Source organism: Hanstruepera neustonica (genome assembly GCF_002895005.1).
Taxonomy (GTDB): Bacteria; Bacteroidota; Bacteroidia; order Flavobacteriales; family Flavobacteriaceae; genus Hanstruepera; species Hanstruepera neustonica.
Window position 1 is genome coordinate 922,747 of record NZ_POWF01000001.1, and the last position, 57,671, is coordinate 980,417.

53 protein-coding genes (1 of these 53 running past the window's edge) are annotated in these 57,671 nt (G+C 35.7%); 27 read left to right on the forward strand and 26 right to left on the reverse strand.

Translation table 11 applies throughout. The annotated features are described in order from the left end of the window. Window positions 1-28: 28 nt before the first annotated feature. Window positions 29-454 carry a DUF1573 domain-containing protein gene (locus tag C1T31_RS04185; protein WP_103051180.1) on the reverse strand — a complete coding sequence of 142 codons (426 nt, stop codon included), beginning with the start codon at window positions 452-454 and terminating at the stop codon, window positions 29-31. A 186-nt stretch (window positions 455-640) separates the two neighbouring features. Between C1T31_RS04185 and C1T31_RS04190 the strand changes: the two genes are divergently transcribed. Then, window positions 641-3,277, forward strand: coding sequence for a valine--tRNA ligase (locus C1T31_RS04190; RefSeq protein ID WP_103051181.1), 2,637 nt, complete (start codon window positions 641-643; stop codon window positions 3,275-3,277). Further along, entirely contained in the window at window positions 3,277-4,086 is an 810-nt protein-coding gene (locus C1T31_RS04195) for a DNA/RNA non-specific endonuclease (RefSeq protein WP_103051182.1), read from the forward strand. The genes C1T31_RS04190 and C1T31_RS04195 overlap by 1 nt, the downstream gene beginning before the upstream one ends. Here C1T31_RS04195 and C1T31_RS04200 read toward each other — a convergent pair. The 4 genes from C1T31_RS04200 to gcvP form a co-directional block, all read right to left on the reverse strand. Continuing rightward, entirely contained in the window at window positions 4,079-4,927 is an 849-nt protein-coding gene (locus C1T31_RS04200) for a glycosyltransferase family 2 protein (RefSeq protein ID WP_103051183.1), read from the reverse strand. The genes C1T31_RS04195 and C1T31_RS04200 overlap by 8 nt on opposite strands. Before the next feature lie 3 nt (window positions 4,928-4,930). Continuing rightward, on the reverse strand, window positions 4,931-5,452 hold the full coding sequence (locus C1T31_RS04205; protein WP_103051184.1) for a class I SAM-dependent methyltransferase: 522 nt from the start codon (window positions 5,450-5,452) through the stop codon (window positions 4,931-4,933). 27 nt (window positions 5,453-5,479) lie between these two features. Further along, window positions 5,480-6,538 (reverse strand): 3-oxoacyl-ACP synthase III family protein, encoded by a 1,059-nt coding sequence (locus tag C1T31_RS04210; RefSeq protein ID WP_103051185.1) that lies wholly within the window; start codon window positions 6,536-6,538, stop codon window positions 5,480-5,482. Between the two features lie 187 nt (window positions 6,539-6,725). After that, on the reverse strand, window positions 6,726-9,575 hold the full coding sequence (gcvP, locus tag C1T31_RS04215) for an aminomethyl-transferring glycine dehydrogenase (RefSeq protein WP_103051186.1): 2,850 nt from the start codon (window positions 9,573-9,575) through the stop codon (window positions 6,726-6,728). Between the two features lie 119 nt (window positions 9,576-9,694). On the opposite strand from gcvP, the gene C1T31_RS04220 reads away from it, so the two are divergent. After that, entirely contained in the window at window positions 9,695-10,528 is an 834-nt protein-coding gene (locus tag C1T31_RS04220; protein WP_103051187.1) for a UbiA prenyltransferase family protein, read from the forward strand. Here the strand turns inward: C1T31_RS04220 and C1T31_RS04225 are convergent. The 9 genes from C1T31_RS04225 to C1T31_RS04270 form a co-directional block, all read right to left on the reverse strand. Further along, a complete protein-coding gene (locus C1T31_RS04225) occupies window positions 10,511-10,774 on the reverse strand; it encodes a hypothetical protein (protein WP_103051188.1) in 264 nt (87 codons plus the stop codon). The genes C1T31_RS04220 and C1T31_RS04225 overlap by 18 nt on opposite strands. A gap of 4 nt (window positions 10,775-10,778) precedes the next feature. After that, window positions 10,779-11,330 carry a sigma-70 family RNA polymerase sigma factor gene (locus tag C1T31_RS04230; protein ID WP_103051189.1) on the reverse strand — a complete coding sequence of 184 codons (552 nt, stop codon included), beginning with the start codon at window positions 11,328-11,330 and terminating at the stop codon, window positions 10,779-10,781. A 448-nt stretch (window positions 11,331-11,778) separates the two neighbouring features. Continuing rightward, entirely contained in the window at window positions 11,779-12,531 is a 753-nt protein-coding gene (locus C1T31_RS04240) for a class I SAM-dependent methyltransferase (RefSeq protein ID WP_103051191.1), read from the reverse strand. Then, complete coding sequence (locus tag C1T31_RS04245) at window positions 12,495-13,262, reverse strand: DUF2071 domain-containing protein (protein WP_103051192.1); 768 nt, start codon at window positions 13,260-13,262, stop codon at window positions 12,495-12,497. The genes C1T31_RS04240 and C1T31_RS04245 overlap by 37 nt, the downstream gene beginning before the upstream one ends. After that, a complete protein-coding gene (locus tag C1T31_RS04250) occupies window positions 13,243-13,623 on the reverse strand; it encodes a DoxX-like family protein (protein ID WP_103051193.1) in 381 nt (126 codons plus the stop codon). The genes C1T31_RS04245 and C1T31_RS04250 overlap by 20 nt, the downstream gene beginning before the upstream one ends. 51 nt (window positions 13,624-13,674) lie before the next feature. Beyond that, window positions 13,675-14,178 (reverse strand): GbsR/MarR family transcriptional regulator, encoded by a 504-nt coding sequence (locus tag C1T31_RS04255; protein ID WP_103051194.1) that lies wholly within the window; start codon window positions 14,176-14,178, stop codon window positions 13,675-13,677. A gap of 140 nt (window positions 14,179-14,318) precedes the next feature. Next, window positions 14,319-16,352 carry a M3 family metallopeptidase gene (locus C1T31_RS04260; RefSeq protein ID WP_103051195.1) on the reverse strand — a complete coding sequence of 678 codons (2,034 nt, stop codon included), beginning with the start codon at window positions 16,350-16,352 and terminating at the stop codon, window positions 14,319-14,321. 213 nt (window positions 16,353-16,565) lie between these two features. Then, window positions 16,566-17,045, reverse strand: a complete 480-nt coding sequence (gene purE, locus C1T31_RS04265) for a 5-(carboxyamino)imidazole ribonucleotide mutase (protein ID WP_103051196.1) — start codon at window positions 17,043-17,045, stop codon at window positions 16,566-16,568. A 5-nt stretch (window positions 17,046-17,050) separates the two neighbouring features. Next, window positions 17,051-18,205, reverse strand: a complete 1,155-nt coding sequence (locus tag C1T31_RS04270) for a 5-(carboxyamino)imidazole ribonucleotide synthase (protein WP_103051197.1) — start codon at window positions 18,203-18,205, stop codon at window positions 17,051-17,053. Between the two features lie 127 nt (window positions 18,206-18,332). Between C1T31_RS04270 and C1T31_RS04275 the strand changes: the two genes are divergently transcribed. The 6 genes from C1T31_RS04275 to C1T31_RS04300 all read left to right on the forward strand — a co-directional run bounded on the left by C1T31_RS04275 (window position 18,333) and on the right by C1T31_RS04300 (window position 23,126). Continuing rightward, window positions 18,333-19,442 (forward strand): adenylate kinase, encoded by a 1,110-nt coding sequence (locus C1T31_RS04275; RefSeq protein ID WP_103051198.1) that lies wholly within the window; start codon window positions 18,333-18,335, stop codon window positions 19,440-19,442. Window positions 19,443-19,496: 54 nt separating this feature from the next. After that, window positions 19,497-20,495 (forward strand): GTPase ObgE, encoded by a 999-nt coding sequence (gene obgE / locus C1T31_RS04280; RefSeq protein ID WP_103051199.1) that lies wholly within the window; start codon window positions 19,497-19,499, stop codon window positions 20,493-20,495. A 12-nt stretch (window positions 20,496-20,507) separates the two neighbouring features. Beyond that, a complete protein-coding gene (locus tag C1T31_RS04285; protein WP_103051200.1) occupies window positions 20,508-21,215 on the forward strand; it encodes an ion transporter in 708 nt (235 codons plus the stop codon). A 22-nt stretch (window positions 21,216-21,237) separates the two neighbouring features. Then, window positions 21,238-21,744, forward strand: a complete 507-nt coding sequence (locus C1T31_RS04290) for a DUF4136 domain-containing protein (RefSeq protein ID WP_103051201.1) — start codon at window positions 21,238-21,240, stop codon at window positions 21,742-21,744. Between the two features lie 96 nt (window positions 21,745-21,840). After that, complete coding sequence (locus C1T31_RS04295; RefSeq protein WP_103051202.1) at window positions 21,841-22,401, forward strand: DinB family protein; 561 nt, start codon at window positions 21,841-21,843, stop codon at window positions 22,399-22,401. Window positions 22,402-22,403: 2 nt separating this feature from the next. Beyond that, the gene (locus C1T31_RS04300; protein WP_103051203.1) at window positions 22,404-23,126 is read left to right on the forward strand and encodes an SDR family oxidoreductase; all 723 of its coding nucleotides are present in this window, start codon (window positions 22,404-22,406) and stop codon (window positions 23,124-23,126) included. 31 nt (window positions 23,127-23,157) lie between these two features. Here C1T31_RS04300 and C1T31_RS04305 read toward each other — a convergent pair whose 3' ends face one another. Further along, window positions 23,158-29,568: an alpha-2-macroglobulin family protein gene (locus C1T31_RS04305; protein WP_243398894.1), complete on the reverse strand. Its 6,411-nt coding sequence runs from the start codon at window positions 29,566-29,568 to the stop codon at window positions 23,158-23,160. A gap of 144 nt (window positions 29,569-29,712) precedes the next feature. Between C1T31_RS04305 and C1T31_RS04310 the strand changes: the two genes are divergently transcribed. Continuing rightward, window positions 29,713-30,666 (forward strand): tetratricopeptide repeat protein, encoded by a 954-nt coding sequence (locus C1T31_RS04310; protein ID WP_103051204.1) that lies wholly within the window; start codon window positions 29,713-29,715, stop codon window positions 30,664-30,666. A 77-nt stretch (window positions 30,667-30,743) separates the two neighbouring features. Then, window positions 30,744-32,099 carry a UDP-N-acetylmuramate--L-alanine ligase gene (locus C1T31_RS04315; RefSeq protein WP_103051205.1) on the forward strand — a complete coding sequence of 452 codons (1,356 nt, stop codon included), beginning with the start codon at window positions 30,744-30,746 and terminating at the stop codon, window positions 32,097-32,099. A 119-nt stretch (window positions 32,100-32,218) separates the two neighbouring features. Here the strand turns inward: C1T31_RS04315 and C1T31_RS04320 are convergent, their stop codons facing one another. From C1T31_RS04320 to C1T31_RS04330, 3 genes are all read right to left on the reverse strand, one after another. After that, window positions 32,219-32,689, reverse strand: coding sequence for a hypothetical protein (locus C1T31_RS04320; RefSeq protein ID WP_103051206.1), 471 nt, complete (start codon window positions 32,687-32,689; stop codon window positions 32,219-32,221). Between the two features lie 213 nt (window positions 32,690-32,902). Then, entirely contained in the window at window positions 32,903-33,496 is a 594-nt protein-coding gene (locus tag C1T31_RS04325; protein WP_103051207.1) for an FMN-binding negative transcriptional regulator, read from the reverse strand. Continuing rightward, window positions 33,496-33,945 carry a DUF1569 domain-containing protein gene (locus tag C1T31_RS04330; RefSeq protein WP_103051208.1) on the reverse strand — a complete coding sequence of 150 codons (450 nt, stop codon included), beginning with the start codon at window positions 33,943-33,945 and terminating at the stop codon, window positions 33,496-33,498. Before C1T31_RS04330 ends, C1T31_RS04325 begins: the two co-directional genes overlap by 1 nt. A gap of 64 nt (window positions 33,946-34,009) precedes the next feature. Between C1T31_RS04330 and radC the strand changes: the two genes are divergently transcribed. Genes radC through C1T31_RS04350 form a run of 4 tightly spaced genes read left to right on the forward strand, consistent with a single transcriptional unit; the run spans window position 34,010 to window position 37,490 of the window. Next, window positions 34,010-34,708 carry a RadC family protein gene (gene radC, locus C1T31_RS04335; RefSeq protein WP_103051209.1) on the forward strand — a complete coding sequence of 233 codons (699 nt, stop codon included), beginning with the start codon at window positions 34,010-34,012 and terminating at the stop codon, window positions 34,706-34,708. Next, window positions 34,709-36,010: a polysaccharide deacetylase family protein gene (locus tag C1T31_RS04340; RefSeq protein WP_103051210.1), complete on the forward strand. Its 1,302-nt coding sequence runs from the start codon at window positions 34,709-34,711 to the stop codon at window positions 36,008-36,010. Continuing rightward, complete coding sequence (locus C1T31_RS04345; protein WP_103051211.1) at window positions 36,000-36,689, forward strand: YjjG family noncanonical pyrimidine nucleotidase; 690 nt, start codon at window positions 36,000-36,002, stop codon at window positions 36,687-36,689. The genes C1T31_RS04340 and C1T31_RS04345 overlap by 11 nt, the downstream gene beginning before the upstream one ends. Before the next feature lie 39 nt (window positions 36,690-36,728). After that, entirely contained in the window at window positions 36,729-37,490 is a 762-nt protein-coding gene (locus tag C1T31_RS04350) for a hypothetical protein (RefSeq protein ID WP_123912622.1), read from the forward strand. Here the strand turns inward: C1T31_RS04350 and C1T31_RS04355 are convergent. Beyond that, window positions 37,484-38,761, reverse strand: coding sequence for a replication-associated recombination protein A (locus C1T31_RS04355; protein WP_103051213.1), 1,278 nt, complete (start codon window positions 38,759-38,761; stop codon window positions 37,484-37,486). The genes C1T31_RS04350 and C1T31_RS04355 overlap by 7 nt on opposite strands. Before the next feature lie 116 nt (window positions 38,762-38,877). On the opposite strand from C1T31_RS04355, the gene C1T31_RS04360 reads away from it, so the two are divergent. Continuing rightward, complete coding sequence (locus tag C1T31_RS04360; protein WP_103051214.1) at window positions 38,878-39,615, forward strand: rhomboid family intramembrane serine protease; 738 nt, start codon at window positions 38,878-38,880, stop codon at window positions 39,613-39,615. Here the strand turns inward: C1T31_RS04360 and rlmB are convergent. From rlmB to C1T31_RS04395, 7 genes are all read right to left on the reverse strand, one after another. Further along, window positions 39,612-40,346: a 23S rRNA (guanosine(2251)-2'-O)-methyltransferase RlmB gene (gene rlmB / locus C1T31_RS04365; protein WP_103051215.1), complete on the reverse strand. Its 735-nt coding sequence runs from the start codon at window positions 40,344-40,346 to the stop codon at window positions 39,612-39,614. The genes C1T31_RS04360 and rlmB overlap by 4 nt on opposite strands. A gap of 14 nt (window positions 40,347-40,360) precedes the next feature. After that, window positions 40,361-41,983: an aryl-sulfate sulfotransferase gene (locus C1T31_RS04370; RefSeq protein ID WP_103051216.1), complete on the reverse strand. Its 1,623-nt coding sequence runs from the start codon at window positions 41,981-41,983 to the stop codon at window positions 40,361-40,363. A gap of 114 nt (window positions 41,984-42,097) precedes the next feature. Further along, window positions 42,098-42,913 carry a hypothetical protein gene (locus tag C1T31_RS04375; protein ID WP_103051217.1) on the reverse strand — a complete coding sequence of 272 codons (816 nt, stop codon included), beginning with the start codon at window positions 42,911-42,913 and terminating at the stop codon, window positions 42,098-42,100. 21 nt (window positions 42,914-42,934) lie between these two features. Beyond that, window positions 42,935-43,789, reverse strand: coding sequence for a hypothetical protein (locus tag C1T31_RS04380; RefSeq protein WP_103051218.1), 855 nt, complete (start codon window positions 43,787-43,789; stop codon window positions 42,935-42,937). A gap of 12 nt (window positions 43,790-43,801) precedes the next feature. Next, window positions 43,802-45,301, reverse strand: a complete 1,500-nt coding sequence (locus tag C1T31_RS04385) for a SusD/RagB family nutrient-binding outer membrane lipoprotein (protein WP_103051219.1) — start codon at window positions 45,299-45,301, stop codon at window positions 43,802-43,804. A gap of 11 nt (window positions 45,302-45,312) precedes the next feature. After that, window positions 45,313-48,417, reverse strand: coding sequence for a SusC/RagA family TonB-linked outer membrane protein (locus C1T31_RS04390; protein WP_103051220.1), 3,105 nt, complete (start codon window positions 48,415-48,417; stop codon window positions 45,313-45,315). Window positions 48,418-48,537: 120 nt separating this feature from the next. Continuing rightward, the gene (locus C1T31_RS04395; protein WP_103051221.1) at window positions 48,538-50,235 is read right to left on the reverse strand and encodes a POTRA domain-containing protein; all 1,698 of its coding nucleotides are present in this window, start codon (window positions 50,233-50,235) and stop codon (window positions 48,538-48,540) included. Between the two features lie 177 nt (window positions 50,236-50,412). On the opposite strand from C1T31_RS04395, the gene rpsL reads away from it, so the two are divergent. The 11 genes from rpsL to rpsC form a co-directional block, all read left to right on the forward strand. After that, window positions 50,413-50,787: a 30S ribosomal protein S12 gene (gene rpsL, locus C1T31_RS04400; protein ID WP_006795815.1), complete on the forward strand. Its 375-nt coding sequence runs from the start codon at window positions 50,413-50,415 to the stop codon at window positions 50,785-50,787. Window positions 50,788-50,809: 22 nt separating this feature from the next. Then, window positions 50,810-51,286, forward strand: a complete 477-nt coding sequence (gene rpsG, locus C1T31_RS04405) for a 30S ribosomal protein S7 (RefSeq protein WP_103051222.1) — start codon at window positions 50,810-50,812, stop codon at window positions 51,284-51,286. 6 nt (window positions 51,287-51,292) lie between these two features. Further along, window positions 51,293-53,422 carry an elongation factor G gene (fusA, locus tag C1T31_RS04410; protein ID WP_103051223.1) on the forward strand — a complete coding sequence of 710 codons (2,130 nt, stop codon included), beginning with the start codon at window positions 51,293-51,295 and terminating at the stop codon, window positions 53,420-53,422. A gap of 11 nt (window positions 53,423-53,433) precedes the next feature. Beyond that, window positions 53,434-53,739 (forward strand): 30S ribosomal protein S10, encoded by a 306-nt coding sequence (gene rpsJ / locus C1T31_RS04415; RefSeq protein WP_007650482.1) that lies wholly within the window; start codon window positions 53,434-53,436, stop codon window positions 53,737-53,739. Between the two features lie 128 nt (window positions 53,740-53,867). Further along, window positions 53,868-54,485, forward strand: coding sequence for a 50S ribosomal protein L3 (gene rplC, locus C1T31_RS04420; RefSeq protein WP_103051224.1), 618 nt, complete (start codon window positions 53,868-53,870; stop codon window positions 54,483-54,485). After that, a complete protein-coding gene (gene rplD, locus C1T31_RS04425; protein ID WP_103051225.1) occupies window positions 54,485-55,114 on the forward strand; it encodes a 50S ribosomal protein L4 in 630 nt (209 codons plus the stop codon). The genes rplC and rplD overlap by 1 nt, the downstream gene beginning before the upstream one ends. Before the next feature lie 7 nt (window positions 55,115-55,121). Continuing rightward, window positions 55,122-55,412 (forward strand): 50S ribosomal protein L23, encoded by a 291-nt coding sequence (gene rplW, locus C1T31_RS04430; protein ID WP_103051226.1) that lies wholly within the window; start codon window positions 55,122-55,124, stop codon window positions 55,410-55,412. A gap of 10 nt (window positions 55,413-55,422) precedes the next feature. Continuing rightward, window positions 55,423-56,250 (forward strand): 50S ribosomal protein L2, encoded by an 828-nt coding sequence (gene rplB / locus C1T31_RS04435; RefSeq protein ID WP_103051227.1) that lies wholly within the window; start codon window positions 55,423-55,425, stop codon window positions 56,248-56,250. 6 nt (window positions 56,251-56,256) lie between these two features. Continuing rightward, window positions 56,257-56,535, forward strand: a complete 279-nt coding sequence (rpsS, locus tag C1T31_RS04440; RefSeq protein ID WP_072349809.1) for a 30S ribosomal protein S19 — start codon at window positions 56,257-56,259, stop codon at window positions 56,533-56,535. 6 nt (window positions 56,536-56,541) lie between these two features. Beyond that, window positions 56,542-56,949 carry a 50S ribosomal protein L22 gene (gene rplV / locus C1T31_RS04445; RefSeq protein WP_103051228.1) on the forward strand — a complete coding sequence of 136 codons (408 nt, stop codon included), beginning with the start codon at window positions 56,542-56,544 and terminating at the stop codon, window positions 56,947-56,949. A gap of 8 nt (window positions 56,950-56,957) precedes the next feature. After that, on the forward strand, window positions 56,958-57,671 hold the 5' portion of the coding sequence (rpsC, locus tag C1T31_RS04450; protein WP_103051229.1) for a 30S ribosomal protein S3. 6 nt of this gene lie beyond the right edge of the window; only the first 714 of its 720 coding nucleotides appear in the window; the start codon lies at window positions 56,958-56,960; the stop codon falls past the right edge of the window.

Consider the following 57,671-nt stretch of genomic DNA (forward strand, 5'->3'; position numbering starts at 1 on the left):
TTTTTTTGAATCTGTATTTTGAACAACATTATTTGTTCATCACACTTTTATCTTTTTTCTCAAGTACACTAGTTTTGCTTGGGTCAATAACTTCACCCTTAATTTTTAGTGCAACAGTTGGTGTTTCAGCGTTAGAAGTAACCGTAATGGTTTTCCTAATTGGCATCACACGATTTGTATCATATTTTACTTGAATTTCACCAGTTTCACCAGGAGCAATTGGCCCATCAGGTTTTTTTGGAACTGTACAGCCACAGCTAGACTTAACATTAGAAATGATAAGTGGAGCATCACCTGTATTGGTGAATTCAAAAACTCTTACACCATCAGCACCTTTTTCTATAGTTCCATAATCGATAGTTGTATCTTTGAATTCGATTTTGGCTACTTTATCTTGCGCATTAACTGAAAAACTAATCAGTCCTATAAACAATACTGTAATTAAATGTTTCATAATATTTTACTTTAATTCGTTGGTAAACATAGTTACTTTTTATTCATTCTACAAAATTATTAGACGTAATGCACATCTGTAATTACAATTTACTATAACAAATGTACATATTACATTCATATAATTTTATAGAAAAAAGAAATATAAGTACTTTTGCGTGTTATATTTCAAAAACTATTCCAAAGTATGCAAATTCCATCAAAATATGATGCTAATCAAGTAGAAAGCAAGTGGTATGATTACTGGATGAAACATAATTATTTCCATTCAGTCCCTGATGATAGAGAGCCTTATACCATAGTCATTCCACCACCAAATGTTACTGGAGTTTTGCATATGGGGCATATGTTAAACAATACCATTCAGGATGTCTTGATTCGTCGTGCACGTTTACAAGGCAAAAATGCTTGTTGGGTACCTGGTACCGATCATGCTTCTATTGCCACTGAAGCCAAAGTAGTAGCTAAATTGAAGGAACAAGGCATTGATAAAAATGACCTGACCAGAGAAGAGTTTTTAAAACATGCCTGGGACTGGACTCATGAATATGGTGGAGTCATACTAGAACAGTTGAAAAAGCTTGGATGTTCTTGTGATTGGGACCGAACAAAATTTACCATGGATGACGATATGTCAGAAGCCGTAATTAAAGTTTTTGTTGATTTATACAACAAAGGCTTAATATATAGAGGTTATCGCATGGTTAACTGGGATCCTGAGGCAAAAACAACGCTTTCTGATGAGGAAGTTGAATATGTTGAAAAACAAGGAAAGCTTTATTATGTAAACTATCAAGTTGAAGGAACTAGTGATACCTTAACCATTGCCACGACCAGACCAGAAACCATTTTGGGTGATACAGCCATTTGTATTAATCCTAATGATGAGCGTCATACCAATTTAAAAGGAAAGAAGGCCATTGTGCCCATTAATGGTCGCGTGATACCTATTATTGAAGATGGGTATGTGGATGTAGAGTTTGGTACTGGATGTCTAAAAGTAACACCAGCGCATGACGAAAACGACAAGGTTTTAGGCGATAAGCATAACCTAGAAGTTATCGATATATTCAATGAAGATGCCACCTTAAATAGCTATGGTCTGCATTATGAAGGCAAAGACCGCTTTGTAGTTAGAAAAGAAATTGTTAAAGAATTAGAGGAAAAAGGGCATATTCTTAAAATTGAAGATTACACCAACAGGGTAGGAATTTCAGAACGCACCAAAGCCATTATCGAACCCAGATTATCCGATCAGTGGTTTATAAAGATGGAAGAATTAGTAAAGCCTGCTATAGAGGCCGTTTTAGGGAAAAACCCTGAAATTAAATTATTTCCAAAAAAGTTTGAGAATACTTACAGACATTGGATGGAAAATATTCGCGATTGGAATATTTCTCGTCAGTTACTTTGGGGGCAACAAATTCCTGCCTACTATTACGGTGATGGTAAAGAAGACTTTGTAGTTGCCGAATCTATTGAAGATGCTTTAGATTTAGCTAAAGAACAAACGAAAAATACACAATTGACATCTAACGACTTACGCCAAGATACCGATGCTTTAGATACGTGGTTTTCCTCTTGGTTATGGCCCATGAGCGTTTTTGATGGTATCCGAAACCCTGAAAACGAAGAAATAAATTACTATTACCCAACTAACGATTTAGTGACAGGTCCAGATATTCTGTTTTTCTGGGTAGCTAGAATGATTATAGCCGGATATGAATATAAAGGAGAAAAGCCTTTTGAAAATGTGTACTTAACAGGTTTGGTGCGTGATAAGCAACGTCGAAAAATGAGCAAACAATTGGGTAATTCGCCAGATGCCTTGAAACTCATTGAAGAATACGGAGCTGATGGTGTGCGTGTTGGATTATTGTTAAGTAGTGCAGCCGGAAACGATTTAATGTTTGATGAAGCCCTTTGTAATCAAGGAAAAGGTTTTGCTAATAAAATATGGAATGCTTTTCGTTTAGTGAAGGGTTGGGAGGTCAGTGATACTATTGAACAACCAGAGTCTAGTAAGATTGCTATAGAATGGTTTGAAGCCAAATTTCAACAAACCTTACTTGAAATTGAAGATCATTACGGTAAATATAGATTGTCGGATGCTCTAATGGCTACTTACAAGTTAATTTGGGATGATTTTGCATCTTGGTTGTTGGAAATCGTCAAGCCAGCTTACCAACAGCCTATTGATTCCAAAACTTTAGATGGTGTTATTAACCATTTTGAGAATATCTTAAAAATATTACATCCATTTATGCCATTCTTGACAGAAGAAATTTGGCAATATATGTCAGAAAGACAACCGGAAGAAGCCTTAATAGTTGCCAAATGGCCAGAAAAAAAGCCTGTTGATAATGATTTGATATCAAATTTTGATTTCATGCAGGAAGTGGTTTCCGGAATCAGGAATATTAGAAAAGAGAAAAATATTTCTTTTAAGGATAGTATCGATTTTTCAATTATTAATAATGAAAATGTAACCTCTGTTTTTGATGGTGTCATCCAGAAACTAGGTAATATTGATAAATTGACTTATGCTTCTGAAGCGGTTGATGGTGCATTGACTTTTCGTGTGAAATCAAATGAATATTTTATTCCAGCATCTGGAGCCATTAATGTTGAGGATGAAATTAATAAACTTACCGAAGAGTTGAATTATACGGAAGGTTTCTTGAAATCCGTTCAAAAGAAACTATCGAACGAACGTTTTGTTGCTGGTGCACCGGAGCAGGTAGTGGCTAGCGAAAAGAAAAAGGAGGCTGATGCTTTAGCGAAAATTGAAACGTTAAAGGCTAGTTTGGCCAGCCTACAATAATGACCAAAAGAACCATATATATAATTATTGCCATAGTTTTGGTATTTAGTATATATGGTTATGAATATTATCTAGATAATAAAGAACAAGAAGCTGTTGTAGAGAGTGGTAAACTACCTAAAAACCCTGCAATAGCTTTTTTTCTGCCTATGAGTACTACAGGACAAATAGTTCATCATCATGGTTATTCCTTAAGCTATAGTGAGCCACATGAACAAGCCGAATGGGTAGCCTATGAACTAAAAAAAGAACATCTTTCCAATACCCATTTTGATAGACCCTATTTTGAAATTGATAAAGCCGTAAGCACAGGAGCAGCCAGTTGGCGCAATTACAAAAATTCTGGTTACGATCGTGGACATTTATGTCCCGCTGGAGACAGGCGTTATAGTCAAGAAGCTCATGACGAAACCTTTTTAACCAGTAATATTAGCCCGCAAAATCATGAATTTAACTCTGGTATTTGGAACATTTTGGAACAAAAGGTACGCTATTGGGCCAGTCGTTACGATGGTGTTTTTGTGGTAACAGGAGGTGTTTTAAAAGGTAATTTGAAAACTATTGGTTCGGAAAATGTAGCAGTTCCCAATCAGTTTTACAAAGTCATCATGGATTACAATGGTGGAAATCCAAAAGTTTTGGCTTTCTTGATGCCGCATCAGGATTCCAAAAAGCCTCTTTATGAATTTACAGTTTCTATAGATGAGGTTGAAGAAATAACCGGAATTGATTTCTTCCCTGTTTTGGATGATGTTACTGAAGACAAGTTGGAAGCGACAGTCAATTATAAAGTTTGGAGTTTCAACTAAATTTTCCAAGTATCCCTTTCCAACGGAGTTTGCGTATAAATTGACCTTGTTCTTTGGTGACCAATTGTTCCGTGTTGTTTCTTTTTGCTTTAAAATAACCTGCCATATAATCTGTGAAAAGAGATAAGCTGCCTTTTTTGTATGCTAATTTTAAAGCTGAAATTAACGAAATAACAAAGCCATATCGCATCTTATACATGGCTTCACCTTGGAGATATTTAGCCGTTTTGGTGTAACTTTTTCCTGTAGGTTTTAAATGTTTTACCTGTAAGTTTTCGTTAGTTAGAATGGACCAGTTATAATATGTAGCCAAAAGTTCATCTATGGTATCCCAACCCATGGATGGCTTTAGTTTTCCAATTTGTAGAAAGCAATCCTTTCTATAAGCTTTAAGTGCACCGCGAATATGATCCTTTCTGGTTAAGTTTTCAAGCACCCATGTTCCATTTTTTTCAATATAGCAAACCCCAGAAGCCATGCCTAGTTTTGGGTTGCTTTTAAAGTGAAATGCCAATTGTTCCAAATAATTACTCGGAAAAATTAAATCAGCGTCAAATTTACAGATTACATCATAGTCATTATCCAATGTTTCATAACCCGCATAAAAAGCGTTTATTATTTTACTTCCTGGTAAATGATGGTTTGATGAGGTGATATTTATCATTGATAACCAATTATGCTTGACCATAAATGATTCTACTATCGATTTTGTGTCATCGGTTGAATTGTCATTCACAACCACGACTTGTTTTGGCAGTAAAGTTTGGTTTGCCAAGGATTCTAATGTTTGACCAATAAAGGATGCTTCATTATGGGCTGGTATGACAATATAGAAGTTCAAACTTTAAACACGTTCTGCGTAAACAATATAATATCGAGGTGTAAACCAACGTAAGATAGGTCTTAAGCCTAATTTTTTGGTAGGGTTAGTCCATTTTTTCCTATCTATTATTTTCCAACCAGTTTTTTCAAGCAACCAGTCAAACTGCCAATCTTCGAACTCATGATAATGTCTATCCCACATATCCGTTTTACTTCTGTAAGCTGGAGAAAACCATAGGCGTAATGGTACACTTGCAACGAGTTTATTTGCATTTATTGATTGTAAAACGTTAAACGGCGAGAGTAAATGCTCAAATATTTCAAAAGCAGTGACGACATCGGCATCGGAATTTACAATAGTTGATGTATCCAAATCCAAATCTTCACCTTGAGTATTTTGGACATGATAGCTCATATTTTTCATGATTTTGGAGAAAGGGTTCTCGATACCTAAATCTAAAATTTTAGAGTCGGAAGAAATATGTTTTTTTAAAAATTCAGCCGTTATTTTAAACCGTTTATTTGGAAACGTATTTTCGTACATGTAGCTTTTTCCACATTCGTGGAGAAATTAATATTTATAAACCATTGCGTTAATGTGCATTCCTGCACCCACACTGGCAAATATAATAACATCTCCTTTAGAAAAGCTTTGATTGGACATTTTTCCGTGTTTGATTAGGTCTAAAAGCGTAGGAACCGTTGCTACAGAGCTATTTCCATACTTTTGGATACTCATAGGCATAATACCTTCAGGAATGTCCGTATTATAGAGTTTATAGAAACGCTTTAAAATGGCTTCATCCATTTTTTCATTGGCCTGATGAATCAATATTTTTTTGACATCTTTGATATCAATGCCACTATTATCCAAGCAATTTTTCATGGCAAGCGGAACTTGACTCAATGCAAACTCATAGATTTTTCGACCATCCATTTTGATGTAGCGTGTGTCACGACAAAGTTTTTGGTTGTTTGAATTTCCGAAATATAGGTAATAAGCTTCATCATAGGTGAAGCTGGCTGTTTCATGGGCTAAAATGCCATCATTACCTTCAGTTTCCTCAATAATGGTTGCTCCTGCGCCATCGCTATAAATCATACTATCTCGGTCATGTTTGTCAACAACACGGGATAGTGCTTCCGCACCAATTACCAAACAACGTTTGGCAATTCCAGCTTTTATAAACGCTTGCGCTTGAATGACACCTTCAATCCAACCAGGACAACCAAATAGAATGTCATAAGCAACACATTTTGGGTTTTTGATTCGTAAATTGTGTTTAATTCGTGACGCCAAGCAAGGAAGAATATCACTTTGAATGGTCCCATGAACGACATCGCCAAAATTGTGTGCAACAATAATATAATCCAAAGTCTCAGGATCAATTTTGGCATCTGCAATAGCCTTTTCAGCTGCGAAGAAACCTAAATCTGAAGTATTGATATGATTATCGGCGTAGCGGCGTTCACCTATGCCAGTAATTGCCTTAAATTTTTCAATGATAACATTGTTATCATGTTTAAAATTACTTCCATCCGTATTCAAAAATTCATGTTGATGAAAGTCTTCGTTTTTTTCGATACTACTGGGGATATAACTTCCTGTTCCTGTTATTTTTATGGCCATATTATCTGCTATTAATCAATTGCCTTATTACGAAACTAATCAATTATAAACGAAGTTGTTTCACATATTGTATTTATCCTCTAATTTTTATGATATTCATAAAAAAGAGCATATTTATTTTTTGTATTAGCATAAAAAAAGCCTTCAAATGTGAAGGCCTTAATGTTAATGATTTATATGCGTAGAATTACGCTTCCATATATTCTTCAATTGGTGCACAGGTACAAATAAGGTTTCTATCACCATAAGCATCGTCAACACGTCTTACTGAAGGCCAAAACTTATTGTCTCGTACATAATCCAATGGGAATGCTGCTTTTTCTCTAGAATAAGGCATGAGCCATTCGTCTGATGTAATCATGTCCAAGGTATGTGGTGCATTCTTAAGTACATTATTGACATCATCTTTTGAGGCTTCATCAATCTCTTTTTTGATAGAAATCATGGCATCACAAAAGCGGTCCATTTCTGCTTTGCTTTCACTTTCCGTAGGTTCTATCATTAGCGTCCCTGCAACTGGAAATGATACCGTAGGCGCGTGGAATCCATAATCCATTAGGCGCTTCGCAATATCCGTTACTTCAATGCCATTGGCTTTAAATGGACGGCAATCAACAATCATTTCGTGTGCTGCTCTGCCCATTTCACCCGAATATAAGGTATCAAAATGCCCTTGCAATCGCGTCTTAATGTAATTGGCATTTAAAATGGCAATTTTTGTTGCATCCGTAACTCCTTGGGAACCTAACATTTTTATATATCCATAGGATATCAAGCAAACCAATGAAGATCCAAATGGTGCCGCAGAAATAGCAGTTATTGCCTGATCACCTCCTGTTTTTACAACAGGATTTCCAGGTAAAAACGGTGCTAATTGTTTAGCTACACAAATTGGTCCTACACCAGGTCCGCCACCACCATGAGGAATAGCAAAGGTTTTATGTAAGTTTAAGTGACAAACATCAGCTCCAATATTTCCTGGGTTGGTCAAACCAACTTGAGCATTCATATTAGCCCCATCCATATATACCTGCCCACCATTGTCATGAATGATTTTTGTGATTTCTTTGATAGCAGATTCATAAACCCCATGGGTAGATGGATAGGTTACCATCAAACATGATAAATTGTCTTTATGCAATTCGGCTTTTTCACGTAAGTCATCAACATCAATATTTCCTTTTTCGGTTGATTTTGTGACTACTACTTTCATGCCTGCCATTACGGCACTTGCAGGATTGGTACCATGAGCAGATGACGGAATTAAGCATATATTTCTATGATGATCACCACGAGATTCATGATAGGCTTTAATGACCATTAATCCAGCGAATTCCCCTTGTGCGCCTGAATTCGGTTGTAGTGATGTAGCAGCAAAACCAGTTATTTCAGTTAATTGGTCTTCTAGTTCTTTTAAAACTGTTAAATACCCTTTGGCTTGCTTGGCAGGAACAAATGGATGCACATTGGCCCATTTAAATATACTCAATGGTAACATTTCTGCTGCGGCATTTAATTTCATGGTACAAGACCCAAGTGAAATCATAGAGTGATTTAATGATAAATCTTTACGTTCTAACTTCTTAATGTAGCGCATTAACTCTGTTTCCGAATGGTAGGAATTAAAAACAGTTTCAGTTAAGAAATCAGATTGTCTCTGTAAATTTTCAGAAATGGCATTAGCTGATGGGATTTCATCAATTGTAAAGGCTTCTTTATTGGCAATTTCAGAAAATACTAAAATGAGATAATTTAAATCACGAACCGTTGTGGTTTCATTAATCGAAATAGATACGGTTTCTTCATCAGGATAATAGAAGTTTACCTTTTTTTCTTTGGCTATCTTTTTGACTTTTTTAGCGTCCGTTTTAATTTGAAGCGTATCAAAATATTCAGAATTAACTTGATCAAATCCCAATTTCTTTAGGGATTCAGAAAGCAAAACAGCCGTACTGTGAACGTTGTTAGCGATAAATTGAAGCCCCTTAGGACCATGATATACGGCATACATTCCGGCCATAACAGCTAGAAGTACTTGTGCTGTACAAATATTTGATGTTGCCTTATCACGCTTAATATGTTGCTCGCGGGTCTGAAGCGCCATGCGTAAAGCACGGTTTCCATTGGCGTCTTTGGTAACACCAATAATACGACCTGGAATATCTCTTTTGTAAGCTTCCTTTGTTGCGAAAAATGCTGCGTGCGGTCCGCCATATCCCATAGGGATTCCAAAGCGTTGAGTCGTTCCAACTACAACATCGGCACCAAATTTACCTGGAGCCTCTAATTTCACTAAACTTAAAATATCTGCAGCCACTGCCACTTTAATGTTGGCATTATTGGCACGCTCTATAAATGATTTAATATCGGTTATTTGACCTAATTTTCCTGGATATTGCAAAATGGCTCCGAAGAAATCCGAAGAAAAGTCAAAATCACTTTCCGGACCAACAACTAGTTCAATGCCAACTGGAATCGCGCGAGTTTTTAGAATCGATAGGGTTTGTGGTAAAATATATTCCGAAACAAAAAACTTATTAACGTTAGCTTTCTTCTGATCACGATCACGTACAGCATATAATAAACTCATGGCTTCTGCTGCAGCGGTACTTTCATCAAGTAGCGACGCATTGGCCAATTCCATACCAGTCAAATCGGTAATCATGGTTTGGAAATTTAGCAAAGCTTCCAGTCTCCCTTGCGCAATTTCAGCCTGATATGGTGTATAAGCAGTATACCATCCTGGGTTTTCCAAAATATTTCTTTGAATAACTGCTGGTAAAATAGTTGGATGATAACCTAATCCAATATAGGTTTTATAAACTTTATTCTTTTTAGATAGATTGTGAATGTGAACCAAGTATTCTTGTTCGCTCATTGGAGCTTCCAAGTTAAGCGGTTTTTTAAGCTTAATATCATCAGGAATGGTTTCATAAATCAGTTGATCTATGGAGTCCACACCAATGGTTTTAAGCATTTGAATTTGGTCTTCTTCTCTTGGACCAATATGGCGTTGTGCGAAAGCCGTTGTATTCATTACAAGTTGTGTTGAATTTGATGCGCAAAATTACGGAATAATTCACGTTAAAATGTTAATGAAAATGAAAGTTTTTAACCAATTAATCGGTTTATTAACACTTTGCGTATTTTTGTGTTATGCGGTTGTTTAAAAATGTTTTTGATTTTTATTTGAATAGCAGTATTCATGTGGCTTTGTCGGTGTACGCGCTTTCATGGATTACCCTAATGGAATATCAGATTGATTACGATGAAAATATCCTGTATTTCAACTTTTTTGCCACTATCACAGGTTATAATTTTGTAAAGTTCTTCGGACTTGCCAAATTCCACCACCGCAGTCTCGCCAATTGGTTGAAAATTATCCAAATATTTTCTTTGATTTGTTTTTTGGCGCTCTGCTATTATGCATTCAAACTGGAGCTTAAAACGTTATTGTGGATTGTTGCTTTTGGAGCGATAACATTTTTGTATGCCATTCCATTTTTACCTAAACACTATTTCTTGGATAAACAACATAATTTAAGAAGTGTCAGTGGCTTGAAAGTCTATGTGATAGCTATTGTATGGTCTGGTGTGACCGTTTTTTTGCCTTTGTTAAACAATGATTATGATATAGAATTTAACGTGGTGATTACCTCAATTCAAATAGCCTTGTTTGTGGTCGTATTAATGTTGCCATTTGAGATTCGAGATATGAAGTATGATAGTCTTAAATTGGCAACCATACCGCAACAGATTGGTGTCAAAAAAACTAAAATTATTGGTGCTTTAATTTTGATGGTATTTTTCTTGTTAGAATATTTCAAGGATGATATTGATAGCAATAACTTATTGGCTATTCTTATGATCACAATAATTACAATGTTATTTCTTGTGTTTTCTCGAGAGAATCAAGGTAAGTATTACAGTGCGTTTTGGGTAGAAGGCATACCCGTTTTTTGGCTGGTACTTCTAAAGCTGCTTGGTTAATTCTTTTTCAAATTCTTTTTTTAGCGCTTCACGTTCGCCATTTTTAAGACATTCAACGTTGGATTTTTTAACCGTTGAAGTTAGTTTTTTGTTTTGTCTAACATAGGCTCTGGTGATTTTACACCAGGTGTAGCGTAAATTCAGTTTGATTTTTTCCCAAAGTGTAGCCTCATTGTATTGTGATTTATCACAAATATGTTGTGCTTCATCACATGAAATAAACAAAAACGATTGCTTTTCTTTCATTGTATTAAAACCAATTTTTTTCCATACACTCTGCCATGGCTGTTCGTGCCCTATGAATAATAACCCAAAGGTTAGACGCAGTAATGTTTAATTCATTACATATTGTTTCTGTATCCAATCCTTCTATGGTTTTCATTTTAAAAACATCTGCCTGTTTGGTCGGTAGCTTATCTAAACAAGTATAAATGGCTTCCCCTAACTCATCATTCACCATGGTGTCTTCAGCTGTTTTATCAAAAGGATCTGCAACACGCTCCTCTAACCAGCTGCCTTCTTCCTCGTCATTATTAAAGTCCATACGGACCTCTGCTTTTCCTTTTTTGGAATTGATTTTCCGATAATGGTCAATAATTTTTCTTTTGAGAATTGAAATCAACCAGGTACGTTCACTAGCTTCCCCTTTGAAGTTTTTCATGGACTTTAAACTGGCTACAAAGGTGTCTTGAACCAAATCTTTAGCCATTTCTCGATCATTGACGCGGGAAATGGTATAATTGAACAGGTAATCCGAGTACCGATCAATCCATTTTTCTGGTTCAATAGTGTGTTTTGGCATTTTTGTTTCTCTAGCAATTTTATCAAAAATAAGCTAAAATTTATTAAAATAATAGGATAACAGAAAGACGCCAGAAAAATATATCCATAGTAATACAAATAAAATATGTACATAAGTTTCAAAAGTCTTGCCTTTCCACAGTTTGGTCGAGTAAACAAAAACTTGAAATAGTAATCGTATCATCCAAAACATTCCTAACCCCAACGTTATTTTTTTACCTAATGAAGTAGTTGTTAGCTCCAAGGCAGAAGAAATACATAATAATCCCATCAAGCCGACAGTTAAGGCTATGAAGAATGTATGTGTTCGCATCATTTGGTTATTAATTAAACTCAAATGTTTTAGCTCTTTATTCCAATTAAAATACTTTGGAAAAACAACGTGAATGCAAGCTAATACTAGCATAAGGTAACCGGCTATTTTTATATGAATTATCATAGTGTGTTTATTAAGATTGGTAGTTGAATACTGACATAAACTGCGTGAACTTTGTCTCATTGAATGTTTTTAATCCAGCAGCTTTAAAAGCTTTTTTCCAATGATTTTTTGAAAAGAAATGTGTAAACCCAACAGAGAATGCCAAAAAGTTAGGGAGGTCTCGTAAGTGTTCTACCATAATGACTTTTCCGTTCGGTTTGCAAACTCTGTGACACTCCTTCAGAAATTGAACTTTCTCATCAAAAGAACGAATTTCATGCGCTGCTGAAAGTAGAAAAACATAATCAACCGAATCGGTTTTTAGCGGCATGTGATTGGTTTTTATTTGTAAGGTGTTAGGATAGGTTAAGCTTACTTTTCTAGCTCTAACAATTGCTGGCTCTGTGTGTTGTTCAGAATTATAAAAATCAAATACCTGAAGTTTTGATTTGGGAAACTTTTTTTTCAGAATATAACTGGTTTCATCAAAACCTGCGTTGATATTTACCATTAGTTTTTTTTCTAAATCTTCAAGTTGTAAAGGCTTTAACCAATCAAAATTATAGTAACCTGAAAAATCATATACGTAAGCCGAAACTATCAGTGGCATTAATAATCCATATAAAAATAGACCTATGATTACCCATAATAGTAATTGTGACCATTGAAAATAAAAATGACTTAATATGATAACCAATAGTATCGTAAGTCCTATAACATAAAAATGCCTGTTAAAGCTTAAAATGTTCAGGACGCCTTGAAATTGTCTTCGTTTTGTTTCCATAATTCTTTTCTTCCTTTTTTCCAGTAATATGGTATGTGTTCAATGATAAATGCGTTTGCTAGTTTGTGGTTTTTTAATTTTAGATTGGTGATGAACTCAAAGTTATAATCAATGACTTTTAGTGGTTTTGGTTTCCAATTCTGTCTTACGCCTTCAATGATTAAGACTTCTTTTTTGTCTTCATTATAAGTAAATGTAAAGGGTAGTGGTCCAGCAAATCGACGCGCCTCTTTCCAGTTTAAAAATGGTGAATTTTTAGGTAAACTAACCGCTTCATTATCTTTACTATAATTGATTTTAAAATTTGATTTTTTAGAGGTAATATCAACATGGTTATTTTTGTGTGTTTTTGTAATATCAGTAGTTGTGTAGTTGTAATGGGTGAACATGTTACCCATAAAAGCCATTTTTTTCTTATTGGTTTCTGACTTTATAATGTACAATCCACGTAAACGCTTTCCTTGATTTGTAGTGTAACGAACAAAAATTCGGTAGCCTATTAAGAAAAAATCATTGCCTAAAAACTTTGGAAATCCTTTAGGTCGTAAATTTTTGGTTTGCACCATAGCGACAGCTACAAAAGCCCGTGTATCTTGAAATGTATCTAACTGTAAACAATCAGGAATTAAGGACTCCAACTGTTCTTTTGGAACAGCAAATGTCAATACAACCGAGCTTTCAAAAAAGGCTTCTACACCAAAAGGGTGATTTTTAAGATTTGATAAGTTCATGATGTGTCTTTTTAAAATGAAATTGATTGTAGTAAATAACAATGATTAATATAAAGGCAAACAAAGCATTAAATTTTCCCCAAAGCAGTAGTTCTGGAACAAGGATGAATTCCAAAATATTCATACTTGCAATAATTATAATTTGGGCAACAGCATTCATTTTTGAGTATTGGTTTGATAGAATCCAAAACCCCATAGCAATTTCGAAACATCCTATCGTTATAATTAGAGTTCTAGAATAGTCTTCACTCAAAATATTTGCAACAATTTGTTCATGTCGAGGTACTAGGTTTAAAACCTTACAAAAAAGTCCGTTTATAAACCAGATACTGGCTAAAGTTATATTTATAATTTTATACATTTTAATATTTTTAAACTTTCAATAAATATTGAAAGTATGATTTAAATTTTTTTATTTAAAGAGTTTAAGTAATGACTTTGTTAACCAATTTTGTTGTTGGTTAACCACTTTGTTTATCATAGAGTCCATCGTCTCGGTTAGCTCATGTAATGCCTTGGTTTGTTTGATGAATTCTTTAGTCTTTTCAGTGCCATCATCATTTATGGATGATACATCTTTTAATATTTTTACAACTGGTTTAATTTCACGTCTGCTGCGTTCTTTAGCAACAACTCTTGCCAACTCTTCAACATCTTTTTCGGTGGTGAAATATTCTTTGCGTTCACCAGGAATAATTTCTTTGGTTACAATTCCCCAATCCATCAGTTGTCTTAAATTCATGCTGGTGTTACCTCTAGAAATCTTAAGTTCTTCCATGATGTCTTCCATAGACAAGGGTTTTGTTGAAATAAAAAGCAATGCTTGAATTTGCGCCATAGCTTTATTTATTCCCCAAAGCGAACCCAAACTTCCCCAAGTGCTAATAAACTTTTCTTTTGCTTCTTTATATTCCATACAGCAAATATATAAAATATTTGAAACTTTCAAAAAATATTGAAAGTTAATTGTATTTCAATTTACATTCAGAACGTAGTGAAGATTCTACAGTAGAGAAAGGATGAGATACTGAATCAAATTCAGTGTATGACGAAGACTTACTTCTCAATCAAACCAGCACGCTTCAATAAAGCTTCAGGTTGTGGTTCCTTACCTCTAAAACGTTTATAGAGTGTCATTGGATCTTCAGTGCCACCCTGTGAAAGTACATTGTCTTTAAATTTAGTGGCAGCACTTCTGCTAAAAATACCTTCTTCTTTAAAATATTCAAAGGCATCAGCATCCAGTACTTCAGCCCATTTATAGCTGTAATAACCCGAACTATAACCGCCTTGAAAAATATGAGAAAAAGAAGTGCTCATGCAATTTTCGGCCACATCAGGATATAATCTGGTGTTTTGAAAAGCTTCTGCTTCGTGCGCTTTTACATTGGTAATAGCGGTCGGATCTGAACCATGCCAACTCATATCCAATAGCCCAAAACTTAATTGGCGTAGAGTTTGCATCCCTTCATGAAATGTTGCAGACTCTTTTATTTTTTCAACAAAATCCATTGGTATGACTTCATGGGTTTCATAATGTTTGGCGAAAAGCTCAAGGGCTTCTTTTTCGTAACACCAGTTTTCCAAAACCTGACTAGGCAACTCTACAAAATCCCAAAAGACACTGGTGCCAGATAAACTTGGATAAGTTGTGTTGGCCAACATACCATGTAATGCATGACCAAATTCATGGAAAAGCGTGGTTACTTCATTGAAGGTTAATAGGGAAGGTTTGCTTTTAGTCGGTTTTGTAAAATTGCAAACGATTGAAATATGTGGTCTGCTATTTTCCCCGTTCTTTACATATTGCGGTTTGTAAACAGTCATCCAGGCACCATTACGCTTGCCTGGTCTTGGGAAGAAATCCGCATAAAAAATCGAAACGTATTCACCAGATTCGTCTGTTACTTTATAAGTTAAAACATCTTCATGATACTTGTCAATGTTGTTGATTTCTTCAAATTGTAATCCATATAACTTACTGGCAATTTTGAAAACGCCATTGATGACATTTTCTAATTTAAAATAAGGTTTCAGTTTTTCGTCATCTAAATTAAAAAGTTTTTGTTTCAGCTTTTCCGAATAATAAGCACCATCCCATTTTTGAAGTTGGTCAATACCATCTAATTCTTTTGCAAAATCTTCAAGGTTTTTAAACTCGCGTTCTGCCGCTGGTTTGGCTTTCTCAAGGAGATCATTTAAAAAGGTTTCAACGGTTTCAGGGTTTTTTGCCATACGTTCCTCCAATACAAAATGTGCATGGGTTTTATAGCCCAGTAAATTGGCACGCTTGTGTCGTAATTTGGCTATTTTAAGGACGTTTTCCTGATTGTCCAATGCATCATTATTAAAACCTTTGGATCCAAATGCTATCGCCAATTTTTTTCGAAGTTCTCGATTCTCGGCATAGGTCATAAAGGGGATGTAACTGGGGTAATCCAACGTGAAAAGCCACCCTTCTTTGTCTTTGCTTTCGGCCAATTGAGCAGCAGCTTCAATGGCACCTTCTGGAAGACCAGTAAGATCCGCTTCATCAGTTATCAGTAATTCAAACTTGTTGGTTTCTGCTAATACGTTCTCACCAAATTTTAGTTTTAGTTTACTTAATTCCTTGTCAATGTCTCGCAGTTGCAGTTTTTTGTCTTCAGGTAAATTGGCACCATTTCTAGAAAAGCTTTTGTATTTTTTTTCTAAAAGTGTCATTTGCTCCGTCGAAAGATTTAAAGTTTCTCTCTTTTCGTAAACCGATTTCACTCTTTTAAATAATTCCTCATTGAGGGTAATATCATTGCTGAATTCAGACAGAAGCGGAGACACTTCTTGCGCTATTTTTTGTATGGTATCATTGGTTTCAGCCGAATTTAAATTGAAAAAAATACTAGAAATTCTATCAAGTTGCTCTCCTGAAAAATCTAATGCTTCGATGGTATTTTGAAAGGTAGGAGAATCGCTATTCTTTACAATTTCATCAATTTCTTCCTTGGCTTCTGCAATTCCTTTTTTAAATGCAGGAAGAAAATCGGCATCGGAAATTTTTGAGAAAGGTGCTGTATTAAACTGGGTATCAAAGGGTTTATTTAGAATGTTCATTTGTAATTTTTAGTTAGTTAGAAAACCTATGTGTTATTTTTCTTACTAAATAATTGATTTTCTGTTTATTAACTTAATTTTAAGACCTTTTGGACTTGTGGATTTGAGATTTAATATTACTTTTGTGGCAGATTTTTCATGAGAGTTTAAAACTCTTAAAAATTTATTGATTAATAGCGTTAAAAACCTCGGCTTTTGTCGAGGTTTTTTTTATTATAATTCTTTCGCAGAATCAATAACTTTGGCTTTTAAACCTTCCTTGTAAACCAATATTTTATCTAGAACACATTGGTCTGAACTACCAATAATTTGAGCCGCTAGAATACCAGCATTTTTGGCGCCGTTAAGTGCTACAGTAGCAACTGGAACACCTCCTGGCATTTGCAAAATAGAAAGTACTGAATCCCAACCATCAATAGAATTACTACTTTTTACAGGAACACCGATAACTGGTAAAGGGGATAATGAAGCGACCATTCCGGGTAAATGAGCAGCGCCACCAGCACCTGCAATGATCACCGAAATGCCACGGGTGTGTGCATGTTTTCCATAGTCAAACAATTTTTCTGGAGTTCTGTGTGCTGATACGATATCGACTTCTATGTCAATATCAAATCCTCTTAAAATATCGATAGCGTCTTGCATGACAGGCAAATCGCTTTTACTACCCATGATAATTCCTACTTTACTCATGTCTATTATTTACTAATTACTTTAATGGTTTTCTTGACCTCTTCTGCGATGCGTCTGGCTTCACTAATATCTTTATGAACGATAGTAACATGACCCATTTTTCTAAATGGTCTCGTTTGTTTTTTACCATATATATGAGGTGTAACACCTTCTAATTTCATGATATCAGCAATGTTTTCATAAACAACATGGCCTGTATGTCCTTCTGCACCAACCAAATTTACCATAATTCCGCCAACTTTACTATCGGTTTGTCCCAAAGGTAAATTCAATATAGCACGCAGATGTTGTTCAAATTGCGAGGTATAACTGGCCTCAATGGTTTGATGACCCGAATTGTGCGGTCTTGGAGCAACTTCGTTAACCAGAATGTCATCGGTTTGAGTTTGAAACATTTCAACAGCTAACAGACCTACGTGCTTAAAAGCTTTTGAAACATCAAGGGCTACTTGCTGCGCTTTTATAACGACATGTTCGTCAATTCGAGCAGGACAAATAACATATTCCACCTGATTGGCTTCTGGATGAAATTCCATTTCAACAACTGGATAGGTTTTTACGTCACCGTCTACATTTCTTGCCACAATAACAGCCAATTCATTCTTAAATGGTATCATAGCTTCCGCTATGCATTCAACATTAGGTAGTCCAGTCAAATCCTCGATTTTTCTGACCACTTTTACACCATTACCATCGTAACCGAATTGGGCGCTTTTCCAAACAAACGGTAACTGTAAACCACCATTGTTAATAGCTTCTTTTATTTCGGATGTGTAAGCAAATCTGGTAAAATCGGCTGTTGGTATGTTGTGATCCTTGTAAAACAGTTTTTGCGTGGCTTTGTTTTGAATGGTTCGTAAGGTTTTGGAAGACGGATACACTTTGACACCTTCTTTTTCCAAATCTTCAAGTGCATGGGTGTTGACGTTTTCTATTTCAAAAGTTAAAACATCAACTTGTTTTCCAAAATTATAAACGGCATCATAATCCATGAGATCACCAAGCTGAAACTCATTACAAGCTATTTTACAGGGAGCTTCCGCGCTGGCATCCATTACCTTGGTATAGATATCAAATTTTCGGGTCGTATACAAGAGCATTTTTCCCAATTGCCCACCACCAAGAATACCTAGTTTGAATTCTGAAGAGAAAAAATTCATTACGTTGATTTTGCACAAAAGTACAAATCAAAACCCTCTGAAAAAACTAAATAACAAACAATCTAAAAGAGAATTCGTAAAACGTTAATCAAATGATTATCTTTGCGTTTCTAAAATTAACAATCGGGTGATAAAGCTTCGCGATCTATATTTCAAACCGTTTATTTCAGAAGGGGAAATTCAAGTAGCAGTGCAACGCATGGTAGATGACATTGCGAACGATCTTCAAGATGAAGTACCTGTTTTTATTGGGATTTTGAACGGATCGTTTATGTTTGTCAGTGATTTTGTCAAGTTATATCCAAAACCTTGTGAGGTAACATTCATTAAGTTGGCTTCTTACGAAGGCTTAAAGTCTTCAGATGATATTCAACGCCTTATTGGTATCACGCAAGACTTAACAGGTAGAACAGTTGTTATTTTAGAAGATATTATAGATTCAGGGAAAACGCTGGCTGAAGTGCATCGCATTTTCAAAAATGAAAATGTCAAAGAGCTCAAAATAGCGACCTTATTTTACAAACCTGAAGCCTATAAAAAAGATTTTAAACTTCATTACGTTGGTATTGAAATTCCAGATAAATTTATTGTAGGTTACGGATTGGACTACAATGGTTTAGGACGCGATTTACCAGCTATTTATCAATTAAAAACCACACAGCACATGACTAATTTAGTCCTATTTGGACCTCCTGGAGCAGGGAAGGGCACACAAGCTAATTTTTTAAAAGAAAAATATAATTTGGTTCACATTTCCACAGGTGATGTGTTCCGATTTAATATTAAAAATGAAACAGCTTTAGGTATGTTGGCCAAATCCTATATGGACAAAGGAGAATTGGTTCCAGATCAAGTTACTATTGATATGCTCAATGCTGAAGTTGAAAAAAATGCTGATGCTAATGGTTTTATTTTTGATGGTTTTCCAAGAACCCATGCACAGGCTGAAGCACTGGATAATTTGATGGATAGCAAAGATTCACAAATAAACGCTATGATAGCTTTGGAGGTTGATGATGAGATTTTGGTAGAAAGACTGTTGGAACGAGGAAAGAGCAGTGGTCGTGCTGATGATGCCGATGAATCCATTATACGAAATCGCATAACCGAATATTACAATAAAACAGCTATTTTAAAAGATTACTATTCGGCTCAAAACAAATATTTTGGTGTTGATGGTGTCGGTAGTATTTCTGAAATAACCGATCGATTAAGTAGCGTCATAGACTCATTATAATTTTCTTGAGTTTAAAATTATTAACTTTTAAACTTCAACTTTTAAACTCATAAGATGACCGAAGGGAATTTTGTTGATTATGTAAAACTGTATGTGTCCTCTGGAAATGGCGGTAAGGGCTCTGCGCATTTACACCGTGAAAAATATATTGAAAAGGGTGGTCCAGATGGTGGTGATGGTGGTCGAGGTGGTCATGTAATTATTCGTGGCAACGAAAATCTTTGGACTCTGTATACTTTTAAATTCAAGCGCCACTTTAGGGCTGGTCATGGTGAGCATGGTAGTAAACAACGCAGTACAGGTGCTGATGGTGAAGATGTTTATATGGATGTGCCATTAGGAACGGTTATTCGCGATAAAGAAACCAACGAAGTCATTTTTGAAATCACAGAGCACGGCGAAGAAAAAATCATCGTGGAAGGAGGTATGGGCGGACGTGGTAACTGGCATTTTAAAACTGCTACTAATCAAACACCTCGTTATGCACAACCAGGAATTCCCGGTCAGGAACGAGATATCATTTTAGAATTAAAAGTACTGGCCGATGTAGGCTTGGTCGGATTTCCGAATGCAGGGAAATCAACACTTTTATCTGTTGTCACAGCAGCCAAACCTAAAATAGCCGATTACGAATTCACAACACTTAAGCCTAACTTGGGAATTGTAGAATATCGGGACCATCAAACTTTTGTTATGGCTGATATTCCGGGAATTATTGAAGGCGCGGCAGAAGGACGTGGTCTAGGGCATTATTTTTTACGTCATATTGAACGTAATTCGGTGTTGTTATTTTTAATTCCAGCAGATGCTGACGATATCAAGAAGCAATATGATATCCTTTTAGATGAATTGAAACGTTACAATCCTGAAATGTTGGATAAGGAACGGCTTATTGCTATTTCTAAAAGCGATATGTTAGATGCTGAATTGAAATCAGAACTTAAAGAAGAATTAGATAAGAGCTTACCAATAGATTATTTATTTATATCTTCCGTAGCACAAAAAGGCCTGCAGGAATTAAAGGATAAGTTGTGGGCTATGCTTCAGAATTAAACTATTTTCTATATGAGACAGTATATCAAAAATATTGTTGAGATTAATGATAATAGAACCAGCAAAATCTTTGCAATATTTATTCAATGTTTAATTCTATTATCGATCATTACCTTTTCAATTGAAACCATTCCAAATTTAAAACCTGAAACCAAATCTATTCTATATGCTATAGAAGTGTTTTGCGTGGTGGTTTTTACTATCGAGTATCTACTACGAATTTATGTAGCCGATAGTAAGCCTCGATTCATCTTCAGTTTTTTTGGTATCATCGATTTTCTAGCTATTCTGCCGTTTTACTTGTCGTTTGGTGTCGATTTACGTTCCTTGAGGGCCTTACGTTTTTTAAGGTTATTTAGAATTTTGAAGCTTGTGAGATATAACCGAGCTATGATTCATTTTACAACAGCTATTAAATCGGCAAAAGAGGAGATTTTATTGTTTTTATTCATCACATTAATTCTCATTTATTTCTCTTCTGTCGGGATTTACTATTTCGAGAATGAAGCCCAACCCGAAAATTTCTCTTCAGTTTTTGATAGTTTATGGTGGGCTATAGTAACACTGACAACCGTAGGTTATGGTGATGTGTATCCCATTACTGTTGGTGGTAAAGTGTTTACGTTTTTCATACTATTGATTGGTTTAGGTATTGTGGCTATTCCAACGGGTATTATTTCTTCGGCTTTAACCAAATCGGTTGATAAAAAAGACGCTTAATTTTAGTATCTTTAAAAGAAAAATGAAAAAGCTTTTTGTCCTATTAGCAGTACTTTTAATGTTATCATGTGGTGTGACCGTTAATTACGATTACCAAAAAGAAACCAATTTCGATCAATATAAAACCTATCACTATTTTGATGACATGCAAACGGGTTTAAGTGAACTGGACGCCAAGCGATTTTTCAATTCATTGGATCAAGCATTGCAAGCCAAGGGGTATGTGCTTTCTGAATCACCTGATTTTATAATCGATATTAAAAGTACTTCTTACCAATCAGCTCAAAGTTCTTCTGTAGGAGTGGGTGTAGGTTCAGGTGGAGGTGGTGTCTCTGTCGGTATTCCAGTTGGTCAAGGAAATATGTCTCGACAAATCATTTTTGATTTTGTTGATGGCAAAACCCAGCAATTAATTTGGCAGGCTGTTAGTTCAGAGCCTACTTTACCAGAAAATACACCGGAAGCAAGAGAAGCCCAATTTAAAGTGGTTATTGACAAGGTTCTCATTGGATTCCCTCCAAAGAAATAACCCTATCATATTCAAAATCAGCGTTAAGGCGTTGTTAATTTGTTTTTAAGTGCTGCTCAATTTTGTTTCTTTGAATGAAACTTAAAACCATAAACTATGAAAACACTCGCCAAACTATTAGTCATACTTGTTATGACTGTGTCCGTAAAAGCTCAAAACACGATTGGTCCCATGGACGATTACTCAACTCAAGTTGGCACCTTGGTGTCAATGCTCAACGATATGAAAAACCGTGTAGAGCGCACAGTAAAAGATTTATCAGTAGAAGAATTGGATTATTTAATGGATGATAAAGCAAACAGAATCGGTTCCTTAATTATGCATTTGGCAGCTACTGAAGCTTTTTATCAAGTCTATACTTTTGAAGGTCGGGAATTCAATAAAGAAGAAGAGGAACAATGGGGAACAGCTTTGAGTCTGGGTGACAAGGCTCGTGAGAAATATCAAGGTCATGACGTGCAATATTATTTAGATGCCTATAATGAAGTAAGAAATAAGACCATGCAGCTTATGAAAGAAAAGGACGATGCTTGGTTAGCCAAGCTAAATGCGAGTGGCAATATGAACAATCATTGGGGTTGGTATCATGTTATGGAGCATCAATCCAGTCATTTAGGTCAGATTTTATTATTGAAAAAACGGTTACCAAATAAATAATAATGAATTTAAAAAATAAAGTAGCATTAGTAACAGGAGGAAGCAAAGGCATCGGATTTGGTGTTGCTCAAAGTTTACTTAACCAAGGTATTCATGTGGCAATTACAAGTCGGAGTAGAGCGGCTGCAAGTGAAGCTGCAGACTTATTAAACGCAAAAAACAATACCGAAGCAAAGGCGATTGGGTTACAATCAGATGTTCGCGATTTAGAAAGCCAAAAAAATGCGGTGAACCAAGTTTTAAAAAGTTTTGGGTCTTTAGATGTTGTGGTTGCCAATGCTGGAATAGGACATTTTGCAAGTATTGAAGACTTAACTAGCGAACAATGGCAAGAAACCATAGACACCAATTTAACAGGTGCTTTTTATACCATAAAGGCTAGTGTAGATGCTCTAAAAGCTTCCAAAGGTTATTATATCACTATTTCAAGTTTGGCAGGCACAAATTTCTTTGCAAATGGGTCTGCTTATAATGCGAGTAAGTTCGGAGTTACCGGATTTACGCAAGCGGTAATGCTAGATTTAAGGAAATACGGTATTAAAGTGAGTACCATCATGCCAGGTTCTGTGTCTACACATTTTAATGGAAATGAACCAAGTGATAGCGATGCTTGGAAAATACAAAGTGAAGATATTGGTGAACTGGTTGTTGATTTATTAAAAATGCATCCACGAACTTTACCAAGTAAAATTGAAGTGCGTCCAACAACACCACCAAGTAAATAAAAAAAGGCTTCAAATTTTGAAGCCTTTTTGTTTAATTGATAACCGATATCCTAACACCTTCGCTATGACTGCTGAATTCTGGTGCATACATGCTTTGAATGGTTGTAATGCCATTACTCATGTTTCCAGCATTGTTCGCGCGTAAGTCATACTCAAATACGTAAACGCCTTTTGGTAAATAGTCAAAGAAGAAATTGGTACTGGCATCTTTAGTGCTTTCGTAGTAACCCAATCCATCTTGCCATTTGTATTTTGATAAAACGTTTACAGGTTCTAAACCTGATGCACGCATATCCTTCATGTGAATAAATTCCATATCCCTGTCACATCGGAGTTCAATACGTACGCGAACCAAATCACCTACTTTTAGATTGGTGTCTTCGGTAATTTCCGTGATTTCTTCACCAGTATCAGTATTGATTTTTTTAAATAACTTTTTCTTTAGTTTCAATGGTGTTTCTGCTGAAGTAATGTTATCCAAATCTTCAAAGTACTGCCAGTATAATCCGCCCCAAGCTATACCATCGCCTTTTTTGGTTAAAGTTACTTCTGCCATGTCAGGCTCTATTTCTTGGGTATTCCAAGTCGTTTTGTAATAGCCAGTTCCGGCTTCTACTTTCACGTTTTCTAATTTTGAAGGTTCTATTTTTTTACCACCAACCAAAACATCAACAGCTTCTGTAACACTTAACCAATCGCTACCTTGAAGCAACAAAGCATACACGGCTTCGGTAGTGGCTTTGGTAGTTTCCCATTTATTGGTATGTTTATTTTTTAATAACCAGATTTTAAGATTGTCAATGGTTTCTAGATTCTTCGTTTCACTCTGAATCACAGAACCCGCTTCAGAAAAGGCTTCAATTAGTAAGGCTTGGGTTTCAATGGGTGCTTGATACCAATACCATGATGCCGTATTCTCTTTCCAGTACATACCCAACTCTTCATTAGTAATGCTATTTTCTTTTAAAGACTTCAATATTTTTCCTGCTGTGGCATCATCTTCCATTCGGTGAGCAATCAATGCCATAAGACCTTTGGAATATAATGAACGACTCAACCAATATTTCTGAATCTGTGATAAGTAGTAAGCCGAAACATCTTGAACCTGTTTAGATTGCTTCACCTCTGGGAAAAAGCTACGCATGTATAAATAATGGAGCTGCGTATGGCTTAAATGGTCTTTACTTAAATCAACATCCTTATTGTATTTGGTAAGGTCTTTATATTCTTCAATAAATTCTGAATCGAGATATTGGATGGCTTTGGTTATCATTGACGTCTCGACTGCGCTCGACGTGACATTTAAGTGCTTCAAGTGACCAAAACCAGTGATGATGTGTTGAGTTATAAAACGGTTTTCACGTCCACCATGGAACCAAGGCCAAGCACCATTGCTCATTTGATTTTGCTCGAGTTTTCTTAAGGCATTTTGCAATTCATTGTTCATCTTATTGAGATCAAACAATAAAGCAATACGCTTTTTTTGTTCGGTTTCACTTTGGGCATCACGCAACCAAGGTGTTTCTTGAATGAGGATGCTTTTTAATTCTTCATTCTTTTCTAAATTAGAAAGTAAGGCATCGGTATTTTGCCATTGGTTGAAGACCTCTTGAATACGCGGATTACTATTGGCAATATGACTCGCCAATGCATTGGCATAATAACGACTAAACGTTTGCTCATTACATTCATAAGGATATTCCATAAGGTAAGGCAACGCCTGAACAGCATACCAAGCAGGATTGGAAGTCATTTCCAAAGTCAGTTTATGATGCTTAAGTGTTGTTGAAGTACTGGTTTTTAATTTATCTAGCGTAAAGGTTCTGGTTTCGTTACTTTTTATCCACATAGGTAAAGTTTCGGTCACTAACATTCTGTTGGATAAAACAGGCATGGCATTCTGTTCGCCATCACTAAAGTCACCAGCTTTAGCAACCACTTTATATTGCACGGCATCCACAGAATCTGAAATGGATAAACGCCAAGATACTTGCGTGTTGCCATCTTTTTCAACAGAAAAGTTCTCTAGTACGTTTGAACTGATAAGCTCATTTGTAATTTCTTTTCCCGAAACAGCATCAAATAATTGTAACTGGGCTTGACCTGAAAGATCACTATCGGATAGGTTTGCTATTTTGGTACTGATAACAATTTTATCACCATGACGTAAAAATCGTGGCACGTTTGGGATGACCATCAATTCCTTTTGGGTAACGGTTTCCAAACTGATTACGGCACTTTCCAACGTTTTGGTGTGTGCCAGTAATTGTAATTTCCATTGGGTTAAGGCTTCTGGTGCAGTAAAGCTAAAACTCACGTTGCCTTCGGTATCGGTTTGCAACTTTGGAAAGAAAAAGGCGGTTTCTTGTAAGTTTTTGCGGATTTTTACATTTTCAAATGTTGAATTAATACCAACAGCTTTTTCTGACTTTAACGCATAATTTGTGGAGTCATTTACAATCAATCCAGAATTAAAGCCTGATAATGATTGAACAACATTTGGATTATTAGAATCTTCTAATGCTTCCACATTGACTTCTTGGTAAGCTATTGTAATTTCATCATCTTTTCTTTTTACACCAAAAGCGGTGATTACAACTTCTTCCAAAGCGGCACTGTCAGGTATTAATTTAATTTTATAAAAATTATCAATGCTGATTTTTAACTCCAAAGTTTTATAGCCAATGAAGCTAATGGATAGTTTCTGATTCTTTTCAGCTCGAATAGAAAAGTTACCATCAAAATCGGTTTGTGTACCATTTGTAGTATTTACAATTATAACATTAGCCCCTGGAAGCGGCAATCCAGTTTCGTCTGTAACAATACCTTTAATAGTACCATTTCCAATCCCTGATTTACTTTCGCTTGTAAAACTTGAGGGTATATTTGCGTATTGTGCATTCTTGACTCTTAAATATTGACTTCTCACTGTATAGGCATCGCTTAAACGCAACCCAAACCAATTAAGCTGGTCATACGCTTGATGTGGATAGCTGATATAGGCTCTGTTTAAATTTTGAATTCTAAAGTTTCTGGTGCCAAAACTATAGCCTGCGTTTCTGTGGTTATAACTACTGTAAGAGGCTCTATAGATTGGATTAAAGATCCAATCATGCGTTTTAAATTGGTCTAAAGACGCATCATACATACTTGCCAATAGTTCGGCGGAGACTTTTTCGCCTTTAGGGCCTTTTATTTTAAAACTCCAAGTTTCATCTTGTCCTGGTTGTAATTTATCTCTGAATGTGGTGGTTTCAATCTCTAAATCGGTTTTCGGGTAAGGCACATTAATGTATTCCATGCCTGATTGAAAACCATTAGCAAAGGCAAAACTGTAATGTACAGCAAACCCACCTAAATCGTCTCTGGTAACTGGAATTTCAATGGTCTTTTTACTGTTGTTAAGCTCAAATACATAATTGCTTATGGTTTTATGGTCTTTTTCTACATCTAGCGTTACGGTTACATTTTGTGCCGCAGAACCTACAGTAAGCAATACCGTTTCATTAGCCTGATAACTTGGTTTATTGGTGGTAATACTAAAAAGTTGCTTGTCAGCAAGGGTTTTATCTTGGTCACTATAGAGTGTGGTTTTGGCTTCAGCTTTCACACCTTGACCAAAGGCATCCTGACTTTCCAAAACAATCACATACTGACCTGATTGCCATTTTTTAATGTTACCTAACGCTATGGTTTTGGATGTTTCTGTATCAAAACGCTTCTCAAAAACCAGTTCGCCTTTTTCCCAATTATTTGGATTATCTTCATCTTGATAGGCATCATGAGGAAATTTAGATTTAAACTCCACTTCAGGAAGCATCGGGTAGTCTGGTGCTTGCCAAGGTCTTACTCGCAGCACATAGTCAGGTGCCTTCAACTTATACATTTTGATTGTTCCTGTGGCAGGTACAAACTCACCGTTTAGGTTTTGGGTCGTGATATCCAGTTTATGCTCCTTATTGGTTTTATCCAAAAGATTATCAACTGAAATAGACGCTGTCATAGCATGATAGCCTACATTTACTAGAGTGGTGGCACTTCGAGTTTCGCCGTTAATATCCGTTACATCAGCCGTGACTTCATAATTAAAAATCGGTTGCGAGTCTTTGTCAACACTCAAATCAGGAATCGCTTTAAAGATTATCTCAAATTCCCCTTTGTCATTGGTTATGGTTTCGCCATGCGTGATTTCCTGTGGTTCACTACCAAAAGCTGGACGATACCAATAATACCAGCTGGGATAACGCACTTTACGTTGAACACGATACACCACTTTAGCATTGGTAATATTACTGCCAGCATAGGCTTGGGCATTTCCATTTACTGTAACGGAATCATTAATTTTAAAGGTTTCGGTAATAGGTTTTAAGGAGGTCTCGAACTTGGGGCGTTTGTATTCTTCTACAGAAATATAGGTGTTGGCATTAGAAAGTGTATGGTTTTTGCCTAGCAACTTTACTCTAAACTGTCCCGTTAAGCCACTACTTGGTAAAATAAACTCACCAGAAACCGAGCCAAAAGCATTGGTTTGTAAGTCCAATCGGTCAATTTGCTGACCATTGACATCATATAAAGTCACGTAGGTATCTTCATTGGCCAACACTTCCGATTTACCATCTTCAGTTCTTATGGCAATACCCTTAAAATAGACTGTTTGACCGGGTCTGTAAATACTTCTATCTGTAAACAGAAATCCTTTGTAGCTTACTGGATCAGGTTTTGGTGTTTGTGAACTGTTTATGTAGTAATCACCAAAATAAGCTTTATCATCAGGTGTCTGGGCTTCAATTTTAACTTGAGTCCAACGCTCACCTGATTTTTCTATGTCTATAGTTCCTTTAGCATTGGAGGTCAGGTTCTTTTGTTTGGTGCCACCATTGTAGTTTTTACGATAGGTGATTTTAACGTCAACATCTTCAATTGGTTTGCCATTATTTCGGTCAATAAACTGATAGCTTTGTTTGTGGTTTTCAGTTTTATCAACCAAAGCAATATTGGTCACCTGAATGGTTTGTGCCGCAAAAATGTCGCTATTAGGAACTTTGGCAACAATCAAGTAACGACCGTTCGTCAATTGCGGAATAAGGACTTCAGTACTATGTTCCTGATAGTCTTTAACATTGCGTAAATTGGCTTCCCATGATTGTGTTAAATTCAAAGTTCTAAAAAACTCAATTTGATCTTCTGTTCTGTATGTTTTGTTAAAGGTTTCAAACTGTTTTTCGGTTAACTTATAGGCGCTGAAGTCTAAAGCATTAATATTTTTATAACGTACCAACAAGCGCGATTCTCGTTGAATAGGTATGTAGCTTTCTATTTGTAGCTGTAGGCTAGGTTGCAGAATTTGTTGTTTGAGTGCTTCACATTTTTCAGCAGCAACACTTTTGGGAAACGCCGTGATTACCGATTGGCAAATGTCATAAGCTTCCTTAATTTTCCATTGATGGGTTTCGTCAGTTTTAGGTTGATACTGACTACCTTGTTGGTACCACAAATGGGCAATTTCAAAGCTGTACAAACCTGAAACAGGTTGCGAACCGTAAAAATTACGTGATGCTTTAAGCGTTTGCAACAACACGTCTTCCTTATTGTTAAATGTGGCATGTTGCGATACAAACTGAAGTCGATTGATGTCCACATCAGCCAAGGCTTCAGAGGAAGAACTCTTTAAATGAAAGTGGATGAGGTCTTGATAGATTTTTAAAGCTCGTAACTGCAGCGAGGTTGAATCTTTTGAAGACAGCTTCAAGCGTGAAAAGGCACTAGCATCACTCAAATAATCCGGATTGTCAATTTCAAATTTATAAGCCGGTTGGGTGATGCTGTTTTCATCGGTTTTGAAGAATTCCAATGCGTTGTGAGCCAGTAAATCGAATAGGGTAGGACGAAATTGCTTTGAATTCTTTTGTTCGTTAATTATGACAGTATAATCTTCAAGCTTGGTTTGTTGTAAGATGAGTCCGTTTTGCAACGAATTTTGATAGTGCAATTGTATTTCAGCAAAAAGCGTCTCTAAATCCCAGGTTCTAAAATCGGTTTCATCAACTTTTTCAGAAGTATTGGTTCGGTTATAGAATTTCCAACGATTCTGTTGAAAATACTGCCAATACATGGTGGCTAACATGTTTTCTAAAACGTTTCGCGTAGGAGCCTGACTATTTGCTATTTCAGCTTTAAAGTCGTTTATGATGGTCAATTGCGCATCTTCCTCTAAAATTAGAGCATACTTACTTTTAAATACTAATGATTTGATGTATTGAGGTTCGTTCTGTTCGGTCTTGGCTTGTTGTGAAATTTGTTCCACCAGTTCCAAAGCCGATTTAGGCAAGCCGTCAGCCTCTAATTTATCAACCTGTTTCCAGAGTTTATCAAAAGATGGATTTTGTGCTTGTGAAAAATGCATTGAACAAACGATCATTAAAATTGTTGTAAGCTGTTTCATAGTCATTGTTTTGTACAAGGGTACATTCAAAAGTTGTTCCAAAAAAACGCGAATACGGTATTTTGGGTTTTGGTTGAGTGAAGTTAGCTATTTTTTGAGTGAGATAGAAAGGTTATCTTTGTAAAACCAACGTTTTAAATAATTATGAAAAAGATTTGTTTCCTCATATTGATACCTTTCACCATGTATTCACAGAATGTGGTTCAGGAAACAGAATTCTTACTCGATAAGAAAAAATACGAGCAAGCTGAAGTCATTATAGAAGACCACTTGTTGGAAAACCCTAGCGACCCGAAAAGTATTGAGTTGTTGGGTGATGCCTATGCTTATCAATCCAAATGGGATGAAGCCATTGAGCAATATAAGAAGTTAGTCGCTTTGAGTCCTGATAATGCGGAATTCCACTATAAATATGGTGGCGCCATGGGTATGAAGGCTTTGGAAGTCAATAAAGTGACTGCGTTATTTATGATTGATGATGTTGAAGACGCTTTTTTACAGGCCATTACTTTAGATAAAAACCATATTAATGCGCGTTGGGCATTGGTGGAGTATTATGTGCAATTACCGGGAATTATTGGAGGAAGTGTTAGTAAATCATTGCAATACGCCAATGAGTTGGAAGCTATTTCAAAGGTAGATGGGTATTTGGCCAAAGGCTATATTTATGAATATGATGACGAACCCGAACTGGCCGAAAAATACTATAAGATGGCGATAGAAACAGGTGGTTCTTTAACCTGTTACGAAAAACTGACGGCTTTTTATGAAAAACAGAAACAACCAGAACACGCCATTCAAAATATGGAGGCATCCCAGAAAAAACATCACCGAAATGCGTTGCACTACCAAATAGGTAAGGTTGCTGCCGAATACAATGTACAACTGGATAAAGGCGAAGCCTGTTTACAAATTTACCTCAAGAATCATTCTGCTGAAGATGGTGTTCCCAAGGCATGGGCACATTACCGATTGGCACAAATATACAAGTATCAAAACAACAAGGACTTGGCACTCGATCATATTGACCAAGCCATTTCTGAACTACCAAAAATTAAAGTCTTCAAAGAGGAGAAAAGCCTCATTTTAAAACTGTAGTTAATAGAAAAACTTCGGGCTAGCCACTTCAAACTTCCAATGGCAATCCTTATATTTGAATTCTACAAAATCATTCTATGAACGTACATTTTATAGCTATAGGTGGTGCCGCTATGCACAATTTGGCCATAGCGTTGCATAACAAAGGATATCACGTAACAGGAAGTGACGATACTATTTTTGATCCTTCTAAATCCCGTTTGGAAGCCAAAGGCTTGTTACCTGAACAATTTGGTTGGTTTCCTGAAAAAATCAATAATAGTTTAGATGCTATTGTTTTGGGGATGCATGCTAAAGCGGATAATCCGGAGTTGTTGAAGGCACAGGAGTTGGGTCTGAAAATTTATAGCTATCCCGAGTTTTTGTACGAGCAATCCAAAGATAAAACACGAGTCGTTATTGGAGGAAGCCATGGGAAGACTACTATTACATCCATGATTTTACATGTGATGCATTATCACGATCGCGATGTGGATTATATGGTTGGCGCGCAATTAGAAGGCTTTGATGTGATGGTAAAACTCACTGAAGACAACGATTTTATGGTTTTGGAAGGCGATGAGTATTTGAGTTCGCCTATTGACAAACGACCAAAATTCCACTTGTACAAACCTAACATTGCTTTGTTAAGCGGTATTGCTTGGGATCATATCAATGTGTTTCCAACCTATGAGAATTATGTGGAGCAGTTTAGCATTTTTGTTGATAGTATTGTACGTGGTGGCAGTATCACTTACAATGCCGAAGATCCCGAAGTGGCTAGAGTGGTGGAAGCTTCAGAAAACACCATTCGTAAATTACCATATTACACACCCGAATACACCGTTGAAAATGGCGAAACCTTATTGGAAACACCTGAAGGGCCTTTACCCATTGGAGTGTTTGGTAAGCATAATTTGAACAATCTGGCAGGCGCCAAATGGATTTGCCAACACATGGGCATTGATGAAGACGATTTTTATGAAGCCATTGCAACCTTTAAAGGAGCTAGTAAACGCTTAGAAAAAATAGCTGAAAGTAAAACCAGTGTGGCATACAAGGATTTCGCGCATTCTCCAAGTAAAGTGGCTGCAACTACCAAAGCGTTGAAAGAACAGTTTCCCAATAGGACTTTAGTGGCCTGCTTGGAGTTGCATACTTACAGTAGCTTGAATGCCGAATTTTTAAAGGAATATAAAGGTGCTTTGGATGCTGCAGATGTAGCTGTGGTTTTCTATTCACCTCACGCAGTCGAAATTAAAAAACTGGAAGAAGTTACCCACCAACAAATAGCTGATGCTTTTGAACGTGATGACCTCATTATTTACACTAACCCAGACGATTTTAAAAACTACCTGTTTTCTCAAGATTTTAACAATAAAGCCTTATTGCTCATGAGTTCAGGGAATTATGGTGGTTTGGATTTTGATGAGGTTAAAGGTTTGATTGGGTAAGGTAGTTTGTTATCGGTCTTGTGTATGATTTCGTTGCGTGTTTCAGCAACTAATTTAATTAAAAATTACTGGCAATAAACAGCGCGAGGATTTTCGCTAAGAAAATCAGAAGGAATGAATTATACACGTTCTTGTAACACTTTTTTTATTTCTTTTTTCAATAATTTATTTTCCGTTTTTAGAAATATCATTATTACTCTTGGTAAAGCTATTGGTTCACTGCAATACAACCCTCGTTTCCAATGAGGCATCTTTATCAAGTCAATTGAATTAATATTAGTAGAATCCATTTTCGAAATCAATTCAGCAACATTTTTTTCATTAGTCAGATATATACTTAATCGTTTTCTTTTCGAGTAGCTTAAAATAAATTTAGCTTTAAAGTCACAATATAATTCTGGGTCATTGTTTTCTTTATAAATTGAATCTGATTTAATTTTGATTTTGACGAGATTGATTTTTTCAGTTAAAGAACTAGTTTTCTCATATTTTTCTATCCACTTCTCATTTGCAATTCGTAAATCACATTTGGTTTTGTTTTCTTGCCCAAAAGTTAAAACACAGATTAAAAAGCAAAGTAAGAATTTCATATTCAGCATATTTAAGTTATTCTCAAACGTATTATTTTAAGATTTAATAATAAACTAATAATTAGTTAAGAGAACAGTTTTGGTGTTGAAGCATTCTTTTTGATGAGTTTACAGGATTTTGGTCAAATGTGTTGCAAGTTTAGTATATGAAGTCGTTTAACAGCTTTATATCCAACGATAACGAAGTTCGACTATTTTGTTTAAAATGTCAAATCAAAACACCCTATCCAAAAACGCCTTAATACTTTCTTGATTTTTTTGGATCAGTTCGATTTTAGCGTTTTGGGTATTGGCTGTCTTCTTGTCTTGTGAGAGTTTAAATTTACCTTCCCAATCCGTAATAGTTATTTCAAACATCTTGATATAGTCCAAATTGGCTTCCAATCTAGGGTTATTGGGTTCCAATACGTACTTGTGCTCGGGTGCTTCCAAAAATTCGGTCATCGTGATTAGTGACTGCTTAAGAGCTTCTTTACTTTCTATGGCTTTTACCGTGCCTTTTAAATGCACTTTTATATAATTCCAAGTTGGTAATTGGGTGGTTGTGTAAACGCTAGGTGAAATATAGCATTGTGGTCCCGAGAAAATTAGGGTAACGTTATTGTTGTCTTTTAAAAGAGGTGTTTGCGGATTGTAAATGTCAATATGCCCAATGAGTTTACCATCATCATTCAGTATTAAAGGCAAATGGGTAATGAGTGGTTCTTGATCCTTAACCGAAATTACCGTTGCCAACGGATAGGTTTTAATCACCTCAATGAGGTGCTCTCTTTGGTTGTCTTGGTGGTGTGGCGGTGGATAGGTCATTACACACCAAATTGTGTTAAATGATGGTCTAAATGTTTGTATTGCATTTGTCCCCAATGATCACGTGAAAAATAGCCAAACATAGGGTGTGGTGGCCATTCAGCTTGGTCTTTTTTGGCATGAAAGTCTTGAATATCGTTAAGGAGTTTCGTTTTTTCAGTACTGAAATCAAAATCATTGGACACAATAAATTCCCTCGAAGTTGGCAGACTTTTTTGCCAAGGTTTATCGTTGTAAAGCGACGATTTAAACAATGAAAATATGGAACGTTTTATAAAATTCGGTTTTTTTAATTGCAATTTCCCTAAAGCCACTTCCAAAGGGAATTGGCAGTGTTTCAACATTTGAGAGACGTTCATTTCGCCCCATTTGGGAGTTTGTTCTTGGGAGAGTTTGTCTATTCTGGAATTAATTTCAGCTACAGCGTCTTCGGAAAACAGAGATTTCATATGTTTAGTATAAGGATGTATATTAAAAATTGCTTCTGAAAGTTACAATATTTATATTTACTAAATGACTGAAAAACCTGCTTCATTTTCCATAAAAAATTGGTCACAAGATGATCAACCCAGGGAGAAACTCCGTGACAAAGGAAAAGCGGCCTTGAGTGATGCCGAACTAGTAGCTATTTTAATTGGTTCTGGTACTAAAAATGAAAGTGCTGTGGGCTTGTGCAAGCGCATTTTGGCTTCTGTTGATAACAATTTGAATGAGTTAGGCAAGCTGTCTTTAAAACAATTGATGGCATTTAAAGGTATAGGCGAGGCCAAGGCTATAACCATAGCTGCTGCTATGGAATTGGGTAGAAGACGCAGAGGCGAAGAAGCTTTGGAGAAAAAGAAAATTTCATCAAGTATTTCCGTATTTGAATTAATGCAGCCAATTATAGGCGAATTGCCGCATGAAGAATTCTGGATTATTTATCTGAACAATTCCAATAAAGTCATTCAAAAACAGCAATTAAGTAAAGGCGGCATTACTGGAACATTGGTTGATGTTAGATTGGTTTTAAAGATGGCTCTGGAATTGGGTGCTACGGGTATCATTTTGGTACACAATCATCCATCAGGTACTTTAAAACCCAGTGAAGCTGATAAACAGATTACCCAAAAGTTAAAAAATGCTAGTAATAGCCTTGATATCAAAACACTCGATCATTTAATAATAACTGAAGAGGCATACTATAGTTTTGCCGATGAAAATTTACTTTAAATGATTCTAGTTTATACGCATAAAATCTCGCCACGTTTAAAATATGCCTTTAAACATATTTTCACCAGAATTTTAGGAATACCGGTTTCATTTACTACGGTTATTGAAGAATTTATTGCCCATGATAGTTTGAAAATGTCCTATACCAAACAACCTTTGGGCAATGAAATATTTGTTAGAAGTCATGAACTGATTTATGAGCAAGGCCTTTCGGATGTGGATATTCAGGTTCATGATTGGGGAGGTGTGAAATGCTTTTTTATGACCAATGATCGAGGAGAAATACCCTACGATTTATTTTCAGCAACATTTTATTTGTTGAGCCGATATGAAGAGTATCTGCCGCATGTTAAAGATGAATATGGACGCTACACGGCTGAAGAAAGCTTGGCATTTAAAAATAATTTTTTACAAGAACCCATCGTTGACATATGGGCTTATAAGTTTAAACAGATTCTTTCAGATCGGTTTCCAGATTTTGTTTTTCCAGTGCGTCAGTATTCGGTTAAACCCATAATTGATGTCCCATCCCCATATAGTTTTAAATTAAAGGGGTTTATGCGGAATTTTGGTGGAACTGTTAAAGATATATCAGGCCTTAAGTTTAAACGACTTTACAATAGATATTTGGTGTTATTTGGCTTAAAGCATGATCCGGATGATACGTTTAAATATATTTTAAACAGACAAAAACAGTCACCTTTCAAGTTTTTGTTTTTCTTTTTGATAGGCGATTATTCAACGTATGACAAGGGAATTAATGCGCAAAAAAAACAATATGTGTCGCTTATAAAACACATAGCAGATTATTGTTCTGTGGGATTAAAGGCCTCGTTTTTTGCATTAGATGATATTCAAGTGCTCAAAAAAGAAAAGAATAGGATGGAGGGTATTTTGAATACCACGTTAGTGGCGTCAAGACAGTCGTTTTCGAAACTTAATTTGCCAACTTCCTATAGAAATCTAGTCGATTTGGAAATCTCTGAAGATTACACCATGGGTTATGTAAACCATGTTGGGTTTCGCGCGGGAACCTGTACACCATTTTTCTTTTATGATTTGGATTTTGAAATTCAAACGCCATTGAAAATCAACTCATATCATGTTTTGGATTATACTTTATTGAAACATAATTCATTATTGGACAAAAAGGAAACTTTACTAAAAATTATCAAGCAAGTTCAGGCTGTTCAGGGGGAGTTTGTTCCTGTTTTTCATAATTATACATTTAGTGAAATAGATCGGTGGAAGGGGTTTAAGGAATTGTTTAATGTTATTTTGGAATCTACTGATGGGAACTAATAGTATTACCGATATTTTTTTTGATTTGGATCATACACTTTGGGATTTTGATAGGAATTCAGCTATGACTTTTGAGAAGATCTTTCGAATTCATAACATTGGTGTTGACCTTCCTGAATTTTTGGAGGTTTATGAACCTATTAATCTGGAATATTGGAAACTGTATCGTGAAGATAAGATTGACAAGCCTTCATTGCGTTATGGACGTTTAAAAAATAGTTTTGATAAAATTTCCATGTCTGTTTCAGATGAGGTTATTAATTTGTTGTCTGAAGATTATATTAACTATTTACCTGAAAACAATTTTTTATTTGAAGGGGCATTTGAAATTTTAAATTATCTAAAACCCAAATACAGTTTACATATTATCACCAATGGATTCCATGAAGTGCAACATGGTAAATTGGATAAATCTAATATTGCGTCTTACTTTAAAACGGTCACTACTTCAGAAATGGTAGGTGTCAAAAAGCCAAACCCTCTAATTTTTCATCATGCTTTGGAATTGGCAGGTGTAAAGGCTAAAAATAGCTTGATGATTGGTGATAATTTGGAAGCGGACGTTATGGGTTCTTTGGAAGTTGGGTTGGACGCCATTTGCTTTAATATTCATGGCACAGAGCTTGATAGCAATGTAAAACAAGTGTCAAATTTAATCGAATTAAAATCGTTTTTGTAAACCATAGTGTATCTTTACACTTTGAAAGAAAAAGTAATTATGTTAAAAAAAGCAATATTCTATATACCGATACTGTTAATGGGATTATCAGGTTTTTGCCAAAATGATATCAACAACTACAAATATGTGATTGTTCCTAAAACATTTGATTTTTTAAAATCTGAAGATCAATTTCAGCTCAACTCTTTATCAAAGTTTATGTTTGAAAAGTATGGGTTTGTGGCCTTATTTGATGATGAACCATTACCAGACGATCTCATAAAAAATGGTTGTCTTGCTTTAAATGCTGATGTGATTAAGGATTCTGGGATGTTCAAAACAAAATTGTTTATAGAATTGAAAAATTGTAGAAAGCAACTTGTTTTTCAATCTCAAACAGGTGATTCTGACCATAAAAAGTCTGAAGTAGCTTATAAAATGGCTATAAGAGAAGCGTTTGAGTCTTTTGATACTTTAAACTATACTTATAAACCTGCATCATCAGAAAGAATGACCGTTGAAAAACCCAAAGAAGTCAAGTCACTACCCTCAAGCAGTGTAGAATTAGCTACACCAGCAAATCAAGTTACTAGTGATGATGAAGCTATCCAAATTTTATATGCTAAATCTATTGGTAATGGATATCAGTTAATGGATAGCAATTCAGAAATTGTTTATACATTAATTTTTTCGGGCAAGGAGGACTTGTACATTGTTAAAGGTAAGGATGCAACTGTTTATAAAGTTGATGGTAAGTGGGTCATAGCAGAAACTGTGGATGACGTGTTGCATGTAACAACTTTGAATATTACATTTCAATAGCCATATTTATCTTTCCACCTTTTTTTTAAGAATTCGCGTTGTGCTGATTCACGACTATTGTTCCCGGGTTCGTAAAGTGTCGTACCTGAAATAGATTCTGGCATAAATTCTTGATTAACAAAATTACCATCATAATTATGAGCGTATTTGTAATTGTCGCCATAGCCCAATTCTTTCATTAATTTAGTAGGAGCATTTCTAATTTCCAAAGGAACACTTAAATCACCTGTTTGCTTAACCAACTGTTGGGCATTATTAATAGCCTGATAAGACGCATTGCTTTTTGGTGAACAAGCCAAGTAGGTTGCACACTGACTTAAAATGATGCGCGATTCTGGATTTCCAATAGTTGATACTGCTTGAAATGTACTGTTGGCAATAACCAAAGCGGTAGGATTGGCATTGCCAATGTCTTCACTAGCTAAAATTAATAAACGCCTAGCAATAAATTTGACATCTTCGCCACCCTCAATCATTCGAGCTAAATAATAAACGGCAGCATTGGGATCACTACCCCTAATGGATTTTATGAACGCTGAAATAATATCGTAATGCTGTTCTCCTGTTTTGTCATATCGAACTATATTGTTTTGGACATGTTGTATGACAAGGTCATTAGTAATGACTATTTTGTCTCGAGATTCAGAATTCACTAATAATTCAAAGATGTTGAGCAACTTTCTCGCATCACCTCCAGAAAAACGCAATAAAGCATCGGTTTCTTTTAGTTTAATTGTTTTTTTAGATAATATGTCGTCTTTTTCAATTGCACGCCTTAAAAGAGCTTCTAAATCGTTTTTATTGAAAGAATTTAAAATATATACCTGACAACGCGATAGGAGTGCAGGGATAACTTCAAAACTGGGATTTTCAGTCGTAGCTCCAATAAGTGTTACCCAACCTTTTTCTACGGCTTGTAAAAGTGAATCTTGTTGCGATTTACTAAACCTATGAATTTCGTCAATGAATAATATCGGATTTTTAGTTGTAAACAAACCACCCGATTTTTTGGCTTTGTCTATAACCTCTCGTACATCTTTTACACCAGAATTGATTGCGCTTAAGGTATAAAAGGGACGTTCGGATGTATTGGCTATTATATTTGCTAATGTGGTTTTCCCAACACCTGGTGGTCCCCAAAAAATCATAGAGGGTATAATACCTGATTTTATTTGTTTGGTTAAACTACCATTTGGACCTACAATATGGGTTTGACTGATATAATCATCAATTGTATTAGGTCGTAAACGTTCTGCCAAAGGTTCATTCATGTAGTAAAATTAACTAAATACTCTAAATAAATTAGTTATTTTGGTTGTGACTTTAGGATTATGACAATTTATCAGTCTTATCAACTTTGGATGATGTTTTGTTAATTAGTTTATATATGAAACATTCTCAAGAACAATTTAAGTTTACCAATGGCGTAGTTGTTTACCCACTGTTATTTGTAATGATGTTATGGTTGGTATTTTGGTTTGAAATACGCTTTGGCTATGATTTTACAAATTATGGGATATATCCGCAACGGATCAGTGGTTTGAAAGGTGTTTTTTTTAGTCCTGTTATACATTCTGGCATTGAACATTTGTATCACAATACCATACCCTTATTTGTATTATCTGCGGGACTGTTTTATTTCTATAGGTCTTTAGCATGGAGAATATTGTTTTTCGGGATTTTATTATCTGGTATTCTAACTTGGATTATTGGGAGACCTTCTTATCATATTGGAGCCAGTGGGTTAATTTATGTATTAGTTAGTTTTTTATTTTTTAAAGGGATATTTGCCAAACACTATCGCTTAATAGCTTTGTCTTTATTGGTAGTTTTTCTCTATGGTAGCATGGTATGGTATGTGTTACCAATAAAACAGGGTATGTCTTGGGAAGGGCATTTATCTGGGATGATAGTAGGTATCTTGTTTGCCTTTGTATTTAAAAAGAATATTCCCAAACCCAAAAAGTATCGATGGGAAGAAGCAGATTATAATGAAGAAGAAGATGAGTTTCTCAAGCATTTTGATGAGAATGGAAACTTTATTGAAACGAGTACTTTAGAAGAACAAGAGGATGATAACAAGTCCATAAAGATAAATTATATCTACAAAAAGGATTCGGACTAACTACGCTGTCTGACGGCCTCATACAAAAAAGCACCACACGCTACAGAAACATTCAACGATTCTATCTCACCCAAAATAGGGAGCTTAGCTTTTTGATCAGCAAGTTTTAATACCGAAGGATTTATACCACGTCCTTCAGAACCCATGATAATAGCACAAGGTTCTGTAAAGTTTATTTGATATACGGTATCATTGGTTTTTTCAGTGGCTGCTATAACTTTAATACCAGAGGCTTGCATGTGAAATAAAGCATCTTTTATGTGGTCTACGCGGCAGATTGGAATTTTGAATACAGCACCTGCACTTGTTTTTATAGTATCACCATTAATGGGAGCACTACCTTTTTTCTGAATGATAATACCATGAACTCCGGTGCATTCAGCTGTACGGATAATCGCTCCAAAATTTCTAACATCACTAATTTGATCTAAAATTAAAAAAAATGGTGTTTCCCCAGATTCCATCACATTGATTGTTAATTCTTCTATGTCATGGTAGGAGATAGGCGATATTTGCGCAACAACACCTTGATGATTTTTGGGTGTCAGCCTATTTAACTTTTCAACAGGTACATAGGAATAATTGATATTATGTTTTTTTAATTGCTGCTCCAATTCTTGTGCAAGTGATCCTTTTAATCCCTTTTGAATAAACACTTTCTCAAATGTTTCATCCGAATTGATAGCCTCAATGACCGCTCTTAAACCAAATATTTGGGTGTTATTTTGCATTTAATAATTACGTCTTATTCTTTAATGATCTTTTTAGTAATAATGCCATTGTTATGATAAAGTCTCAAAATATAAATACCGTTGCTGAAACTTTGTAAATTCAATTGCTCCGTTTTATTGGTTGTAGTTACCATTTGTCCTATTGAATTATACACTTCAATTTTATTCAATTTAGCATTTGAATCAATATTAACTATACCGCTGTTTGGATTCGGATAAATCACCAAATCATTTTTAATTCCATATTCTGGAGTACTCAAAAGGGTACATTCACTTAAATCGGGATTATTTTCAATAGGATTTCCAGGTGTTAAATCCCTGCCAGTAAAAGCCGGATAATCATAAGGGAATTTTTTAACACGGAACACATTATTTTGGCTAGCTGTTTCCCCCTGTGATAATATACCACCTACGGTATTAGGGTTAATATACTCCCATACAATTTCATTAGTTGGTGTTATTTCAAAGAAGTAGCCAGAATCGCCATCACAAATTAAGGTATTGCCATTAGGTAGTCTCTCGCCACTAGATAGAATGGCAGAAAAGAAATCAGGGGGATTTGGACTGGTATAGGTCCATTCAGCATTTTCGGGACCGAAACCGGTAGTGTCATTATAAGTGTAGATTCCTGGGGCACTTTCTTGAGGATCCAATAAATCAATTGAAGAGTAACCTCTATTGTTTCCATTGTTAAAAATTAACAATTTACCACCATCTGTCAAGCCATCTTCAATCCAATGCGGGTAATGTTGCGAATCCAATGTTTGATCATCGGTTGTACCTTTATCATACGCAATCGGGTTGCCCCAGCGAAACAAAAAATCCCCTCCCTTACCATAAGTACCTCCTATATGAGCAGCCGCTTCTTCAGTAGTTGTAGAATGATCAATGATATAAATTTCACTTAATCTCCTAGTACTCATAACAATTTGGTCTAATGTTTCATTATACTGAATGGAATTTATATGAAGCCAATTAGCCTCACCATTATTGTTATTTAGAAAATTTATATCTAATAATTGAGGGTTGTCGCCAACAACCCCATAATTATCTTTAGTTGCATCAAAATCCTGAACAAGATGATCATTGATATTCCATTCCCAAACAACATTGACTTGATTACTTCCTACTGGTTCAAGCTCTAAAATTTGTTCATTGTACAATTTGTTTTGCGTTAGCATGCTCGGATCTCTACCAGCTTGAATGGCTTCAGCCTGAGTCATAGTTGTAACTGCCAGCATTAAAATATTACCATTAGGTAGTGGACAAATGTCGTGGTGTTGTGTAAAAGTGGGAGAAGAATAATTGTAAGACCATAATAGATTATTGTCCCAGTCAAACAATTCTACCCTGCCACCAACACCACCAAAGTTTATATCACTATTAGGAATTTGTCCTGTACGTAATAAATTACCATTTTCGAGTAAATATACGGAAGCAGATGGGGTATAGGTACTGGACCATTGATGAACAACCTCTCCACAATTATTTATTAAGTACGTCTCCGTGGAGTGTAAAGGGGCAAATAAACTCAATCCATTAAAGGATTGGGGACTATTATTTAGAATACCGATGGTATTTTGAGAAAAACTTATTGATGAATGAATCATCAATATCAGAATAGTGATATATCTCATTTTTTAGATTTTTTGGCGTTTGCTAAATTACTAATATGCTTTTATATATCAACTCCTGAAATAAAAAAACCGCCTCAAATGAGACGGTTTTTTTTATTTATATAATTAAATTTATTAATTACAAGTGCTTACGCCAGATACAACTTCACCTTCAGTTGGTATTGGACCATCTGAATATTCCGTTCCATCAGGGGAAATGATAGTGTATATATTTTCACTTTCCCATCCTGGACCAGCACCAGTACCACCACCAGAAACATAATTAATTGTAAAATTAGAGTTTTTGGCAATTGGCACTTCCATAACAGTTGTTTCAGCTACATTGAAAACACCATCCTCGTCCATAGCGTAGAATTCTCTGGTTCCATCGTCATCTGAAATAACTTCTAAATAACCACCATTCCAGCCATCGCCGTAAAGGTCAGTCATTTCAAAAGTCCAAAGACAGAAATCATAATCAGTTACTGTAACAGTGAAATCAATACCACCACCAGATACAACAGAGTTTCCAAATTGTCCTTGAGTTAATCTGAATCTTAAAGTTTCAGTACCTTCATTTGGATCTAAATCTCTTTCAGGTGTGATTGTGAATGAAACTGAATCACCAAGAGGAGCAACAGTTACTTGCCAGCCTTCAGGACCAGTTTCATACTCATCTAAATGAGGAGCATCAGTAGTAAAATCATCCATTGAACCACTTGAAGTAGTCAATAAATCAATTTTAAAGTCACTTTGTTGCGCTAATGGCTCATCAATCATAACTGTGAAAGTAACACTTTCACCTTCAGCTACGGTTGCAGATGTCATATCCATTGTAGCAGTTGGTTTATTTACAGCAGGGTAGTCTTGATCAATATCTGTACAGCTGCTAGATAAAGCTAACAATCCAGACATAGCCAAAACGTATTTATAATTTAATATTTTTTTCATATTATTTAATTAAAAAGTTAGTTATAGTCTTTCAAAAGACGCATTATACTGACTGTTTCCAGCTGAAAACGTAATCCAGTAATCCATTGAGAAATCTAAAGTTGTTTGATCAACTTCACCATCAGCTCCAGTTAAATTTACACCATAAACTTCGTTTGAGTAAAAACCTTGAGCCAAATTTTGCAATGGAACAAATACATCACCACATATATCCTCAAAATTCATTGAAGAGTCAGGTGAAACACCAATACCATTTGTTGCCCATAAGCCCGTACTTTCAGTCTCAAAATAGTTAGGACCTAATAAAGTAATAGTTTCAGGTCTAACAGTCTGAGCTCCGTCATCACGAGTTGTTGTTAATGTATAGTTACCAGCTAATTGCGAGTTACAACCTACAAACGTAACACGTAGTAAGTTTAATTCATTGATTGTTCCAATGTTTGCTCTACCACCTTCTACACTTTCTAATTCTAGAACAAGTTGTGTAGGTGTGTTAGGGTCTAAACCACCAGTGTTGATAATAAGACCAAATAATCCATAATCTTGACCAGCTGGAATTACCAATTGACCAGTGTTTTCAAGAAAATCAAATTCTTGACCTTCAGTAGCAGTGGATTCTGGACTAATTCTGTAGTTAACTACAATGTCAAAATTTGCAGGATTACCATCCATACCACCAACTAGATTGACAGGGTATGTTTTTTCAACAGGCCCTATATCTTCAAAGTAACTTTCGTTTGCTACGTTATTGTTAAATCCAACCACATAAGGTGTGTTAGCTAAAGCGTCTAACGTTTTGTCTTCGTCGTCTACTAGACAAGATACACTCACAAGTGATACTGCTAGTAATAATGTTAATAATTTAAAATTTTTCATAATTCTTTTTTTTTAATTGTTATCCCAAAATATTTTGGTAGTAAATGCATCATTCTGTGTTTGATTAGGTACGTTAGCAGCGTTACCTACTAATTCAGAAGCTGGATACATTAATCTGTTTGGTTTTGTAGGACGTTGAGCAGATTGTGCAAGTGGCACATCTGGATAACCAGTTCTAACATACTCAACCCAAGATTCAATACCATTAATACCATTAGTAGCAATCCATTTTTGGGTCATGATTGCTTCAATTTTATTCGAAGATCCGTCCCATCCAAGTTCAGGAACCGTATTACTTTGCGTAATATAAGCAGTACCGTCAAGACCATAGTGAGCAAATGAAGCCATAATTCCTGATTGGAATAATGCTTTAGCATCACCACTAATATAGCCTCTGAAAGCAGCTTCCGCTTGTAAGAAATAACTTTCTGCAGCTAACATGATGTAACCATCTTGAGAAGAATCTATAATCAATCCTGTTCCTAGTCCAGAGATTTCAGCAGGAATATTAGGATCACCACTATCAATATCTTGATCAACACCCACAACACCTGTTGGAGTAGTTGCCCCAGGAATTGGCGCATAGATTGAAGTAATTCTTTGATCGGTAACACCTGTTAGGGTTCCATCTAAAAACTCTTGAGCATATTGCGAGGCTCTGATGAAACGATTGGTAGTTGTCATGTTACCAGCAGTATCAAATCCATGTGTTGAATAAAATGGATTTTGAAGACCTTCGTTATTATTATAACCTGGTTGAACAACGGCAGAGGTTGTTAAGAAATCTTGATCTAAATTAGCAAATTGCTCATTTAAATAAGTTGCTGTTTCTCCATCGGTTTCAGCTAAAGTAGCTTGACGCATTAAAATACGTAATTTTAAGGTGTTAGCCATTTTAACCCACATTGACATATCTCCATCAAAAATAACGTCTTCTTCACCTACTGGTAAAGTTGTGACTGTATTATTATTGATAAGATCAATAGCACCGTCAATTTCAGTAATTAAACTTCTATAGATTGCTTGATCGTTGTCATAAGCCGGAGTTGAAGTCTCTAAATCAAATGCTTGAGAATACGGGCAATCGCCATACAAGTCTACAATATATTGCATGTAGAATGATTTCATAATTTTAGCAATTGCTTTATGGTTCTCATAATTAAGGAATTCACTATCGATGATTAAATCGAAGTTTTTAACTCTTAAATAAGTGTTATCCCAAATAGCGCTGTAAAAATTCGAAGATAATATCAATTGATATTCTTCATTAAAACCTCCAGTAAAAGAGTTCACGTTAGCACTCCAGTTGTTCATAAATACGTTACCTAAACGATTCATGGTTACACCTTGTGCTGAATACGTTCTTGTCATAGCACCAGCTAAAATTAAATCTGGTGTTACGGTACTTGCAGAAGGATCATTAACAGGGTCGTTAATGTCTAGATAATCACTACAAGACGATAAGCCTAGAGTTATTACCAATATTGTTAAATATTTAAATATATTCTTCATAGTTTTTTTTATTAAAATGTTGCATTAAGTTTAAAACCAAAAGTTCTAGTAACAGGGTACTGACCAATCGCAGCTAAACCACCTCCAGCAATGTTAGTAGTTTGAGAAGTTTCAGGATCGTTGTAGTTTCTGTTTTCTTTTGGTAAAATCATAAATGGGTTTCTTGCTTGTACACCAACCGTAATTCCTTTCATCATTGTGTTTTCTAATAATTTAGATGGAAGCGTGTACGATAATGCTAATTCACGACACTTGAATGCTGTTGCATCTAATACAAAGTTTTCAGTGTTTGTGTAGTAGTCATTAGAGTAGTAGTTCAAGAATGATGAATAAGAAGTACCCCCTGTAATAACACCAGTGTTAGCAACATATTCACCAGAACCTGGAGATGTTTCAACAGCTGAGTTAGGGAAAATAAATCCTGTTCTACCATTTTGAGCAGATTCTACTAAGTGACCTGACCATGATAACCATGATTTACCACCTGACCAGAATTGGTGACCAGTTCTGTAATCAAAAGTAGCTGCTAATCTTAAACCTTTAAAAGTCATAAAAGTGTTCAAACCGATAATGTAATCAGGGTTAGTCTTTCCTAATACAATTAAATCTGGTGTTTGAACAGGTGTACCAGTAGTTGGATCAATAATCACACGACCTTGTGGATCTCTTGAATAACCAACACCTTGTATAAGTGGGAACTCTTGACCTTCAATAGCATATATACCTACTGGGTTAGCATTACCAGTAAAAGCATTAATAGCTACTTGTTCTGCATCTCCTTCTAGCTCCTCTACGGTACTCTTGTTAGTTGCATAAGAGAAATTAGCTTGCCATCTGAAACCATCAGACTCTTTTGACCAGATTGGTCTTAATCCTAAATCAACTTCAAAACCTTCAGAAGATAATTCACCAATATTAGCTCTAACTTGAGTTACACCAGAAGCATAAGATACAGCTTTGTTAGAAATTAAGTCAGTCGTTTTAGTTGTATAGTAAGACGCATCTAATGTTATTCTATCTTTAAAGAAACCTGCACTTAAATTGAACTCGATAGACTCAATAAATTCAGGCTTTAAGTTAGGGTCAGTAATTGATGTTGTTTGTGAGAATGAGTTAATTGTTCCGTAAGGGAAACCAGTGGTTTGAGCCAATACAGGGTTAACCGAATATGCACCAAAAGCACCATCGTTACCTACTTTTACCCAGTTACCAGCAATTTTTAAGTAGTTTAATGTATCACCACCAAAATCAAATGCTTTGGTTGGAATAAAAGATACACCCACACTAGGATAGAAGAATGAATTATTATCCTCACTTAAAATTGACGTCCAGTCATTACGACCTGTAACGTTTAAAGTTAAGTAGTCTTTAAAGTCTAATTGAAGGTTACCATATAATGCGTAAGAGCGTCTTCTTGACCAACCGTTGTTTCCAAAACCATTTACATCGGCTTGTCCAGTAATATTGGTAATGTTGTAGAAACCATCAATAGTCAAGTTGTTACCACTAATCTGTGAAGAAGAGAAATAACGGTCTTGAATATTGTTACCGATGTTCGCTGACAATGAAATATCATCAGTTAATTCATAGTTAAAGTTCGCAATTAAATCACCATAGTAATTTGAAGTCATGGTATTACGTCTTCCATAAGAACTTTGTGTTGTATGGTCACCACCACCAACATTCAATGTATCTACGTAACCGTTAACCCAAGATTGAGAATCAGTACTAGATGTAAACATGTTACCGTTGTAACGGATATCAATATTGTCATTAATTTCATAACCTAAATTAATAACTCCGTTAAATTGATCTTGTCTGAAATCGTTTCTTTCATTGTCACGAATCCAGTAAGGACTACGGTAGTAAGATGTCCAGTGAGTTGCATTATTAGGAGCAGAGAACTCTTCAACAGGAATGTTGGTTGCTGTTTGAAGTAATTCCAAAAACAGTCCTCCATTTGTTTGTTCAGTTCTACTATTAATATAACTTACGTTTCCTTCTACTGTCCACTTACCAACTTTTTTACCAGCTTTAAAGTTAAACGAGTTTCTACGTAATTTATCGTTTTCTACAACGAATTCAGAATCTAATCTGTTTGCAGAGAAAAATACATAACCATTATCTAGGTTACCAGCAGAAATAGAAACTGTATTTTGAGTTGTTACACCATCTTTAAAGAATTCTTTAATGTTATCTTTAATTGGACTATATGGGAAATAACGATAAGTTCCATCTTCTAGAGGTAGACCTGTTGGACGAATTTGACCATCAAATTCTGGTCCCCAACCACCATTTTCGTAAGATGTATGAACACCGTTCCATCCTTGACCATAACGAAGCTGTCTGTCTGGAACAAAAGCAACTGTTTCAATATCAATTGCAGAATTCACATTGATAGTAAACTTATCTCCATCACCAATATTCTTTTTGGTAGTAACAATTACCGCACCACCAGATGCTTGCTGACCATAAAGAGCCGCACCATTCGCACCTTTCAATACGTTAACTGTTTCAATGATGTTTGGATCAATGTCAGTTAAATCTAAATCAGTAATTACACCATCTATAACGACTAATGCGCTGTTGTTACCACTTACAGTAACTAAACTACGAAGTCTAATGTTGGTGCTTTTGTTTACACCACTGTTAGTAGTGTTAATCTGCAGACCAGAAACCTTACCTGCCAAACCTTGAACCACGTTAGGGTTTTGAGCCTGAACAAGTTCTTCTGATTGAACTTCTTGGTATGCGGTTGTAATCTCATCCTTTTTTCTAGCAATACCAAATGCAGTAATTACAACTTCTTCAAGTGCTTCACTATCAACTTCCATTGCAAAGCTAATGTTGTTGGCTGTTCCAATAGTCATTTCTTTGGTTGTGTAGCCTAAAAAGGAATAAGTTAATACATCACCAGTATTAGCAGTAATGGAATAATTTCCATCAAAATCTGTCTGAGTACCAGTAGTTGTACCTTTTACAATAATGTTAACCCCAGGAAGCGGCAATCCGTTTTCATCGGATATAGTTCCTGAAATTGTTTTTTCTTGCGCAAACGTAAGTTGCACAACAAACGCTAGGAATAGCGTTAAAATTCCACTAAACTTTGTTTTCATTTTATATTTTATTTGAATTAGTCTACGCCAAAAATCATAATAAAAAGTTAATTAAACAATAATTATTGGTTAAAATTTTAATTTTTTTTTCAAAAAAAAGCTTTTGAACGGTCATTATACCTAAAAAATTGCTGTTAAGCTAAGGTGAATTTGTGAATTGGAAAACTTAAAATTTTGATTTTCGTTTTTACCATTGGCATAATTAAAACGTAATAGACCAGCTTTAGTCAACAGACCAAAACCAATTCCAAAGCTGTAAAGCTTTTCTTTTTGTTTAATGACATCATTCTCCAAATAGGCAATATCAATTATGGAATGTACATATACACTATTACTCAATAAGTAACGGTACTCCGTATTTAATAAGGTGTAAAAAGAAGCACTTAAACTGTTTTCATTGAAACCTCTTATGGAGTTTATACCACCAAATCGAACCAATTCGTTTTCAAGATAGTTATCCGAAATCAAATTGAAACCTTGGGTGCGGAGAAAAATACTGTTTTTGTTATTGAGATTAAATATTTTGAATGCATCTAAAATCAACTGTACCTGATTGGTTTTAATTTCTGTGGATTTGCGATTCCCAATTCCCACTTCAAAATCAATTAATGCATTTTTACGAAAGAGTCTACTTTCATTTTGTCGTAACAAGAACTCATACCTTACATGATATAAATTCGAAGAAAAATCTTGAATAGATGGGTCAAGGCTTTCGTCATTCAGTAAATTATTTGATTTAACAGATTTCAAACCTAATGAAAAGCGATTTTTTGGGTTCATTTGATAAAAGACCCTTAAGTTTTGGTTGGTCGAAGTAAAAGAGGAATCTTTTTTGAAAATTCTTAATTCAAGCTCTGTTCCAATAGGTGTGTTGAATAAGTAAGGTAATGCCAAGCGCGCATTGAATGTTTTTTGTTCGTTCTCATCACTTTTATAAACTAATGAAAGGGTTTCGCCAAAGTTCAGATTGTTCACAAGATCCAAATTCAAGTAGCCATTAAATTCAATATTGCCGGTTTCCTCGTTTGTTCCGAATCCTAAAAACCCATCAAAGCTATTACTACGGTTTTTTTCTACATACATATATAATATGGTGGAATCTTTGCTGAATAGAATTTCGGGTTCTTTTATTTGATTAGCGAATTGTAAATCTTCCAAAGACTTTGTCTTGTCTTTTATGATTTCTAAATTAAGAACGTCACCAGTTTTTAACTTTAGGTAATGTTTTAAAAATGATTTTGGAAATTTTTCATAACCCTTGACGATAATTTTGTCAACTTTTCTTTGAAAATCTACTTTCTCTAAAATTAGTACTGCTCTTAATTCATGATCACCAGTTTTTTGAATTTCTGAAAGTTTCAGTTCATTGAATGGAAAGCCTTTTTCTGATATTCGGGAATTAATGAACTCTAAAGATTTTTCAATTGATGATATAGACACAACAAAAGTGCTATCAGTGACTCGGTTAGATATTTTTTTAATCAGGTCCTTTGGGATAATTTGCGATGAATAGCTAATAGTTATGAACTCATATTTATGCCCTAGTGCAAATACCGAACTAAAGGTGGTGTCATTAATTTGAGTAATGGTGTTTTGAGTGCATTCAATATAACCCATACTTTGAACTCTTTTTTTTAACGAGTTAATTTCAAGGTTAATTGAATTAAAGTCTTTGTGATTTTTTTTGTAGCCTAATGAATCTAAAAGAGCTGTTTCTGTCTTATCGTTGCCATCAATTTTCAAGCGTAAATTTTGACTACTGAGTTCCAAAGAAAAACCTACATATATAATAAGGAGTAATAGAAGTGTTTTTTGCACGCTATCATTTTAGGTTTGCAATGTAAAATTAACGTAAAATGTAACGTATTTGTATGTTAGGATAAGTGATTTTTATTTTGCCTTGAAAATTAATCTATTAACATTTGAAAAATTGAAATTAATTTCTACCTTTGCAGCCCTCAAAAGTGAGGTTAAACAAAATTTATATAGAAATATATGCCAACAATTTCACAATTAGTACGAAAAGGAAGAGCCAAAATAACCAAGAAGAGTAAATCGGCTGCTTTAGATTCGTGTCCACAAAGACGTGGGGTTTGTACGCGTGTTTACACTACAACACCTAAAAAACCAAACTCGGCAATGCGTAAAGTTGCAAGGGTAAGGTTAACTAACGGTAAAGAGGTGAACGCTTATATCCCAGGTGAAGGTCACAACCTACAAGAGCACTCGATAGTATTGGTTAGAGGTGGAAGGGTAAAAGATTTGCCAGGAGTTAGATATCACATTGTTCGTGGTGCCTTAGACACAGCAGGTGTTGCAGGTAGAACACAACGTAGATCTAAGTATGGTGCAAAACGCCCTAAGAAGTAATTAAAAACTTTAAGAAGAAGACATGAGAAAAAGACAAGCGAAAAAAAGACCGCTTTTACCAGATCCACGTTTTAACGACCAGTTAGTAACGCGTTTTGTTAACATGATGATGTGGGATGGTAAAAAGTCTGTAGCTTTTAAAGTGTTTTACGATGCTATTGATATCGTAGATCGAAAGAAAACAGATGACGAAAAAACAGCTTTAGAACTTTGGAAAGATGCGTTATCAAATGTGATGCCTCACGTAGAAGTGCGTAGCCGTCGTGTTGGTGGTGCTACATTCCAAATTCCAATGCAAATTCGTCCAGACCGTAAAGTTTCTACAGCAATGAAATGGTTAATTAGCTATTCGCGTAAAAGAAACGAAAAATCTATGGCTCAAAAATTGGCTGCAGAAATTTTAGCTGCTGCTAAAGAAGAAGGAGCTGCTGTTAAGAAAAGAGTTGATACTCACAAGATGGCAGAAGCAAACAAAGCATTCTCACACTTTAGATTTTAATTTACGATGGCACAAAGAGATTTAAAATATACAAGAAACATAGGTATTGCTGCACATATTGATGCAGGAAAAACAACAACTACAGAGCGTATCCTTTTTTATACAGGTGTATCTCACAAAATTGGTGAAGTACATGATGGTGCGGCTACTATGGACTGGATGGAACAAGAGCAAGAAAGAGGTATTACCATTACTTCTGCTGCTACAACTTGTACATGGCAATTTCCATTAGAAAACGCGCAACCAACTCCTGAAACAAAAGGATATCACTTTAACATTATCGATACTCCAGGTCACGTTGATTTTACGGTGGAAGTAAACCGTTCTTTACGTGTATTGGATGGATTGGTATTCTTGTTTAGTGCAGTTGATGGTGTTGAACCACAATCTGAAACTAACTGGAGATTGGCCGATAACTATAAAGTTCCAAGAATTGGTTTCGTTAACAAAATGGACCGTCAAGGATCAAACTTTATGGCTGTATGCCAACAGGTTAAAGATATGTTGAAGTCAAACGCTGTTCCAATTGTATTGAACATTGGTGACGAGGCTGACTTTAAAGGTATTGTTGATTTAGTAAAAAACAGAGCTATTGTATGGCATGAAGATACGCAAGGGGCAACTTTTGATGTTATCGAAATTCCAGATGATTTAAAAGCTGAAGCTAAAAAATACAGAGCATTACTTATCGAAGAGGTTGCCACTTATGATGAAAACCTTTTAGAGAAGTTCATGGAAGATGAAGATTCAATTACTGAAGACGAAATCCACGCAGCACTTCGTGCAGCGGTTATGGATATGGCTATCATTCCAATGATTTGTGGTTCTTCATTTAAAAACAAAGGGGTGCAATTTTTATTGGATGCTGTTTGTCGTTACTTACCATCTCCAGTTGATAGAGATAGTATTGTAGGTACAAATCCAGATACTGAAGAAGAAGAAGTGCGTAAACCAGATGTTACAGCGCCTTTCTCTGCATTAGCATTTAAGATTGCTACTGACCCTTACGTTGGTCGTTTGGCTTTCTTCCGTGCTTATTCAGGTCGTTTGGATGCTGGTTCATATGTGTTGAATAATCGTTCAGGAAACAAAGAGCGTATTTCACGTATTTACCAAATGCACGCAAATAAGCAAAATGCTATTGAATATATTGAAGCTGGTGATATTGGTGCAGCAGTTGGTTTTAAGGATATTAAGACTGGAGACACCTTGTCTTCTGAAAAGCATCCAATTGTTTTGGAAAGTATGAACTTCCCAGATCCGGTAATTGGTATTGCTGTTGAGCCTAAAACTAAAGCTGATGTTGATAAACTTGGTATGGCGTTAGCCAAATTAGCCGAGGAAGATCCAACATTCACTGTAAGAACAGATGAAGCCTCTGGCCAGACTATCATTTCTGGTATGGGTGAGCTTCACTTAGATATTATTGTTGACCGTTTGAAGCGTGAGTTCAAGGTTGAAGTTAACCAAGGACAGCCTCAAGTAGAATACAAAGAAGCTATTACAAGACGTGCTGAACACAGAGAAGTTTACAAAAAACAATCTGGTGGACGTGGTAAATTTGCTGATATTGTATTTACATTGGAGCCTGCTGAAGAAGGTAAACAAGGTCTTGAATTCGTATCTGAAATTAAAGGTGGTAACGTTCCTAAAGAATTTATCCCTTCAATTGAAAAAGGATTTAAAATGGCTATGGTCAATGGTCCATTGGCAGGATATGAAGTTGATGCTATGAAAGTAACATTAACGGATGGTTCTTACCACGATGTGGATTCTGATCAATTATCATTCGAATTGGCTGCTAAATTAGGATTTAAAGCTGCTGCAAAAGCTGCAAAAGCTGTAATCATGGAGCCTATCATGAAATTAGAAGTGCTTACTCCTGAAGAAAACATGGGAGATATTGTAGGTGACCTTAACCGTCGTCGTGGTCAAGTTAACAACATGAGCGACAGAGCAGGTTCAAAAGTTATTAAGGCAGATGTGCCACTATCAGAAATGTTTGGTTATGTAACAGCGTTACGTACCTTATCTTCTGGTAGAGCAACATCTACAATGGAATTTTCACATTATGCTGAAACACCTTCAAACATATCTGAAGAAGTGATTAAAGCAGCTAAAGGAGTTGAAGCTTAAATCTTAAGAAAATGAGTCAAAAAATTAGAATAAAATTAAAGTCTTACGATCACAATTTGGTGGATAAGTCTGCTGACAAGATTGTAAAAACAGTTAAAAGTACGGGTGCTGTGGTTACGGGTCCAATTCCGTTACCAACTCACAAGAAAATTTTTACTGTATTACGTTCACCTCACGTAAATAAGAAGTCAAGAGAGCAATTCCAATTAAGTTCTTACAAGCGCTTATTGGATATTTACTCATCTTCTTCAAAGACTATCGATGCTTTAATGAAACTTGAATTACCAAGTGGCGTTGAAGTAGAGATCAAAGTGTAAGTAAGATAAGCGAACATGTCCTTGACGATGGTCAGGGAAAAACGGAAAAAATACAATTCAAGGCTGAAACGTATTTTTCAGCCTTGAGTTTTAATAAATAGAATAATAACAATTAATAATTAATAAATATGTCTGGGTTAATAGGAAAAAAAATCGGTATGACCAGCATTTTCGATGAGAATGGAAAGAATATTCCATGTACAGTTATCGAAGCTGGCCCATGTATCGTTACCCAAGTCAGAACCGAAGAAGTTGATGGTTATAATGCCGTGCAACTTGGTTTCGATGACGCGACAGAAAAAAGTGCTACAAAAGCTGATTTAGGTCATGCTAAAAAAGCAGGTACTTCTGTAAAACGCAAAGTTGTTGAATTCCAAGGTTTTGAGGAGGAGTACAAATTAGGTGATGCTATCACTGTAGAGCACTTTATTGAAGGGGAGTTTGTTGATATCTCGGGAACTTCAAAAGGTAAAGGATTCCAAGGTGTGGTCAAGCGTCATGGTTTTGGTGGTGTCGGTCAAGCTACGCATGGTCAGCACAACCGTTTAAGAGCACCTGGTTCTATTGGAGCCGCTTCTTACCCTGCTAGAGTATTCAAAGGAATGCGTATGGCCGGAAGAATGGGTGGAGAAAAAGTGAAAGTTGAAAATTTAAGAGTTTTAAAAGTAGTTCCTGAAAAGAACTTGCTTGTTGTAAAGGGATGTGTTCCTGGTCACAAAAACGCTTATGTAATTATTAGAAAGTAATGAAGGTAGCAGTTTTAGATATAAACGGAAAAGACACAGGTAGAAAGGTAGACCTTTCTAATGATGTGTTTGCTATTGAGCCTAATAATCACGCAGTATATTTAGATGTTAAGCAGTATTTAGCTAACCAAAGACAAGGTACACACAAGGCTAAAGAACGTGCTGAAATAGCAGGAAGTACTCGCAAGATTAAGAAACAAAAGGGAACTGGTACAGCAAGAGCTGGTAGCATTAAGTCTGGAGTTTTTAAAGGTGGTGGTCGTATGTTCGGTCCAAGACCAAGAAACTACAGTTTTAAATTGAATAAAAATTTAAAGCGTTTGGCTCGTAAATCGGCTTTATCAATGAAAGCTAATGAGAAGTCAATTGTGGTATTGGAAGACTTTAATTTCGATACTCCAAAGACTAAAAACTTTACAGCTGTTTTAAAGGCTTTAGACCTTGAAAACAAAAAATCTCTCTTTGTGTTGGGTGCGTCAAATAATAATGTATATTTGTCGTCACGCAATTTGAAAGGCTCGGAAGTTATAACTAATTCAGAATTAAGTACTTACAAAATACTTAATGCGAATCAAGTTGTGCTTTTAGAGAGTTCTTTAGAAGAAATTGAAACGAATTTAAGTAAATAAGAAACAGATGAACATCTTAATTAAACCCATAATCACGGAAAAAGCGACTGCAGATAGCGAGTTAAGAAACTGCTATACATTCGCTGTGAATACGAAGGCGAACAAGGTTGAAATCAAGAAAGCGGTTGAGGCTGCTTATGGCGTTTCTGTTGAAAAAGTTCGTACTATAAATGTCCGTCCAGAAAGAAGCACCAAGTATACAAAAACTGGTATTCAACATGGTAAAACAAATGCTGTTAAAAAAGCAATTGTACAACTGGCGGAAGGTGAAATGATTGATTTATACAGTAACATGTAATTAAAGACAAATGTCAGTAAGAAAATTAAAACCAATCACACCAGGGCAGCGTTTTAGAGTAGTAAATGGGTATGACGCCATTACTACTGATAAGCCGGAGAAAAGTTTATTAGCTCCGAAAAAAAGGTCTGGTGGTAGAAACAGTCGCGGAAAAATGACCATGCGCTACATTGGTGGTGGTCATAAGAAAAGGTATCGTATTATCGATTTTAAGCGTAACAAAACTGGAATTCCAGCGGAAGTTAAGTCTATCGAATACGATCCAAACAGAACAGCGTTTATTGCGTTGTTGAACTATCAAGATGGTGAAAAACGATACATCATTGCTCAAAATGGTCTTCAAGTTGGACAGACTATTGTTTCTGGAAACGAGAACATCGCTCCAGAAATAGGAAATGCAATGCCATTATCACAAATTCCTTTAGGAACGATTATTTCTTGTGTTGAATTACGTCCAGGTCAAGGAGCTGTTATGGCTCGTAGTGCTGGTACATTCGCACAATTAATGGCGCGTGATGGGAAGTTTGCCACGATTAAATTACCATCTGGTGAAACACGTTTAATATTAGCTGATTGTATGGCTACTATAGGTGTTATCTCTAATTCAGATCATCAGTTGTTAGTATCAGGTAAAGCTGGTAGAACAAGATGGTTAGGTAGAAGACCACGTACAAGACCAGTTGTTATGAACCCTGTCGATCACCCAATGGGTGGTGGTGAAGGTAAGTCTTCAGGTGGACACCCACGTTCTAGAAATGGTATACCTGCTAAAGGTTATAGAACCCGTTCTAAAACAAAAGCGAGTAATAAATATATTGTAGAACGTAGAAAGAAATAATAAGTCATGTCAAGATCATTAAAAAAAGGACCTTACGTTCATTATAAATTAGAGAAAAAAGTTGCTGCAAATGTTGAAGCTAACAAAAAAACGGTTATCAAAACGTGGTCAAGAGCCTCAATGATAACACCTGATTTTGTTGGTCAAACGATCGCAGTGCATAACGGACGCCAGTTTGTTCCAGTTTATGTAACTGAAAACATGGTAGGACACAAGTTAGGAGAATTTTCACCAACACGATCTTTTAGAGGTCATGCAGGTGCTAAAAATAAAGGTAAAAAGTAGTAAGCTATGGGAAGTCGTAAAAAACAAATGGCAGACGCTATTAAGGAAGAAAAGAAGCAAGTTGCTTTTGCTAAACTTAATAACTGTCCTACGTCACCGAGAAAAATGCGTTTAGTAGCCGATTTAGTAAGAGGTGAACGCGTAGAGAAAGCGCTTAATATTTTGAAATTTAGCCAAAAGGAAGCGTCTAATCGTTTAGAGAAATTGTTATTGTCTGCAATTGCAAACTGGCAAGCTAAAAACGAAGATGCAAGTATTGAAGAGGCTGAATTGTTTGTTAAGGAGATTAGAGTAGATGGTGGAACAATGCTAAAAAGATTGCGTCCAGCACCTCAAGGTCGTGCACACAGAATTAGAAAACGTTCAAACCATGTTACATTAGTGGTTGGAGCTAACAATAACACACAAGCTTAAGTAGAGATATGGGACAAAAAACAAATCCAATCGGAAATCGTTTAGGAATTATCAGAGGATGGGAATCTAACTGGTACGGAGGAAATGATTATGGCGATAAACTTGCCGAAGACGATAAGATCAGAAAATACGTTCACGCACGTCTATCTAAAGCTAGTGTTTCTAGAGTAATTATTGAAAGAACTTTGAAACTTGTAACCGTTACTATCACTACGGCTCGTCCAGGTATCATCATTGGTAAAGGCGGTCAAGAGGTAGACAAGTTAAAAGAAGAGCTTAAGAAAATTACCGGAAAAGAAGTTCAGATCAACATTTTTGAAATCAAAAGACCTGAACTAGATGCATTTTTAGTAGCATCAAGTATTGCACGTCAAATAGAAAATAGAATTTCTTACCGTCGAGCAATTAAGATGGCTATTGCTGCTACAATGCGTATGAATGCTGAAGGAATTAAAGTTCAAATCAGTGGTCGTTTAAATGGTGCTGAAATGGCGCGTAGTGAACACTACAAAGAAGGACGTATTCCTTTATCAACATTTAGAGCCGATATTGACTATGCTTTAGTTGAAGCCCATACTACTTACGGTAGATTAGGTGTTAAAGTATGGATCATGAAAGGTGAAGTATATGGTAAAAGAGAACTTTCTCCGCTTGTTGGTTTATCTAAAAAGCAAGGAAAAGGTGGACGTGGTGGTGCAAGAGAAAACAAATCACGTCGTAGA

What these genes read in the sequence shown, in the direction of transcription:
- C1T31_RS04185 (WP_103051180.1), bottom strand. Translation starts at nt 454, where the DNA reads ATGAAACATTTAATTACAGTATTGTTTATAGGACTGATTAGTTTTTCA.
- C1T31_RS04190 (WP_103051181.1), top strand. Translation starts at nt 641, where the DNA reads ATGCAAATTCCATCAAAATATGATGCTAATCAAGTAGAAAGCAAGTGG.
- C1T31_RS04195 (WP_103051182.1), top strand. Translation starts at nt 3,277, where the DNA reads ATGACCAAAAGAACCATATATATAATTATTGCCATAGTTTTGGTATTT.
- C1T31_RS04205 (WP_103051184.1), bottom strand. Translation starts at nt 5,452, where the DNA reads ATGTACGAAAATACGTTTCCAAATAAACGGTTTAAAATAACGGCTGAA.
- C1T31_RS04210 (WP_103051185.1), bottom strand. Translation starts at nt 6,538, where the DNA reads ATGGCCATAAAAATAACAGGAACAGGAAGTTATATCCCCAGTAGTATC.
- gcvP (WP_103051186.1), bottom strand. Translation starts at nt 9,575, where the DNA reads ATGAATACAACGGCTTTCGCACAACGCCATATTGGTCCAAGAGAAGAA.
- C1T31_RS04220 (WP_103051187.1), top strand. Translation starts at nt 9,695, where the DNA reads ATGCGGTTGTTTAAAAATGTTTTTGATTTTTATTTGAATAGCAGTATT.
- C1T31_RS04225 (WP_103051188.1), bottom strand. Translation starts at nt 10,774, where the DNA reads ATGAAAGAAAAGCAATCGTTTTTGTTTATTTCATGTGATGAAGCACAA.
- C1T31_RS04230 (WP_103051189.1), bottom strand. Translation starts at nt 11,330, where the DNA reads ATGCCAAAACACACTATTGAACCAGAAAAATGGATTGATCGGTACTCG.
- C1T31_RS04240 (WP_103051191.1), bottom strand. Translation starts at nt 12,531, where the DNA reads ATGGAAACAAAACGAAGACAATTTCAAGGCGTCCTGAACATTTTAAGC.
- C1T31_RS04245 (WP_103051192.1), bottom strand. Translation starts at nt 13,262, where the DNA reads ATGAACTTATCAAATCTTAAAAATCACCCTTTTGGTGTAGAAGCCTTT.
- C1T31_RS04250 (WP_103051193.1), bottom strand. Translation starts at nt 13,623, where the DNA reads ATGTATAAAATTATAAATATAACTTTAGCCAGTATCTGGTTTATAAAC.
- C1T31_RS04255 (WP_103051194.1), bottom strand. Translation starts at nt 14,178, where the DNA reads ATGGAATATAAAGAAGCAAAAGAAAAGTTTATTAGCACTTGGGGAAGT.
- C1T31_RS04260 (WP_103051195.1), bottom strand. Translation starts at nt 16,352, where the DNA reads ATGAACATTCTAAATAAACCCTTTGATACCCAGTTTAATACAGCACCT.
- purE (WP_103051196.1), bottom strand. Translation starts at nt 17,045, where the DNA reads ATGAGTAAAGTAGGAATTATCATGGGTAGTAAAAGCGATTTGCCTGTC.
- C1T31_RS04270 (WP_103051197.1), bottom strand. Translation starts at nt 18,205, where the DNA reads ATGAATTTTTTCTCTTCAGAATTCAAACTAGGTATTCTTGGTGGTGGG.
- obgE (WP_103051199.1), top strand. Translation starts at nt 19,497, where the DNA reads ATGACCGAAGGGAATTTTGTTGATTATGTAAAACTGTATGTGTCCTCT.
- C1T31_RS04285 (WP_103051200.1), top strand. Translation starts at nt 20,508, where the DNA reads ATGAGACAGTATATCAAAAATATTGTTGAGATTAATGATAATAGAACC.
- C1T31_RS04290 (WP_103051201.1), top strand. Translation starts at nt 21,238, where the DNA reads ATGAAAAAGCTTTTTGTCCTATTAGCAGTACTTTTAATGTTATCATGT.
- C1T31_RS04295 (WP_103051202.1), top strand. Translation starts at nt 21,841, where the DNA reads ATGAAAACACTCGCCAAACTATTAGTCATACTTGTTATGACTGTGTCC.
- C1T31_RS04300 (WP_103051203.1), top strand. Translation starts at nt 22,404, where the DNA reads ATGAATTTAAAAAATAAAGTAGCATTAGTAACAGGAGGAAGCAAAGGC.
- C1T31_RS04305 (WP_243398894.1), bottom strand. Translation starts at nt 29,568, where the DNA reads ATGAAACAGCTTACAACAATTTTAATGATCGTTTGTTCAATGCATTTT.
- C1T31_RS04310 (WP_103051204.1), top strand. Translation starts at nt 29,713, where the DNA reads ATGAAAAAGATTTGTTTCCTCATATTGATACCTTTCACCATGTATTCA.
- C1T31_RS04315 (WP_103051205.1), top strand. Translation starts at nt 30,744, where the DNA reads ATGAACGTACATTTTATAGCTATAGGTGGTGCCGCTATGCACAATTTG.
- C1T31_RS04320 (WP_103051206.1), bottom strand. Translation starts at nt 32,689, where the DNA reads ATGAAATTCTTACTTTGCTTTTTAATCTGTGTTTTAACTTTTGGGCAA.
- C1T31_RS04325 (WP_103051207.1), bottom strand. Translation starts at nt 33,496, where the DNA reads ATGACCTATCCACCGCCACACCACCAAGACAACCAAAGAGAGCACCTC.
- C1T31_RS04330 (WP_103051208.1), bottom strand. Translation starts at nt 33,945, where the DNA reads ATGAAATCTCTGTTTTCCGAAGACGCTGTAGCTGAAATTAATTCCAGA.
- radC (WP_103051209.1), top strand. Translation starts at nt 34,010, where the DNA reads ATGACTGAAAAACCTGCTTCATTTTCCATAAAAAATTGGTCACAAGAT.
- C1T31_RS04340 (WP_103051210.1), top strand. Translation starts at nt 34,709, where the DNA reads ATGATTCTAGTTTATACGCATAAAATCTCGCCACGTTTAAAATATGCC.
- C1T31_RS04345 (WP_103051211.1), top strand. Translation starts at nt 36,000, where the DNA reads ATGGGAACTAATAGTATTACCGATATTTTTTTTGATTTGGATCATACA.
- C1T31_RS04350 (WP_123912622.1), top strand. Translation starts at nt 36,729, where the DNA reads ATGTTAAAAAAAGCAATATTCTATATACCGATACTGTTAATGGGATTA.
- C1T31_RS04355 (WP_103051213.1), bottom strand. Translation starts at nt 38,761, where the DNA reads ATGAATGAACCTTTGGCAGAACGTTTACGACCTAATACAATTGATGAT.
- C1T31_RS04360 (WP_103051214.1), top strand. Translation starts at nt 38,878, where the DNA reads ATGAAACATTCTCAAGAACAATTTAAGTTTACCAATGGCGTAGTTGTT.
- rlmB (WP_103051215.1), bottom strand. Translation starts at nt 40,346, where the DNA reads ATGCAAAATAACACCCAAATATTTGGTTTAAGAGCGGTCATTGAGGCT.
- C1T31_RS04370 (WP_103051216.1), bottom strand. Translation starts at nt 41,983, where the DNA reads ATGAGATATATCACTATTCTGATATTGATGATTCATTCATCAATAAGT.
- C1T31_RS04375 (WP_103051217.1), bottom strand. Translation starts at nt 42,913, where the DNA reads ATGAAAAAAATATTAAATTATAAATACGTTTTGGCTATGTCTGGATTG.
- C1T31_RS04380 (WP_103051218.1), bottom strand. Translation starts at nt 43,789, where the DNA reads ATGAAAAATTTTAAATTATTAACATTATTACTAGCAGTATCACTTGTG.
- C1T31_RS04385 (WP_103051219.1), bottom strand. Translation starts at nt 45,301, where the DNA reads ATGAAGAATATATTTAAATATTTAACAATATTGGTAATAACTCTAGGC.
- C1T31_RS04390 (WP_103051220.1), bottom strand. Translation starts at nt 48,417, where the DNA reads ATGAAAACAAAGTTTAGTGGAATTTTAACGCTATTCCTAGCGTTTGTT.
- rpsL (WP_006795815.1), top strand. Translation starts at nt 50,413, where the DNA reads ATGCCAACAATTTCACAATTAGTACGAAAAGGAAGAGCCAAAATAACC.
- rpsG (WP_103051222.1), top strand. Translation starts at nt 50,810, where the DNA reads ATGAGAAAAAGACAAGCGAAAAAAAGACCGCTTTTACCAGATCCACGT.
- fusA (WP_103051223.1), top strand. Translation starts at nt 51,293, where the DNA reads ATGGCACAAAGAGATTTAAAATATACAAGAAACATAGGTATTGCTGCA.
- rpsJ (WP_007650482.1), top strand. Translation starts at nt 53,434, where the DNA reads ATGAGTCAAAAAATTAGAATAAAATTAAAGTCTTACGATCACAATTTG.
- rplC (WP_103051224.1), top strand. Translation starts at nt 53,868, where the DNA reads ATGTCTGGGTTAATAGGAAAAAAAATCGGTATGACCAGCATTTTCGAT.
- rplD (WP_103051225.1), top strand. Translation starts at nt 54,485, where the DNA reads ATGAAGGTAGCAGTTTTAGATATAAACGGAAAAGACACAGGTAGAAAG.
- rplW (WP_103051226.1), top strand. Translation starts at nt 55,122, where the DNA reads ATGAACATCTTAATTAAACCCATAATCACGGAAAAAGCGACTGCAGAT.
- rplB (WP_103051227.1), top strand. Translation starts at nt 55,423, where the DNA reads ATGTCAGTAAGAAAATTAAAACCAATCACACCAGGGCAGCGTTTTAGA.
- rpsS (WP_072349809.1), top strand. Translation starts at nt 56,257, where the DNA reads ATGTCAAGATCATTAAAAAAAGGACCTTACGTTCATTATAAATTAGAG.
- rplV (WP_103051228.1), top strand. Translation starts at nt 56,542, where the DNA reads ATGGGAAGTCGTAAAAAACAAATGGCAGACGCTATTAAGGAAGAAAAG.